Annotated in this window: 57 protein-coding genes (2 of these 57 running past the window's edge); 20 read left to right on the top strand and 37 right to left on the bottom strand. The window is 72.7% G+C overall.

Features of this window, described 5'->3' with window-relative positions; all coding sequences use genetic code 11:
- Positions 1-446 carry the 5' portion of a serine hydrolase gene (locus tag ACFZCY_RS21330; RefSeq protein WP_391175261.1) on the bottom strand. The gene continues 934 nt to the left of window position 1, outside the view, so the window shows 446 of its 1380 coding nt (coding positions 1-446); its start codon is at positions 444-446; its stop codon lies beyond the left edge, outside the window.
- Positions 443-691: a hypothetical protein gene (locus tag ACFZCY_RS21325; protein WP_391175258.1), complete on the bottom strand. Its 249-nt coding sequence runs from the start codon at positions 689-691 to the stop codon at positions 443-445. The genes ACFZCY_RS21330 and ACFZCY_RS21325 overlap by 4 nt, the downstream gene beginning before the upstream one ends.
- 193 nt (positions 692-884) lie before the next feature.
- On the opposite strand from ACFZCY_RS21325, the gene ACFZCY_RS21320 reads away from it, so the two are divergent.
- The 4 genes from ACFZCY_RS21320 to ACFZCY_RS21305 all read left to right on the top strand — a co-directional run bounded on the left by ACFZCY_RS21320 (position 885) and on the right by ACFZCY_RS21305 (position 4528).
- On the top strand, positions 885-1826 hold the full coding sequence (locus ACFZCY_RS21320; RefSeq protein WP_391175254.1) for a MarR family transcriptional regulator: 942 nt from the start codon (positions 885-887) through the stop codon (positions 1824-1826).
- Between the two features lie 76 nt (positions 1827-1902).
- Positions 1903-3273: a ferric reductase-like transmembrane domain-containing protein gene (locus tag ACFZCY_RS21315; protein ID WP_391175251.1), complete on the top strand. Its 1371-nt coding sequence runs from the start codon at positions 1903-1905 to the stop codon at positions 3271-3273.
- A gap of 14 nt (positions 3274-3287) precedes the next feature.
- Complete coding sequence (locus tag ACFZCY_RS21310) at positions 3288-3743, top strand: FMN-binding protein (RefSeq protein ID WP_391175247.1); 456 nt, start codon at positions 3288-3290, stop codon at positions 3741-3743.
- Complete coding sequence (locus tag ACFZCY_RS21305) at positions 3740-4528, top strand: FAD:protein FMN transferase (protein ID WP_391175244.1); 789 nt, start codon at positions 3740-3742, stop codon at positions 4526-4528. The genes ACFZCY_RS21310 and ACFZCY_RS21305 overlap by 4 nt, the downstream gene beginning before the upstream one ends.
- Positions 4529-4549: 21 nt before the next feature.
- Here ACFZCY_RS21305 and ACFZCY_RS21300 read toward each other — a convergent pair whose 3' ends face one another.
- Positions 4550-4936, bottom strand: a complete 387-nt coding sequence (locus ACFZCY_RS21300; RefSeq protein ID WP_391175242.1) for a DUF488 family protein — start codon at positions 4934-4936, stop codon at positions 4550-4552.
- Between the two features lie 51 nt (positions 4937-4987).
- On the opposite strand from ACFZCY_RS21300, the gene ACFZCY_RS21295 reads away from it, so the two are divergent.
- Both ACFZCY_RS21295 and ACFZCY_RS21290 read left to right on the top strand, forming a co-directional pair.
- Positions 4988-5578, top strand: a complete 591-nt coding sequence (locus ACFZCY_RS21295) for a pyridoxamine 5'-phosphate oxidase family protein (RefSeq protein WP_391175953.1) — start codon at positions 4988-4990, stop codon at positions 5576-5578.
- Positions 5579-5680: 102 nt separating this feature from the next.
- A complete protein-coding gene (locus ACFZCY_RS21290) occupies positions 5681-6682 on the top strand; it encodes a bile acid:sodium symporter (RefSeq protein WP_391175239.1) in 1002 nt (333 codons plus the stop codon).
- A gap of 6 nt (positions 6683-6688) precedes the next feature.
- Here ACFZCY_RS21290 and ACFZCY_RS21285 read toward each other — a convergent pair whose 3' ends face one another.
- From ACFZCY_RS21285 to ACFZCY_RS21260, 6 genes are read right to left on the bottom strand one after another with little or no spacing between them, the layout of a single operon-like run.
- Positions 6689-8383, bottom strand: a complete 1695-nt coding sequence (locus ACFZCY_RS21285; RefSeq protein WP_391175236.1) for an adenine deaminase C-terminal domain-containing protein — start codon at positions 8381-8383, stop codon at positions 6689-6691.
- Positions 8384-8434: 51 nt separating this feature from the next.
- A complete protein-coding gene (locus tag ACFZCY_RS21280; protein WP_391175232.1) occupies positions 8435-9412 on the bottom strand; it encodes a nucleoside hydrolase in 978 nt (325 codons plus the stop codon).
- Entirely contained in the window at positions 9409-10479 is a 1071-nt protein-coding gene (locus tag ACFZCY_RS21275) for an extracellular solute-binding protein (RefSeq protein WP_391175229.1), read from the bottom strand. The genes ACFZCY_RS21280 and ACFZCY_RS21275 overlap by 4 nt, the downstream gene beginning before the upstream one ends.
- Positions 10476-11582 carry an ATP-binding cassette domain-containing protein gene (locus tag ACFZCY_RS21270; protein ID WP_391175226.1) on the bottom strand — a complete coding sequence of 369 codons (1107 nt, stop codon included), beginning with the start codon at positions 11580-11582 and terminating at the stop codon, positions 10476-10478. Before ACFZCY_RS21270 ends, ACFZCY_RS21275 begins: the two co-directional genes overlap by 4 nt.
- Before the next feature lie 10 nt (positions 11583-11592).
- Positions 11593-12378 carry an ABC transporter permease subunit gene (locus ACFZCY_RS21265; RefSeq protein ID WP_391175224.1) on the bottom strand — a complete coding sequence of 262 codons (786 nt, stop codon included), beginning with the start codon at positions 12376-12378 and terminating at the stop codon, positions 11593-11595.
- On the bottom strand, positions 12378-13199 hold the full coding sequence (locus ACFZCY_RS21260; RefSeq protein ID WP_391175220.1) for an ABC transporter permease subunit: 822 nt from the start codon (positions 13197-13199) through the stop codon (positions 12378-12380). Before ACFZCY_RS21260 ends, ACFZCY_RS21265 begins: the two co-directional genes overlap by 1 nt.
- A 172-nt stretch (positions 13200-13371) precedes the next feature.
- Here ACFZCY_RS21260 and ACFZCY_RS21255 point away from each other — a divergent pair, with 172 nt between their 5' ends.
- Positions 13372-14355 carry a substrate-binding domain-containing protein gene (locus tag ACFZCY_RS21255; RefSeq protein WP_391175216.1) on the top strand — a complete coding sequence of 328 codons (984 nt, stop codon included), beginning with the start codon at positions 13372-13374 and terminating at the stop codon, positions 14353-14355.
- A gap of 8 nt (positions 14356-14363) precedes the next feature.
- Here ACFZCY_RS21255 and ACFZCY_RS21250 read toward each other — a convergent pair whose 3' ends face one another.
- From ACFZCY_RS21250 to ACFZCY_RS21215, 8 genes are all read right to left on the bottom strand, one after another.
- Positions 14364-14924 carry an arginine repressor gene (locus ACFZCY_RS21250; RefSeq protein ID WP_391175213.1) on the bottom strand — a complete coding sequence of 187 codons (561 nt, stop codon included), beginning with the start codon at positions 14922-14924 and terminating at the stop codon, positions 14364-14366.
- A gap of 19 nt (positions 14925-14943) precedes the next feature.
- The gene (locus ACFZCY_RS21245) at positions 14944-16134 is read right to left on the bottom strand and encodes an acetylornithine transaminase (protein ID WP_391175210.1); all 1191 of its coding nucleotides are present in this window, start codon (positions 16132-16134) and stop codon (positions 14944-14946) included.
- Entirely contained in the window at positions 16131-17093 is a 963-nt protein-coding gene (gene argB / locus ACFZCY_RS21240; RefSeq protein WP_391175206.1) for an acetylglutamate kinase, read from the bottom strand. Before argB ends, ACFZCY_RS21245 begins: the two co-directional genes overlap by 4 nt.
- On the bottom strand, positions 17090-18247 hold the full coding sequence (argJ, locus tag ACFZCY_RS21235; protein ID WP_391175203.1) for a bifunctional glutamate N-acetyltransferase/amino-acid acetyltransferase ArgJ: 1158 nt from the start codon (positions 18245-18247) through the stop codon (positions 17090-17092). The genes argB and argJ overlap by 4 nt, the downstream gene beginning before the upstream one ends.
- Positions 18244-19272: an N-acetyl-gamma-glutamyl-phosphate reductase gene (gene argC, locus ACFZCY_RS21230; RefSeq protein ID WP_391175200.1), complete on the bottom strand. Its 1029-nt coding sequence runs from the start codon at positions 19270-19272 to the stop codon at positions 18244-18246. The genes argJ and argC overlap by 4 nt, the downstream gene beginning before the upstream one ends.
- Positions 19273-19356: 84 nt before the next feature.
- On the bottom strand, positions 19357-20454 hold the full coding sequence (locus tag ACFZCY_RS21225) for a hypothetical protein (RefSeq protein ID WP_391175195.1): 1098 nt from the start codon (positions 20452-20454) through the stop codon (positions 19357-19359).
- 98 nt (positions 20455-20552) lie between these two features.
- On the bottom strand, positions 20553-20999 hold the full coding sequence (locus ACFZCY_RS21220) for a hypothetical protein (protein WP_391175192.1): 447 nt from the start codon (positions 20997-20999) through the stop codon (positions 20553-20555).
- Positions 21000-21081: 82 nt separating this feature from the next.
- A complete protein-coding gene (locus tag ACFZCY_RS21215) occupies positions 21082-22059 on the bottom strand; it encodes a WYL domain-containing protein (protein WP_391175189.1) in 978 nt (325 codons plus the stop codon).
- A 110-nt stretch (positions 22060-22169) separates the two neighbouring features.
- Between ACFZCY_RS21215 and ACFZCY_RS21210 the strand changes: the two genes are divergently transcribed.
- From ACFZCY_RS21210 to ACFZCY_RS21190, 5 genes are all read left to right on the top strand, one after another.
- Entirely contained in the window at positions 22170-23702 is a 1533-nt protein-coding gene (locus ACFZCY_RS21210) for a DHA2 family efflux MFS transporter permease subunit (RefSeq protein ID WP_391175185.1), read from the top strand.
- Positions 23703-23820: 118 nt separating this feature from the next.
- Positions 23821-24177 (top strand): YciI family protein, encoded by a 357-nt coding sequence (locus ACFZCY_RS21205; RefSeq protein WP_063729076.1) that lies wholly within the window; start codon positions 23821-23823, stop codon positions 24175-24177.
- A gap of 65 nt (positions 24178-24242) precedes the next feature.
- Positions 24243-25478, top strand: a complete 1236-nt coding sequence (locus tag ACFZCY_RS21200) for a DUF6596 domain-containing protein (RefSeq protein ID WP_391175181.1) — start codon at positions 24243-24245, stop codon at positions 25476-25478.
- A 52-nt stretch (positions 25479-25530) separates the two neighbouring features.
- Complete coding sequence (locus ACFZCY_RS21195) at positions 25531-26046, top strand: GNAT family N-acetyltransferase (RefSeq protein ID WP_391175178.1); 516 nt, start codon at positions 25531-25533, stop codon at positions 26044-26046.
- 34 nt (positions 26047-26080) lie between these two features.
- Positions 26081-26569 (top strand): deaminase, encoded by a 489-nt coding sequence (locus ACFZCY_RS21190; RefSeq protein ID WP_391175176.1) that lies wholly within the window; start codon positions 26081-26083, stop codon positions 26567-26569.
- Between the two features lie 16 nt (positions 26570-26585).
- Here the strand turns inward: ACFZCY_RS21190 and ACFZCY_RS21185 are convergent, their stop codons facing one another.
- The 3 genes from ACFZCY_RS21185 to ACFZCY_RS21175 all read right to left on the bottom strand — a co-directional run bounded on the left by ACFZCY_RS21185 (position 26586) and on the right by ACFZCY_RS21175 (position 29335).
- Entirely contained in the window at positions 26586-27128 is a 543-nt protein-coding gene (locus tag ACFZCY_RS21185) for a hypothetical protein (RefSeq protein WP_391175173.1), read from the bottom strand.
- A gap of 100 nt (positions 27129-27228) precedes the next feature.
- Positions 27229-27810, bottom strand: coding sequence for a histidine phosphatase family protein (locus ACFZCY_RS21180; protein WP_391175171.1), 582 nt, complete (start codon positions 27808-27810; stop codon positions 27229-27231).
- A gap of 79 nt (positions 27811-27889) precedes the next feature.
- Positions 27890-29335, bottom strand: a complete 1446-nt coding sequence (locus ACFZCY_RS21175) for an aminotransferase class I/II-fold pyridoxal phosphate-dependent enzyme (RefSeq protein WP_391175169.1) — start codon at positions 29333-29335, stop codon at positions 27890-27892.
- On the opposite strand from ACFZCY_RS21175, the gene ACFZCY_RS21170 reads away from it, so the two are divergent.
- Both ACFZCY_RS21170 and ACFZCY_RS21165 read left to right on the top strand, forming a co-directional pair.
- Entirely contained in the window at positions 29334-30263 is a 930-nt protein-coding gene (locus ACFZCY_RS21170; protein ID WP_391175167.1) for an EamA family transporter, read from the top strand. The genes ACFZCY_RS21175 and ACFZCY_RS21170 overlap by 2 nt on opposite strands.
- Positions 30264-30375: 112 nt before the next feature.
- On the top strand, positions 30376-30576 hold the full coding sequence (locus tag ACFZCY_RS21165) for a DUF1918 domain-containing protein (protein ID WP_361479173.1): 201 nt from the start codon (positions 30376-30378) through the stop codon (positions 30574-30576).
- 27 nt (positions 30577-30603) lie between these two features.
- On the opposite strand, the gene ACFZCY_RS21160 is transcribed toward ACFZCY_RS21165, so the two are convergent.
- A complete protein-coding gene (locus ACFZCY_RS21160; protein WP_391175163.1) occupies positions 30604-31842 on the bottom strand; it encodes a family 10 glycosylhydrolase in 1239 nt (412 codons plus the stop codon).
- Positions 31843-32024: 182 nt separating this feature from the next.
- Here ACFZCY_RS21160 and ACFZCY_RS21155 point away from each other — a divergent pair, with 182 nt between their 5' ends.
- From ACFZCY_RS21155 to ACFZCY_RS21145, 3 genes are all read left to right on the top strand, one after another.
- Positions 32025-34346: a xyloglucanase gene (locus tag ACFZCY_RS21155; protein WP_391175160.1), complete on the top strand. Its 2322-nt coding sequence runs from the start codon at positions 32025-32027 to the stop codon at positions 34344-34346.
- 141 nt (positions 34347-34487) lie between these two features.
- Entirely contained in the window at positions 34488-35348 is an 861-nt protein-coding gene (locus ACFZCY_RS21150) for a 3-hydroxybutyryl-CoA dehydrogenase (RefSeq protein WP_055557466.1), read from the top strand.
- A 165-nt stretch (positions 35349-35513) separates the two neighbouring features.
- Positions 35514-35771, top strand: coding sequence for a hypothetical protein (locus tag ACFZCY_RS21145; RefSeq protein ID WP_391175157.1), 258 nt, complete (start codon positions 35514-35516; stop codon positions 35769-35771).
- Positions 35772-35820: 49 nt separating this feature from the next.
- On the opposite strand, the gene ACFZCY_RS21140 is transcribed toward ACFZCY_RS21145, so the two are convergent.
- From ACFZCY_RS21140 to infC, 10 genes are all read right to left on the bottom strand, one after another.
- The gene (locus ACFZCY_RS21140) at positions 35821-36351 is read right to left on the bottom strand and encodes an NUDIX hydrolase (RefSeq protein ID WP_055557464.1); all 531 of its coding nucleotides are present in this window, start codon (positions 36349-36351) and stop codon (positions 35821-35823) included.
- A 94-nt stretch (positions 36352-36445) separates the two neighbouring features.
- Positions 36446-37783: a transcriptional regulator gene (locus ACFZCY_RS21135; RefSeq protein ID WP_391175153.1), complete on the bottom strand. Its 1338-nt coding sequence runs from the start codon at positions 37781-37783 to the stop codon at positions 36446-36448.
- Positions 37784-37812: 29 nt separating this feature from the next.
- Positions 37813-38796, bottom strand: coding sequence for a SpoIIE family protein phosphatase (locus ACFZCY_RS21130; RefSeq protein ID WP_391175150.1), 984 nt, complete (start codon positions 38794-38796; stop codon positions 37813-37815).
- A 197-nt stretch (positions 38797-38993) separates the two neighbouring features.
- Positions 38994-41519: a phenylalanine--tRNA ligase subunit beta gene (gene pheT / locus ACFZCY_RS21125; protein WP_391175147.1), complete on the bottom strand. Its 2526-nt coding sequence runs from the start codon at positions 41517-41519 to the stop codon at positions 38994-38996.
- A complete protein-coding gene (gene pheS, locus ACFZCY_RS21120) occupies positions 41519-42640 on the bottom strand; it encodes a phenylalanine--tRNA ligase subunit alpha (protein ID WP_391175144.1) in 1122 nt (373 codons plus the stop codon). Before pheS ends, pheT begins: the two co-directional genes overlap by 1 nt.
- A gap of 184 nt (positions 42641-42824) precedes the next feature.
- On the bottom strand, positions 42825-44033 hold the full coding sequence (locus ACFZCY_RS21115; RefSeq protein ID WP_391175142.1) for an ATP-binding protein: 1209 nt from the start codon (positions 44031-44033) through the stop codon (positions 42825-42827).
- Between the two features lie 41 nt (positions 44034-44074).
- Entirely contained in the window at positions 44075-44908 is an 834-nt protein-coding gene (locus ACFZCY_RS21110) for an RNA methyltransferase (RefSeq protein ID WP_361479151.1), read from the bottom strand.
- A 349-nt stretch (positions 44909-45257) separates the two neighbouring features.
- The gene (gene rplT, locus ACFZCY_RS21105; RefSeq protein ID WP_009713826.1) at positions 45258-45641 is read right to left on the bottom strand and encodes a 50S ribosomal protein L20; all 384 of its coding nucleotides are present in this window, start codon (positions 45639-45641) and stop codon (positions 45258-45260) included.
- 105 nt (positions 45642-45746) lie between these two features.
- A complete protein-coding gene (gene rpmI, locus ACFZCY_RS21100) occupies positions 45747-45941 on the bottom strand; it encodes a 50S ribosomal protein L35 (RefSeq protein ID WP_361479148.1) in 195 nt (64 codons plus the stop codon).
- Positions 45942-46094: 153 nt separating this feature from the next.
- A complete protein-coding gene (gene infC / locus ACFZCY_RS21095) occupies positions 46095-46724 on the bottom strand; it encodes a translation initiation factor IF-3 (RefSeq protein WP_361479362.1) in 630 nt (209 codons plus the stop codon).
- A 432-nt stretch (positions 46725-47156) separates the two neighbouring features.
- Between infC and ACFZCY_RS21090 the strand changes: the two genes are divergently transcribed.
- The gene (locus tag ACFZCY_RS21090) at positions 47157-47516 is read left to right on the top strand and encodes a DUF1844 domain-containing protein (protein WP_055557455.1); all 360 of its coding nucleotides are present in this window, start codon (positions 47157-47159) and stop codon (positions 47514-47516) included.
- Between the two features lie 39 nt (positions 47517-47555).
- On the opposite strand, the gene ACFZCY_RS21085 is transcribed toward ACFZCY_RS21090, so the two are convergent.
- The 3 genes from ACFZCY_RS21085 to ACFZCY_RS21075 form a co-directional block, all read right to left on the bottom strand.
- A complete protein-coding gene (locus tag ACFZCY_RS21085; RefSeq protein WP_391175136.1) occupies positions 47556-48353 on the bottom strand; it encodes an MIP family channel protein in 798 nt (265 codons plus the stop codon).
- Positions 48354-48531: 178 nt separating this feature from the next.
- Positions 48532-49317: an SseB family protein gene (locus ACFZCY_RS21080; protein WP_391175133.1), complete on the bottom strand. Its 786-nt coding sequence runs from the start codon at positions 49315-49317 to the stop codon at positions 48532-48534.
- A gap of 143 nt (positions 49318-49460) precedes the next feature.
- Entirely contained in the window at positions 49461-49610 is a 150-nt protein-coding gene (locus tag ACFZCY_RS21075) for a hypothetical protein (RefSeq protein ID WP_391175130.1), read from the bottom strand.
- Positions 49611-49623: 13 nt separating this feature from the next.
- Between ACFZCY_RS21075 and ACFZCY_RS21070 the strand changes: the two genes are divergently transcribed.
- A complete protein-coding gene (locus ACFZCY_RS21070; RefSeq protein WP_391175128.1) occupies positions 49624-50418 on the top strand; it encodes a serine hydrolase in 795 nt (264 codons plus the stop codon).
- 6 nt (positions 50419-50424) lie between these two features.
- Here the strand turns inward: ACFZCY_RS21070 and mycP are convergent, their stop codons facing one another.
- Together mycP and ACFZCY_RS21060 are read right to left on the bottom strand one after the other, a co-directional pair.
- Positions 50425-51663, bottom strand: coding sequence for a type VII secretion-associated serine protease mycosin (gene mycP / locus ACFZCY_RS21065; RefSeq protein ID WP_391175125.1), 1239 nt, complete (start codon positions 51661-51663; stop codon positions 50425-50427).
- The gene (locus tag ACFZCY_RS21060) at positions 51660-52799 is read right to left on the bottom strand and encodes a hypothetical protein (RefSeq protein WP_391175122.1); all 1140 of its coding nucleotides are present in this window, start codon (positions 52797-52799) and stop codon (positions 51660-51662) included. The genes mycP and ACFZCY_RS21060 overlap by 4 nt, the downstream gene beginning before the upstream one ends.
- Before the next feature lie 213 nt (positions 52800-53012).
- On the opposite strand from ACFZCY_RS21060, the gene ACFZCY_RS21055 reads away from it, so the two are divergent.
- Positions 53013-54209 (top strand): alanine racemase, encoded by a 1197-nt coding sequence (locus ACFZCY_RS21055; protein ID WP_391175119.1) that lies wholly within the window; start codon positions 53013-53015, stop codon positions 54207-54209.
- Positions 54210-54241: 32 nt separating this feature from the next.
- Here ACFZCY_RS21055 and ACFZCY_RS21050 read toward each other — a convergent pair whose 3' ends face one another.
- Positions 54242-54604 carry the 3' portion of a DUF2510 domain-containing protein gene (locus ACFZCY_RS21050; RefSeq protein WP_391175117.1) on the bottom strand. The gene runs 588 nt beyond the window's last position, so 363 of the gene's 951 nt are visible here — the last part of the coding sequence; its start codon lies beyond the right edge, outside the window; it ends in the stop codon at positions 54242-54244.

Raw genomic sequence — 54604 nt, 5'->3', positions numbered from 1 at the left:
TGGGTGTGGCCCGGCGGGAAGAGCTGGGGCGCGTCGGCGATGTTCTCGACCATGCGCTCGTAGACGTCGTCGTCCTCGCCGGGATCGCCGTAGGCCTCCTCGATACCGCTGGTGTGGCACAGCAGGTGGCGAGGGGTGACCGTGGCGCTTGCCTCGGGGTCGGCCACCCTGAAGCCGGGCAGACAGGTCCGTACCGGCTCGTCCAGATCGGCTTTCCCCTCGTCGACGAGTTGCATGAAGGCCAGGGCGGTCCATGTCTTGGTCATCGAGCCGCACTGGTAAACGGTGTCCGTGGTGGCGGGTTCCCGCGTTTCCACGTTCTTGACGCCCACCGCGAACTCGGTGATCTCCCCGTCGTGGAGCACGCCGATCGCGGCGCTCGGAATGCCGTACTCCACCAGGAGTTCCGCGACCCGGGCCCGGATCCCCGCCACTTCGATCCTCATCGCGGGAGGCCGACCGCGTTCGCGGCGTCCGCCTCGAAGTAGTCCGTCGTGGCGTAGGCGCCGGCGTACGCCTCGAAGAAGTCCCGAACGCCCTCGATGGAGTCGTGGGTGATGATGTTCACCGCCTTCGCCCCGTCCTTGCTCGCGACCGCCACCTTCCACGCGGCGCCCTTGGGGAGCGCGGCGTATGCCTTCTTCAGGCCACTCCAGAACTTGCCGCCATCCGAGACGGTTGAGACGGCCATCACGTGCATCATCGTGTCCCCCTCTTTCAAGATGGGGAAAAGCTACGTTGCGTTTCAGATAGCGTCAACGTGGTCAACCACAAATCAGGAGCCCAAACGCCTATCGTTGCAACAGAGTTGTGAATGAACGCAATTCCGTCAACCGGCCCGTTGCAACGTACTGTTGGTGAACGCAAAGCGAGGAGATGCGCCGGTGCCAGGAGGCAGGCTGACCCACGACGACCGCCGGCAGATCGCGGCATGGCTCGCCGACGGGCTCGGCTACGCCGAGATAGGCCGACGGCTCGGCCGGCCGACGTCCACGATCAGCCGCGAGGTGGCCCGCAACGGCGCAACCGGCGCCTACCTGGCCGACCCCGCGCAGCAGGCCGCCGGACACCGCGCCCGGCGGCGCAAGCCGGGGCGGACGGCCGAGCCGGTGGCCGACGGGCAGCCGACCGAGGTGGTCCGCGGTTTCGTGGACGATTTCGCCACCCTGCTGGCCGCGACCGGGCTGCCCCGGATGACCGCCCGGGTGTTCGTCTGCCTGCTCACCGCCGACGGCGGTGGCCTGACGGCGGCCGACCTGGTGCGGCGGCTGCAGGTCAGCCCGGCGTCGGTGTCCAAGTCCATCGGCTCCCTCGAAGCCATGGAGCTGGTCGTGCGCCGACCGGACACCGGTGGGCGTCGCGAGCGGTACCTCATCGACGACGACGTCTGGCTGCGGGCGTGGCGGGCCGACACCGGCGCACACGGCGAGATCGCGACCGCCGCGCAGCGGGGCATCGAGATCTTCGGCGCCGACACGACCGTCGGCACCCGGCTCGCCACGATGGGCCGGTTCTTCGCCCGGCTGAGCGAACAGATGAGCGGCAGCACCCTCGGCCAGGCCGTCGCGTACGACGGGCTGACCGTGCTCGCCGCCCTCGTGCACGCCGGCCGGCCGCTCACCCTGGGCACGCTGGCCACCGCGCTCGGCTGGCCCCGGGAGCGCGCCACCGCCGCCCTGGAGGCGGTCCGGCGTCAACCGGCCCTCGCCGATCCCCTCGCCCTGCGTACCGTCGGGCCCGAGACCTACTCCCTCACCACGAGACCCGACCGCCTCAGCCCGGCGCAGCGCGCGGCGCTCTCGACGGCGAGTACCGCAAACCTGTGAATTCCGTCGGCCTTTGAGTCATCGTCCGCTCCCAGCCGTACCCCTGTGCACCGGAGCCATAGGAAGGGGACGGGCCGTGACGACGCTATTGAACAGCCGGGCCGGTCGGCGGCTGGCCCTGCGCCAGATTCGGCCACGGCGCTCCCCCGCCGTGCCGCTGGTGCTGCTGAGCTGGGCAGGAGCGGCCGCGGTGCTGTCGCTGTGGTGGATGAACACCCCGAACGTCACCGGCAACGCCGCCTGGCTGAACGGTGCCGGGCGGCTCAGCGGGCTGCTCGCCGGGTACGTCCTGGCGCTGGTGGTGCTGCAGATGGCGCGGGTGCCCGCGCTGGAGCGGCGGGTGGGGTCGGACCGGGTGGCGCGGTGGCACGCGATGAGCGGGCGGTACGCGCTGTGCCTGATCCTCGCCCATGTGGGCCTGATCATCGCGGGGTACGCGACTCAGGGCGGCGTCTCGTTCGTCGCGCAGACCGAGACGATGGTGCTCACCTTCCCCGACATGCTCGAAGCGACGGTCGGCACGGTGACCCTGGTGGTGATCGGGCTGGTCTCGGCCGGGATGGTGCGCCGTAGGCTTCCGTACGAGGTCTGGTACTACCTGCATCTGCTCACCTATGCGGCCGTCTTCCTGACCTTCTGGCACCAGCTCAGCAACGGCGCCGAGTTCGTGGGCGACATGACGGCGCAGACCGCGTGGTACGTGCTGTACGGCGCGGTCAGCGCGCTGGCGATCTGGTACCGGCTGCTGGTGCCGCTGCGGCTGAACCTGCGGCACCGGATGCGGGTGGAGGCGGTCGTCCAGGAGGCGCCCGGGATCGTCTCGGTGCTGATCAAGGGGCGCAAGCTGCACCGGATCGGCGCGGAGGCCGGGCAGTTCTTCCGGTGGCGGTTCCTGGCCCCGGGGCTGCGGTGGGGTTCCCATCCGTACTCGCTGTCCGCCCCTCCCCGGCCCAATCTGCTGCGCATCACGGTGAAGGCGGTGGGCGGGCACAGCACGGGGCTCGCCGGGCTGAAGCCGGGGACCCGGGTGTGGGCCGAGGGGCCGTACGGGGCGATGACCGCGTCCCGCCGCAGCCAGGGCAAGGTGCTGATGATCGCCGGTGGGGCGGGCATCACCCCGATCCGGGCCCTGTTCGAGACGCTGCCCGGCAAGGGCGGCGACCTGACCCTGCTCTACCGCGCCCGGACCGTCGAGGACCTGGCGCTGTGGGGCGAGCTGAAGCAGATCGCGACCGAGCGGGACGCCCGGCTGCTGTACGCCGTCAACGGCCCGGACGGGGCCCGGCCGGAGATCAGCGCGGAGCGGCTGCGGGCGCTGCTGCCCGACATCGACGAGCACGACGTCTATCTGTGCGGGCCCCCGGGCCTGACCGAGCACGCGTACGAGGCGCTGCACGACGCGGGGGTCCCCGACCGCCGTATCCATCATGAATCCTTCGAGCTGTGACCTGAGGTGGAGCCATGAAGAGGAAGCATCCGCTGCGCCGCATCGTCCTGGGCACGGCCGCCACCGTCGCCGGTGTCGTGGCGCTGCTCGCGCTGAAGCAGCCCGCCGGCGGCCAGAACGTCGCCGGGCCCCCGGCCGGGCAGGCCCCGCCGCCCGTCGCGGCCACCGCGCCGGGGACGGGCGGGGGCGCGGGTGGCGGGCAGACCGTCACCGGTGACGTCGTCGACACGCAGTACGGGCCGGTACAGGTCAGCGTGACCATGAGCGGCGGGAAGATCACCGCCGCGCAGGCCGTCAAGACGCCGAACTCCGGACCGCGCAGCGACCAGATCGCCAAGGACTCCATCCCCAAGCTCAACCAGCAGGCGGTGTCCGCCGCGAAGGTCGACACCGTGTCCGGTGCGACGTACACCAGCGAGGGCTACTCCAAGTCCTTGCAGAGCGCTCTCGACAAGGCGGGTACCAAATGACGTACGGCGATGACCAGTCCCTGCGCCATGTCGAACACGTCATGGGCACCGTCTTCTCCTTCGACCTGCGCGAGGTACACGACGCCGACCGGCCCCGGGTGCTGGCCGCGCTGGACGGGGCCGTGGTGGGGCTGCACCGGGTGGACGAGCTGTTCTCCACGTACCGCCAGGACAGCCAGATCAGCCGTCTGGGGCGCGGGGAGCTGACGCTGTCGCAGTGCGAACCGGAGGTACGGGACGTGCTGGAGCTGTGCGAGGAGGTCTCGTACCGCAGCGACGGGTGGTTCACCGCGCGCTACGCCGGGCGGCGGGCCGATCCGACCGGCCTGGTCAAGGGGTGGGCCGTCGAGCGCGCCGCCCGGATGCTGGCCTCGGCGGGCGCCGGTTCGGTGTGCGTCAACGGCGGCGGCGACGTGCAGGTGCACGGCGGTCCGTGGCGGGTGGGCATCGCCGACCCGATGCGGCGCGGTGAGCTGCTGGCGGTGGTGGAGGCGCACGGCGAGCTGGCCGTGGCCACCTCGGGCCCGGCCGAGCGGGGCTGCCACATCCTGGACCCCCACACCGGCCGCCCCCCGGCGGACGGCCTCGCCTCCGTGACGGTGGTCGGCACCAGCCTGACGGAGGCCGATGCCTGGGCGACGGCGGCCTGCGCGATGGGCGCCGAGCGCGCCCGCCCGTGGCTGCAGCGGCAGCCGGGCGCGGAGGCGTTCGCGGTGACGGCGGAGGGGGCGACGTGGCAGACGAGCGGTTTCGCGCGTTTTTCGGCTGAGCTGTGCGTTTCGTGACCGGAGTGCGTCTGCCGGCGGTCAGCGGTGGCCGCGTACCGCGTCGGCCAGGAGGCCCACGTGGCCGTGGGTCGGGTCCTTCACGGCCGTGAGGAGCGTGAGGGTGCCCTGCCCGGCCAGCTCGCGGAGGTGGTCCACGGCCTCGCGGCGCTCCGGTTCGGCCAGCTCCGCGCGATACCGCCGGGCGAACTCCGCGAACCGCTCCGGCTCGTGTCCGTACCAGCGGCGCAGCTCGGTCGAGGGCGCGGCGGCCTTGGCCCATTCGTCCAGCTGGGCGTCTTCCTTCGCCAGGCCGCGCGGCCAGATCCGGTCCACCAGGACGCGGGTGCCGTCGTCCGGCTCCGGGGTGTCGTACACGCGGCGGACCCGGATCCCGGGGCGGGCCCGCCGACCGTTTTTGTCTGCCATGTCTCCATCGAACCATCCCTGTGGCGTCGACCTCGGCGGATAATGCGCCACATGGGAAAAGTGTACGAACGTATTGATGGCAGACTTCGCACATTTATCGAACAGCAGAAGATTTTCTTCACCGCCACCGCGCCACTGGCCGGGGACGGCACCGTGAACCTGTCCCCCAAAGGGGTGTCCGGTTCGTTCGCCGTACTCGACGAACTGACCGTGGCCTACCTGGACTTCTCCGGGAGCAACGCGGAGACCATCGCCCATCTGCGGGAGAACGGCCGCATCACGTTGATGTGGTGCGCCTTTGACGGGCCGCCGAACATCGTGCGAGTGCATGGGCGGGGTGAGGCGGTGTTCCGCGACGATCCGCGCTTCGCGGAGCTGGTCAAGCACTTTCCGGGGGTCGATGTGCGCTCGCACGGGCTGCGGGCGGTCATCGTGGTGACGGCCGAGCTGATCCGGGACACGTGTGGGTACGCGGTGCCCTTCATGGACTACCGCGAGGACCGCACGCTGCACGCCCAGCGGTTTCGGCGCGAGGACGACGAGGAGAAGCTGACCGCTTACTGCGAGCGGAAGGACCATGTCGCCAGCAGTCTGGACGGGCTGCCGGGGTTGCCGCTTCCGTTGCCACCGCTTTCGTTGTAGCCGCTGTCGTTGCCGCCGCTTTGGTTGTAGTGGCTTTCGTTGTAGCGACCAGATATCGAGACGGTCTTGCGTTACGGGGGCCGGGCGGCGTTCCATCACGCGGTGCGATCCGAACCCAAGAGCCCCGCAACGGACTCCCCGTCGTCCCCGTCGACGGAGCCCGCCGCCGGGCCAGCCGACCGGGCGGCCCGGCGGGCCGTCACCGTCTTCCCCCTGCTCGTCCTCGCCGCCGGAGTGGCGGGCCTGAGCACGCCCGGCACCTTCACCGGCTGGGCGCCGAGCGTTCCCTATCTGCTCGGCGTGATCATGTTCTGCATGGGGCTGACCATGACCCCGTCCGACTTCACGGGTGTGGTGAAACGGCCCTGGGCGGTGGCGCTCGGGCTGGTCGCCCACTACGTGATCATGCCCGGTCTGGGGTGGCTCATCGCCAACGGCCTGGGGCTGTCGCCGCAGCTGGCGGCCGGGGTCATCCTGGTCGGCTGCGCGCCGAGCGGTACGGCGTCCAATGTGGTGACGTATCTGGCGCGGGGTGATGTGGCGCTGTCGGTCTCGGTCGCCACCGTCTCCACGGTGCTCGCTCCGCTCGTCACCCCGCCGCTGACGTTGCTGCTGGCCGGGGAATTCCTGCCGGTGGACGCGCAGTCGATGGTCACCGACATCTTGAAGACGGTGCTGTTGCCGGTGGTGGGCGGCCTGGTCGTACGGCTGGTGGCCGGGCGTTACATCGCGCGGGTGCTGGGGGTGCTGCCGTGGTTGTCCGCCGTGACGATCGGCGTGATCGTGGCGGTGGTCGTCGCGGGCAGCGCGGAGGCGATCCGGTCTGCGGCGGGGCTGGTGCTGCTGGCCGTCGTTCTGCACAACGGGCTGGGGCTGGCGCTGGGGTACGCGGCGGGCAAGGTCGCCCGGCTGGGCGCGCCCGCGAGCCGGGCGATGGCCTTCGAGGTCGGCATGCAGAACTCCGGGCTCGCGGCGTCCCTGGCCGCCGCCCACTTCAGCCCCCTTGCCGCGCTCCCTGCGGCCGTGTTCTCGGTGTGGCACAACGTGTCGGGGGCGGTGGTGGCGGCGTGGATGTCGTACCGTGCCCGCAGGCCGGCCGGCTGACGGCCGTCACACGACGGCCGGTTCCCACGCCCGGTCGACCACCCGCACCAGCCCCTGGTCGGTGAGCTTGACCTGTGGCGACACCGGCAGGGTCATGGTCGAGATGCTCATGAAGGCGTTGCGGTGCCGCCAGCCCCACCCGTGCAGCGCCTCCCGTACGGCGGCGGCACCCTCGGCAACCCGGGGCGCGGGTGCCTGGGACAGCACGCCGCCCACCGGCAGCGGGAGGTGCACGGGATCCTGCCCGGTGACGGCCACGCAGATGCCGCCGCCCGATCCGATGACCCGGTTCGCCGCCGCGCGCAGCGCCGCCGCGCCAGTGGCGACGACGGTGAGGTTGTGGCTGTCGTGCGCGTACGTGGTCGCGACGGCACCCGGGGCGAGGTCGAAGCCGACCACCGGCGCCATGGCCCGGCGGCCCGAGCGGTGGTGGCGCTCGTACACCGCGAGCAGCGCCGTTCTGCCCTCCCAGTCCACGATGCCGTTCCTCACCGGCAGGACCACCTCGGCGGGCTCGGTGTAGGTGTCCACCGGATTCACCCGCAGCGCCCGGAAGGTGTGCTCCCCGTCGGGGAGGTCGGTCCGCCACCGGCAGTCGCCCTCGTCGAGCGGTGCGAGGCGGACGGAGGCGGCGAAGGGGTTGGCCGCGGGGGCCGGCGGGGCGTCATCGGCACCGTCCTCGACCACCCGGCCACCGCACACGACGGTCACCGGTGCCGGGTCCTCCAGGGCACGCAGCAGGACGAGGTCCGCCCGCTTCCCCGGGGCCACCACGCCGCGGTCGTCGAGGCCGAGGCGGCGGGCCGGGTGCAGGGTGAGCGCGCGCAGCACGGTCAACGGGTCGAGGCCGGCGTCCAGGGCGACCCTGGCGATGTGGTCCAGGTGTCCGCGTTCGAGGATGGCGTCGGCCGCCAGGTCGTCGGTGACCAGGCAGAAGTCCGGCAGGACGGGGAGTTCCCGGAGGCGCCGGACCAGTTCGGGGGTGAGGCACTTCTCCTGGAGCATCAGCAGCATCCCGAGCCGGGCCTTCTCGACCGCCACGTCGGGGGTGTTCTTGGTGTGGTCGGAGTCGATCCCGGCCCACAGATACTCGCCCAAGTCGTCCCCGGTCAGGTTCGGGCAGTGGCCGTCGAGGCGGACGCCCTTGCGCCGGGCCGCGTCGATGATCGACCGCATCCGTGGGGAGCCCGCCACCACGGCGCGGTAGTCCATCACCTCACCGAGGGTGGTCACCCCGTCCCAGTCGAGCATCTCGGCGATGTCGTCGGCGGTCAGCCGGGCCCCCGCGGTCTCGAAACCCTCAAGGGCGGGCACACAGGACGGCACGGCCCACAGCATGGTCTGAGCAGTCGTGCGGCCCTGCTCGATCATCCACGCCATGGCCTCCCGCCCGGCGACGTTGACGATCTCGTGCGGGTCCGCGAGGACCGTCGTCGTGCCGCGGCGCACGGTGATGCGGGCGAACTCGGCGGGCGTGAGCAGCGAGCTCTCGATGTGCATGTGGGCGTCGATGTACCCGGGCGCCAGCAGCAGGCCCTCGGCGTCCAGGACGCGGTCGGCTTCGATGCGTACGCCGGGCGCGGTGACGGCACGGATGAGGTCGCCGGTCACCACGACATCGGCCGGGACGATCTCACCGGTGTGCACCGAGACGACACCGGCACCACGGATGAGGAGGTCGCAGCGGCTTGGCATCGGCATGGGGACTCCTGCTCGTTTCCTGCTCGGGTGGGGGTGTGGTGCCTTCGGGGGCTACGCCGCGAGGCGGGCCGCGCCGTAGCGGTCGCGCAGACGGGACATCAGGAACCCGCGGAACGCCTCCGCGTCGACGCCGGACGCCACGCGCGCGTTGGGCGCGTGGCCGGTGCGCCCGTGGACGTCGGCGACCAGGGCGCCACGGGTGAACTCGCCCGCGCATTCCACGGTCACCCACGCGTCCGTCCACTCCAGGAGGTCGGGGCGGACGGCGGCGGCGACGGCCAGCGCGTCGTGGACGGCGCAGGCGCGCACCGTGTGGCGTCGCGCGTACCGGTCGATGAGGTGGCTCAGCATCCGTCCGGCCGCCGCGGTGACGGGTGCGCCGTCGGCGATGAGCGCCTCGGCGTCGGCGAGCGGGGTCAGCGCCTCGCGGGTGACGTCGAGGCCGACGATGCGCAGCGGCACCCCGGACTCGGTGACGTACCGGGCGGCCTCGGGATCGGCGTGGAAGTTGAACTCGGCGGCGGGCGTGGTGTTGCCGGGGGCGAACGCCGCGCCGCCCATGACGACGATCTCCTTGAGGCGCTCCCGGGTGTCGGGGTGGCCGTGCAGCAGCGCGGCGACGTTCGTGAGCGGCGCCGTCGCGATCAGGGTGAACTCGCCGGGCGCGGCGGCGCGGATCTGCCCGGCCGTCCAGTCGACGGCGTGTCCGGGGTGGGCGGCCCGGGAGGGCGCGGGCAGTTCCACGCCTCCCAGGCCGTACGCGCCGTGCACCGGCTCATCGGGCTGACGCAGCGCGCGGGCCAGCGGCCCCGCGTAGCCGCGCAGCACGGGCGTGGCGGCGGCGGGCGGGCCGATCAGGTCGCACACCCGCAGGGCGTTGTCGACCACTTGGTCGAGGCCGACGTTGCCGGCCACGGTGGTCACGCCCGCGACGTCGAGCTCCGGCGACGCGTACGCCAGCATCAGCGCGATGGCGTCGTCGATGCCCGGATCGCAGTCGATGACCACCCGTGAGGGGGCCCGGCTCATCCGGAGACCTCGCGCTGGAAGCGGTCCACCCACTCGTCGTTGTGCGCGACGGCGTAGTCCAGGTCAAGTGAGGTGAACCCGGCGGCGGCCGGGTCGCTCGCGGCCTTGCCCGACACCTTGGCGATGCTCTCGGGCAGTTCGGCGTCCTTGTTGACGGGCTTGTCGTCGAAGGTGGCGGCGGCCTTCTCCTGGACGTCGGCGGAGAGCAGGTAGTCGATGAACTTCTCGGCGCCGGCCTTGTTCCCGCTGCCCTTGACGATCTGGGCGGTGTTGGCGGCGACGTAGCGGCCCTTGTCGAACGGTGCCCAGGCGAGGGGCTTGCCGGACTTGACCGGGTCGACGGCGAAGAGGTCGAGGCCGGGGGCCATGTCGACCTCGCCGCGCTCCAGGAGACTGACCAGCTCGGTGCTGCGGTTGAAGTACTTGAGCACGTTCGGCTTGAGGTCGGAGAGCTTCTCGAAGCCGGCGTCGGAGTCCTTGGGGCCGGTGCCGTAGGTCGCGGAGACGGCCTCGAGGAAGGGCATGCCGGCGCTGGTGGACATGTCGGGGACGGCGACCTTGCCCTTGTGCTCGGCGTCCCACAGGTCCTTCATCGTGGGCGGCTCGGCGAACCTGTCGGTGCGGTAGAGCGTTCCGAGGAGCTGGTAGGTGTAGGCCGGACCGTAGCCGTCGGTGCTCCTGGCGAAGTCGTGGATCTTCGCCAGGTTCGGGATCTTCTTCGGGTCGATCTTCTCGAAGAGGCCCTGTTTCTGGCCCATGGCGGCGAAGAGGTCGGTGATCATGACGACGTCGGTGGTGGGGTTCGCCTTGTTGACCCGCAGCTTCGTCAGCCGGTCGGCGTTGGCGCCGGTCTCCACGGTGACCTTGATCCCGGTCTTCTTCTCGAACGGCTCGACGACCGTCTTCTCGAATTGGTCCGCGCCGAAACCGAAGGTGCTCACGGTGAGCTTCTTGGGGTCGGATCCGCCGGTCTCGGCGCAGCCGGCGAGGGAGAGGGAAACCAGGGCGACGGCCGCCGCACCGCTGAGGAGTCTGGTGGTACGGAGGGGACGAAGGGTACGGGTCATGCGGGACACTCCTGCTGTTCGGGGCTTGCCGGCCGGGCGTCTGCGTCGTCGCCGGGCAGTGCGACGGCCAGCGCCGGGGGGAGGTGGAGGCGTACCGACTCCCCCGCGCGCAGGCTGTCGTCGGCGGTGATGGCCTGGATGGTGCGGTCGCCGACGGTGGTCGTCACCGCGAAGTCGGTGCCGCGGAAGCGGACCGCGGTGACGGTCGCGTCGACCACCTCGCCGCCGGGGGGCGGCGGCTGGCCGGGAGTGAGGACGCCGATGTGCTCGGGCCGGATGGTGACCTGTCCCTTTCCGGGCAGTTCGAGGAAGTTCTCGTAGCCCAGGAACTCCGCGACGAAGCGGGTCGCGGGCGCCCGGAACACCTCGCGCGGAGGGCCCTGCTGGACGATCCGGCCACGGTCGAGGATCACCATGGAGTCGGCCAGTTCCAGCGCCTCTTCCTGGTCATGAGTGACCAGGATGGCGGTGAGCCCGGTCTCCCGCTGGACGCGCAGCAGCTCCTGGCGCATCTGGACCCGCAGCCGCGCGTCCAGATTGGACAGCGGCTCGTCGAGCAGCAGCACGGAGGGGCGGATGGCCACGGCGCGGGCCAGCGCCACCCGCTGCTGCTGACCGCCGGAGAGCTGCCCCGGCTTGCGCCCGGCGAGGTGGGCGAGGCCGACCAGCTCCAGCACCTCGCCGACCCGGGTACGGATCTCGTCGGCGGGCACCCCGCGCATCTTCAGTCCGAACGCGACGTTCTTCGCGACGGTCAGGTGGGGGAAGAGCGCGTAGGACTGGAACACCATGCCGATGTTGCGGCGCTCGGGCGGCAGGTGGGTGGCGTCCTGTCCGTCGAGCAGGATCGTGCCGGAGCTGGGCGTCAGGAATCCCGCGATCATCCGCAGGGTCGTCGTCTTGCCGCAGCCGCTGGGGCCCAGCAGGGCGGTGAACTTCCCGCGCTCCACCGAGAGATCGATGGAGTCCACGGCCACCGATCCGGAGAACTCCCGGGTGATGGCCCGGAGCTGGACCACCGGGGTCGTCTCCTCGGTGTGTTCGGCGCTCCGTGCGTTCCCTGTCGTCTTCCGGATCGTCTTCCGGGCGCTCTGCTGGATCATCTGGGCATCCCTACTTGCTGAAGACCTTGTTGAAGCCGACCAGCCGCTCGGTGACCAGGGCCACCAGCACGGTCGCCGCCAGCAGCAGCGTGCTCACGGCCGCGACGACCGGGTCGAAGGAGAACTCGACGTAATGGAGCATCGCCACCGGCAGGCTGGTGGTGCCGGGCCCGTTGAGCAGCAGCGACAGCGGCACGTTGTTGAAGGAGGTGAGGAAGGACAGCACCGCCGCGGAGACGATGCCGGGCGTCATCACCGGCAGGGTGATGTGGAAGAAGGTCCGGAGCGGCCCGGCCCCCAGCCCCCGCCCCGCCTCCTCCAGGGCGGGGTCCGCCATGGCGAGCGAGGCCCCGGTGACCCGTACCGCGTAGGGCAGCAGCAGCACGGTGTGCCCGATCAGCAGTGCCCCGAACGCGGTGATCCGCAAGGTCACCATCAACTGCTGGAACAGCGCGAAGCCCAGGACCAGCTCCGGCACGATCGCCGGTGAGAGGAACAGCGCCTCGACCGCCTTGTGCCCGCGGAACCGCCGCCGCTGGATGGCGAGCGCGGCCGGCACGCCGACGAGCAGGGCCAGGACGGTCGCCCCCGCGGCCACCAGCAGGCTGGTGCCGAGCGCGGCGTGGAACGGCTGGTAGGAGAAGGCCTTGCCGAACCACTTGCCCGACAGGCCGGGCGGCGGGAACTCCACCGTGTCACCGGAGGAGAAGGCGATCGCCACCACCAGCAGGATCGGCCCCAGCAGGAACAGCATGGCCAGCGCGGACAGCGCGGTGAGCATCGGACGGCCGCGCATCACACCGCCCCCACCTTCGCCAGCCGGCCGGATATCCAGCTCGCGCCCAGCACCAGGACCGTCATGATCAGGGCGACCGCGCTGGCCGCGCTCCAGTCGAGCTTCACATTGGCGTAGTCGTACAGCAGCGTGGCCAGGGTGCGGTTACGGGTGCCGCCGAGCAGCAGCGGGGTGGTGAACGCGGTGACCGCGCCGGCGAACACCAGGGTGGTGCCGACCAGCACCCCGGGGAGGGCGAGCGGCAGCACCACGCGCCGGAAGGCCCGGCCCGAGGTGGCCCCGAGCCCTCGGGCCGCCTCCTCCAGCTTGGTGTCGACATGGGACAGGGAGCTGTACGAGGTCAGGATCATGATCGGTGTGAAGAGCTGGGTGAGCCCGGCGACCAGGGCGAATTCGGTGTACAGCAACTGGGTGCCGCCGTCCATGATTTTGAGGTCGACCAGCAGGGTGCTGATCAGCCCGTTGCGGCCGAGGATGACCAGCCAGGAGAAGGTGCGGACGACGGTGGAGAGCAGCAGCGGGAAGACGGCGAGGGCGAGGAGCAGGCCCTGACGGCGCTTGGGCGCCCGGGAGACGAGGTAGGCCACGGGGAAGCCGAGGAGCAGGCAGATCACCGTGGTGAGGGCGGCAACCCGGATGGTACGGGCCGCGACCTCCAGCACGTAGCCGTCGCCGAGCATGCCGCCGAGCTTGCCCAGGACATCGGGGTCCTCGGCGGCGGGCGGAGCGAACAGGGTGCTGAGGAAGGGATAGAGGAAGCCGAAGGCGAGAAGGGCCACGCCCGGCAGGAGCAAGAGGCCGGATGCCGCTCTGCGTGACACGAGCCCACCCTTCTGAAGTCCGTGGAATCCGGTACGCGACTGACGCCGCGACCTGGGAAGAATGCCCGCAACCGGTTGCCGCAACCGGTTGCAGGCAAGCTACGCTAGGCCCGGGGAGGTCGTCAACGGCGGCCGGTAAACACCGTGTAACCAGCAACGAAGGCAGGGGTGGATGGTTCGGCTGACAGATGTCGCACGGGCCGCGGGCGTGTCCACGTCCACGGCGTCACGCGCGCTCAGCAGGCCCACGATGGTGGCGCCGGAGACCCGGGAACGAGTCGCCCGCGCAGCCAGCGAAATGGGATTCCGGCTCAACGCCACCGCGCGGGCCCTGACGACCGGCCGCACCGGACTCGTGGGGGTCATCGTCCCGACCCTCGCCAACCCCTTCTTCCCGCCCATCGTCACGGGCGTTCAGCAGGCACTCACCGAGGCGGGCGGAAACGTGCTGCTCGGGGTCTCCGACCGGTCGGCCGAACGGGAGCGGGAACTGGCGACCCAACTGGGGTCACGCGTCGACGGGCTCATCCTGGTGGCGCCGGTCAACGCCGACGCCGAGGTGCGCGGGATCGCCGAGCGACTGCCGGTGGTGACGGTGGACCGTACCGTCCCGGGGCTGCCGGGGGTCGTGGTGGACACCCCTGGCGGCGTGCGGAAGCTGATGGCACATCTGCTCGGCCTCGGCCACCGGCGCATCGCCTACCTCGGCGGCCCACCCGGCTCCTGGATGGACCGGCAGCGCCGGAAGGCGGCGCGGGAGGCGGTGGCGGAGGCCGGCGGTGAGCTGATCGTGCTGGACCCGGCGCCCCCGCAGTTCGACGCCGGGCTCGCCGCCGCGGAACACCTCGTACGGCGAGAGGAGCGGGTCACCGCCGTCATGGTCTACAGCAGCTACGTACTGCTCGGAATCCTCATGGGGCTGGGCAACGCCGGGCTGCGCGTCCCCGAGGACATCAGCCTCGCCGCCTCCGACGATCTGACCGTCATCGGCATGACCCAGCCGGGCAGCACCGCCCTGCACGTCCCCCTCGACGAAGCCGGCAGCGCGGCGTTCCGGCTGGTGCGGGAAGCACCGCCGGCCGGGGGGCGGCCACCGCGGGTCCGCATCCCGACCCGCCTGGTGGTGCGGGAGTCCACCGCCGCGCCGCGGCGCTGATTGTGCATCTAGCGGGCCTTCTGGGCCAGGCGGAGGAGGTGGTCGGCCAGGGCCTGGCCGCCGCTGGGGTCGCGGCTGATGAGGAGCACCGTATCGTCGCCCGCGATCGTGCCGAGGATGACGTGCAGCTCCGCCGAGTCGATGGCCGAGGCCAGGAACTGGGCCGCGCCGGGCGGGGTGCGGAGGACGACGAGGTTGGCGGACGCCTCCGCCGAGATGAGGAGTTCGCCCGCGAGCCGCGCCATCCGCGCCTCGCTCGCCGATTCGCCGAGCGGGGCGCGGGGGGTGCGGTCGCCGCCTTCGCTGGGCACCGCGTAGATCAGCTCGCCGCCGGTGTTGCGGATCTTCACCGCGCCCAGTTCGTCCAGGTCGCGGGAGAGCGTCGCCTGGGTGACGGAGAGTCCGTCGTCGGCGAGGAGCTTCGCGAGCTGGCTCTGGGAGCGGACCGGCTGCCGGTTCAGGATGTCCACGATCCGGCGGTGGCGGGCGGTGCGGGTCTGCGGCACGGACGGTCCGTTGTGGTTCGCGTCGGCGTCGTGCCCCGCCTCGGTGTGCTGGGCCTCGGTCATCGTCTCGTCAGTCTCCGGATCATCGTTCCCCTTGGCCCTCGTGTGCGGCGTCCAGAACGGCGGGCAGCTCCCGGAGCAAGGTGTCCACCGCGTCGTCGCCGACGACGAGCGGCGGCGCGAGCCGGACCACATCCGGCCCGGTCGCGTTCACCAGGAGTCCCGCGTCCTGAGCCGCCTGCTGCACCTGCGGCGCGAGGGACTCTGTGAGCACGATACCGAGCAGCAGCCCCGCGCCACGGACCTGGCCGATCAACGCGTGGTCGAGCGATTCGATTCCGTCACGCAGCCGCTCCCCCGCCCGCTTGACGCGATCGAGGATGCCGTCGGCCGCGATCGTGTCGAGGACGGCGACGGCGGCGGCGCAGCTGACGGGGTTACCGCCGAAGGTGGACCCGTGCTGACCTGGGGTCAGCAGGTCGGCGGCGGGGCCGAAGGCGACGGTGGCGCCGATGGGCAGGCCGCCGCCGAGGCCCTTGGCGAGGGTGACGACATCGGGTTCGACGCCCTGTGCCTGGTGCTCGAACCAGTGTCCGGTACGGCCGATTCCGGTCTGTACCTCGTCGACCACGAGCAGCGTGCCGGTGGCCCGGGTGATCTCGCGGGCGGCGGCGAGGTAGCCCGCCGGGGGGACGATGACGCCGTTCTCGCCCTGGATGGGCTCGACGATGACCAGCGCGGTGTCGGTGGTGACGGCCGCGCGCAGCGCCTCGGCGTCGCCGTACGGCACATGGGTGACGTCGCCCGGCAGCGGAAGGAACGGTTCCTGCTTGGCGGGCTGGCCGGTCAGGGCGAGCGCGCCCACGGTGCGGCCGTGGAAGCCGCCCTCGGTGGCGACCATATGCGTACGGCCGGTCCGCCGTCCGATCTTGAAGGCGGCCTCGACGGCCTCCGCGCCGGAGTTGGAGAAGTAGACCCGCCCGCTCCGGCCGAAGAGCTGGAGCAGCCGCTCCGCGAGCGCCACCGGGGACTCGGCGACGAAGAGGTTCGAGACGTGGCCGAGCGTGGCGACCTGGTCGGATACGGCCCGTACGACGGCGGGGTGGGCATGGCCGAGGGAGTTGACGGCGATACCGCTGACGAAGTCGAGGTATTCCTTGCCGTCCGCGTCCCACACCGTGGCGCCCTCGCCGTGGGTGAGCGGGACGCGCGGCGTCCCGTAGTTGTCCATCATCGCGCCCTGCCAGCGCCGCGTCAGCTCCGCGTTGCTCACTGGTCCGCCCCCTCATCATCGGCGTCCGGCACGACCATCGTGCCGATGCCCTCGTCCGTGAAGATCTCCAGCAGGATCGAGTGCTGCACCCGCCCGTCGATGACGCGCGCGGTGGTGACGCCGTTGCGTACGGCGTGCAGACAGCCCTCCATCTTGGGCACCATGCCGCTGGCCAGGTCCGGCAGCAGCTTCTCCAGCTCGCTCGCGCCGAGCTGGCTGATCACCTCGTCGCTGTCGGGCCAGTCCGCGTACAGGCCCTCGACGTCGGTGAGGACCATCAGCGTCTCGGCGCGCAGCGCGGCGGCGAGCGCGGCCGCCGCCGTATCGGCGTTGACGTTGTAGACGTGGCCGTCGTCGGAGCTGCGCGCTATGGAGGAGACGACCGGGATGCGGCCGTCGTCCAGCAGCGCCTGGATGGCGCCGGTGTCGATCTCGGTGATCTGGCCGACCCGGCCGATGTCCACCTGTTCGCCGTCGATCTCGGCGAAGTGCTTGGTGGCGGACATCAGATGGGCGTCCTCGCCGGTCATGCCGACGGCGAGCGGGCCGTGCTGGTTGAGCAGCCCGACCAGCTCGCGCTGCACCTGCCCGGCCAGCACCATCCGCACGACGTCCATCGCGTCGTCGGTGGTGACCCTCAGGCCCGCCTTGAACTCGCTCACCAGGCCGTGCCGGTCGAGCTGGGCGCTGATCTGCGGGCCGCCGCCGTGGACGACGACCGGGCGCAGCCCGGCGTGCCGGAGGAAGACGACGTCCTGCGCGAACGCGGCCTTCAGCTCCTCGTCCACCATCGCGTTGCCGCCGAACTTGATGACGACGGTCTTGCCGTGGTGGCGGGTCAGCCAGGGCAGCGCCTCGATGAGGATGCGGGCCTTGGGCTGGGCGGTGTGCTTGCGGGCGGTCGGCTGGTCGGCCTTGGGCTGGTGGTCCGCCTTCTGCGACGGGATCGGCTGGCTCATGAGGAGTACGCGCTGTTCTCGTGGACGTAGTCGGCGGTCAGGTCGTTGGCCCAGATGACGGCGGACGCGCTGCCCGCGGCCAGGTCGGCGGTGATCCGTACCTCCCGGTAGCGCATGTCGACCAGCTCGCGGTCCTCGCCGACCGAACCGTCCTTGCAGACCCATACGTCGTTGATGGCGACGTTGAGCTGGTCGGGCTCGAAGGCGGCGGAGGTGGTGCCGATCGCGGACAGCACCCGGCCCCAGTTGGGGTCCTCGCCGTGGATGGCGCACTTGAGGAGGTTGTTACGGGCGATGGAGCGGCCCACCTCCACGGCGTCGTCCTCGGTGGCCGCGCCGACGACCTCGATACGGATGTCCTTGGAGGCGCCCTCGGCGTCCCCGATCAGCTGCCGCGCGAGGTCGGCGCAGACGGTGCGGACCGCCTCGGCGAAGTCATCGGCGGCGGGGGCGACCCCGGAGGCGCCGGAGGCCAGCAGCAGCACGGTGTCGTTGGTCGACATGCAGCCGTCGGAGTCGATCCGGTCGAAGGTGGTGCGGGTGGCGTCGCGCAGCGCGGTGTCCAGCGCGGCGGCTTCCACGTCGGCGTCGGTGGTGAGCACGACGAGCATGGTGGCCAGGCCCGGGGCCAGCATGCCCGCGCCCTTGGCCATGCCGCCGACGGTCCACGCCCCGTCCGGGCCGGTGGCGACGGCCGTCTTGTGCACGGTGTCGGTGGTCTTGATGGCGATGGCGGCCTTCTCGCCCCCGTGCTCGCCGAGGGCCGCGGCGGCCGTCTCGATGCCGGACAGCAGGGGTTCCATGGGCAGCCGGATGCCGATGAGCCCGGTGGAGGCAATGGCGATCTCACCCGCGCTGTGCCCGAGGACGTCGGCGGTCTTCTCGGCGGTGGCGTGGGTGTCCTGGAAGCCGAGCGGGCCGGTGCAGGCGTTGGCGCCGCCGGAGTTGAGGACGACGGCGGAGACCTGGCCGCCCTTCAGGACCTGCTCGGACCAGAGCACCGGGGCGGCCTTGACGCGGTTGGAGGTGAAGACGCCCGCGGCGGCCAGCCGTGGTCCGTTGTTGACGACGAGAGCGAGATCGGGGTTCCCGTTCTCCTTGATCCCTGCCGCGACGCCCGAGGCGGTGAAGCCCTTGGCTGCCGTCACACTCATGGAGCGACTCCGATCGTGGAAAGTCCCAGCTCCTCGGGGAGGCCGAGGGCGATGTTCATGCTCTGGACCGCGCCGCCCGCGGTGCCCTTGGTGAGGTTGTCGATCGCGCTGATCACGATGACCCGGCCCGCCGCCTCGTCGAGGGCGACCTGGAGCAGGGCGGTGTTGGATCCGTACACGGCGGCGGTGGAGGGCCACTGTCCCTCCGGCAGGAGGTGGACGAACGGTTCGTCGCCCAGCGCCTTCTCGTACGTGGCGCGCAGCGTCCCGGCCGTCACGCCGGGCTTCGCCGGGGCGCTGCAGGTGGCCAGGATGCCGCGGGACATGGGGGCGAGGGTCGGGGTGAAGGAGACCGAGACCCGCTCCCCCGCCGCGGCCGACAGGTTCTGGATCATCTCCGGGGTGTGCCGGTGGCCGCCGCCCACGCCGTACGGGCTCATGGACCCCATGACCTCGCTGCCCAGCAGGTGCGGCTTGGGCGACTTGCCCGCGCCCGAGGTCCCGGTGGCGGCGACGATCACGGCCTCGGGCCCGACCAGCCCCGCCGCGTACGCCGGGAACAGCGCGAGCGAGACGGCGGTGGGGTAGCAGCCGGGAACCGCGACGCGCTTGGACCCCTCCAGCGCGGCGCGGGCCCCCGGCAGCTCGGGGAGGCCGTACGGCCAGGTGCCGGCGTGCGGCGAACCGTAGAACTTCTCCCAGTCGGCCGCGTCCTCCAGCCGGAAGTCCGCACCGCAGTCGATCACCAGCACCTGGTCGCCGAGCTGCTCGGCGACGGCGGCGGACTGCCCGTGCGGCAGCGCGAGGAACACCACGTCGTGCCCGGCCAGCGCCTCGGCCCCGGTCGGTGCCAGCACCCGGTCGGCCAGCGGGACCAGGTGCGGCTGGAGGGAGCCGAGCGGCTGTCCGGCGTTGGCGTTGCCGGTCAGCGCGCCGATCTCGACCTCGGGGTGCGCGAGCAGCAGCCGCAGCACCTCACCGCCCGCGTATCCGCTCGCTCCCGCCACCGCTGCGCGTATCGCCATTGCCATCCTCCCTCACGGATGGCATGACTATACGTTTGACGGCAGCTTTATGCAAAGAATATTCAGGCAGGACCCCTGTGCGCGCTAGGACCGCGTCGCCCTCCCGCACTCGTCACCGGCGGACTCGCCCCGCCCGACCGGCGTGCTGCGGTCGTACGGATCGACCTCCGCGCCGGCCTCGTCCGCCCGGCGGTCCGTGCCGAAGGGCGGGACGAAGTAGCCGGTGGGGGCGCCGCAGCCGCCGTTGGTCATGGCGTACTTGTACGAGACGATCGAGAACGTGCCCGGCTCGGTGATCACCTTGTCGGGGTTGTCCCAGCTCAGGATCAGCTCGCGCCGGACGATCGTGCGCACGATCTCGTCGTCGCCGCCGCCCGCGTCCGCGGGGGTGACCGGGTAGACGAAGGTGACGTCGGCGGTCACCTGGAGCGCGCCGCGCTCGCCCTCCCGGTAGGTGAGCCGGCCCCGGGTCTTCACGACGTCGCCGACCAGATGGGTGCGGGAGGGCTGGAAGCGGCTGAAGAGGAGGAGCGGGTCGTTCTTCTCGCTCGGGGTGCGGAAGGCGGTTTGCAGAAGGTCTTGGACGTCCTTCTGGTGCGGGTTGATCAGTGCGATCGCCTGGTCGGGGCGCTCGCCCCGCAGCACCCCGCGGTCCAGGGCGGACGCGACGAGGAAGTCCCGGCTGCGGGCGAGGGCCCGCTCGACCTCGGCCGCGCTCATCCAGCCGACCGCCCCGGCCTTCGGCACGGTGATCCCCGCCGCTCCGCTCGCCCAGCTCGCCGCCGGCGAGCCGCGGAACGGCTCCTCCGTGGTGGGGCGTCGGGCCGCCTCCGCCGGGGGTGCCCCGGTCGGGCGGGTGGTCTCGGCCGCCGACGGCGAGGAGTCGCCGCCGGCGAACAGGTCCACTATCCGCCCCGGCGCGAGCGCCACCACCAGCAGCACCAGCGAGGCGAGCAGCCCGGCCACGTACCAGCCCGTGCGCCGCTTGGGCGGCGCGGGCGAGTAGCCGCGCCAGACCTCCGGGCCGCGGCCGGGCTCCGCGCGCAGCCGGTTCGCCACGTCGCGGGCCCGCGCCGACGGCTCCTTGGGCGCGTCGGCGGCACCCGCCACCGACTCACGCAGAAACCGCTCCCACTCCTCGTCAGATCTGGACGAGCCGTCCGGCTCCGTACCCGCACCCATCCCCAGCCCCCTGGCAGTCAGCAGAACGCGGCCCACTCCCCTGGGACGCGTCCGCATAATGACACAGAGCGCCGACAGCGAGGCCGGACGCGGCAGCCTTACCCCGTCACGCCCCCGTGGTGACCGCGTGCTCGCCGACGCGCCACCGCGAGGATTCCCGTCATGAGGGCGAGCGCGAACAGCGCCAGTCCGCCGATGATCACCGGATTCACCCAGCCGGGCACCAGCTCGGCCGCCGAGCCGCCCTCCGTGACGCACTGCGCGCTGATCGGCAGCGTCGCGCGCGTCACGATGTGATCTCCCGGCAGCCCCCGCACCGCGCACATCTGATCCGGATCCAGGACGTAGAACCCCGACATCACCCCCCACGTGTACGCGCCGAATGCCGCCGCGCCCGCCATGACCATCACCAGCACGCACGTCGTGACGCTCGGCAGATGCCACCCGCAGCCCGGCAGCCGGCTGTAGGCCCGCAGCGCGAGCCCCAGGGCGGCGCCCGCGAACACGAGCGGCATCAGGAGCGGCGCGAAGACCAGGGTCACCATCACAAAGCTCGCCATGCTCGCCCAGACATCGCCCGGACAAGGCTGGTTCCTTCGAGCGTCCTGATCGCGGGGCCGGAGTGGTTCAGCCGGGTGGTCCGCCGGAGTAGAGGGCCACCGCCTCGGCCGCGACACGGGCCAGTTCCTCGCGGAGGTCCTGCGGGGAGATCACCTCGACGTCGGCGCCGAAGGCGAGGAGGGGGCGGGCCGCGGCCAGGGGGTGGAAGCGCAGCCGGAGCTCGACGCGCTCCGGGCCGCCGTCGGCTTCGGCGGGTGGGGGTGCGGCCAGATCGGCGTGGTAGATGCTCAGGAAGCGGCGCAGGGACGCCCGGCGGACCTTCACCACCACGTCCACCCCGGCGGGGAGGTCGTCGATGCGGCGGCGCAGGGTGTCCCATACGTCGGCCAGTTCCGCGCCCTGCCGCCGCCGTACGGGTTCGTCGGCGACCGACGCCGTCAGGATGCGGTCCACCCGGAACAGCCGGGGCCGGGCGCGGTGATCGGCGACGAGGTACCAGACGCCCGCCTTCTCGACCAGGCCGTACGGGTCGAGGGTGTACGACGCCTCGCGGTCGTCGCGGCCGTGGCGGTAGCGCAGCCGTAGCCGCCGGTCGGTGAAGACGGCGTCCTGGAGCACGCCCAGGTCGGCCGCCGCCCGGGGGCCGCTGCGCCAGCGGACCGGGTCCACCAGGATGCGCCGGCGGGTCAGCGCGGCGGCGTCGCGGTGTGGTGGCGGGAGGGCGGCCATGACCTTGCGCAGCGCCGAGCCGATGGCCGGGCCGAGCCCGAGGTCGGCGTGCGCCCGGCCGGTGACCAGCACGAACAGCGCCCGCGCCTCATCGGCGGTCAGCCCGGTGACATCGGTGCGGTAGCCGGGCAGCAGGGCGATGCCGCCGTGCCGCCCGCGCTCGGCGTAGACGGGCACCCCGGACGTGGAGAGCGCGTCGACGTCGCGGAAGATGGTGCGTACGGACACCTCCAGGCGCTCGGCCAGCTCGGTGGCGGGCACCCGGCCGCGGGTCTGCAACAGCAGCAGGATCGACAGCATCCGGTCGGATTTCATGGGTCCGAGGATCGCGGAAAAACATGACGGTGGATGTCATGTATCGCGGGGAGTGTGGGCGCCGCCGGCCGACGCCGGCCGCGACTCGGTTCATTCCTTGGAGACTTTCGATGTCCGCTGATACCACCACCGCCGCCGTCCCCGTGCGGCCGGAGCCCGCCGGGAAACCGGAGGGGGGCCGCCGTCTGGCGCCGGCCCTGTTCGTGATCGCCGCGGCGCAGCTGATGGTGGTCCTCGACGCCACGATCACCAACATCGCCCTGCCCAGCATCCAGACCGATCTGAAGGTGTCCGACGGCGACCTGGCGTGGATCGTCACCGCGTACGCGCTGGCCTTCGGCGGGCTGCTGCTGCTCGGTGGCCGGGCCGGGGACCTGTTCGGGCGGCGGCGGATGTTCCGTACCGGGATCGCCGTGTTCACGCTGGCCTCGGTGCTGGGCGGGCTGGCCCCGGCCGAGGGGCTGCTGATCGGCGCCCGGGTGCTGCAGGGCGTGGGCGCCGCGATGGCCGCGCCCAGCGCGCTGGCCCTGATCGCCACGACGTTCCCGGCGGGCAGGGCGCGCAACACGGCGATGGGCGTGTACGCGGCCATGGGCGGGGTCGGCGCCACGGTCGGCCTGCTGCTGGGCGGCACGCTCACCGATGTCCTCGACTGGCGCTGGGTGTTCTTCGTGAACATCCCGATCGGGCTGGCCGTCCTCGCCGGAACCCGGACCCTGGTCGAGGCCGGCCGCACCCCCGGCAGGCTGGACATCCCCGGCGCGATCACCGGCACGGGCGGTCTGATCGCCCTGGTCCACGGCATCACCCGCGGCGGCGACCACGGCTGGGCCGACGGCCTCACCCTCGCCTCGTTCGCCGCGGCGGCCGGGCTGCTGGCCGCGTTCCTGCTGGTCCAGGCCCGGACCGGGCATCCCATGATGCCGCTGCGACTGTTCCGGGACCGCAGCCGGTGCGGCAGCTACGCCACCATGCTGTGCATCGGCGCGGGCATGTTCGCCACCTTCTACTTCCTGACGCTCTACATGCAGCTGATCCTGGGCTACAGCCCGGTGCGGACCGGCTTCGCGTATCTGCCCTTCAGCATCGGCGTGGCCACGGCCGCAGGGCTCAGCTCCAAGCTGGTCGCCCACCTCGCCCCGCGGCTGATAGCCGGGCCGGGGCTGGCGGTCGGGGCGGCGGGGATGGTCTGGTTCTCCACCCTGGAGCCGGACTCGTCGTACACCGGGCATCTGATGCCCGCGATGTTCGTCACCGCGCTCGGCCTGGGCATGGGCTTCGTCCCGATGACGCTCGGCGCGGTCAGCGGGGTGCGGCCCGAGGACACCGGGATCGCCTCCGCGCTGCTGAACACCGCGCAGCAGATCGGCGGCGCCCTCGGCCTCGCGGTCATGTCGACCCTCTCCACCTCGGCGGCCGACGACCGGCTGCCCGGGGCGGCCGCCGCCCTCTACCGGGGGCTGGCCACGAAGGACACCGCCCTGGTGGCGAGGGCCGGGGATGCGCTGACCCACGGCTACACCCGGGCCTTCGCCGCCGCGGCCGTCATGTTCCTGGCGGGGCTCACGGTCACCGCGCTCGCCGTCAGCGCCCGGAAGCAGCGGCACGCGGGGGAGGCGCCGGGCGCCGCGCACATGGGCTGACGGCGCCCCCGGAAAAATCGCCGGAAGTTTTTCCGGGGAGCTGTCGACCCGGGTGTCTCCCGTTCGACGTAAGGGTGAGAGGCGGGGAGTGGCCCCGCCCGGCGACCGAGGAGTCACCATGCCGCGCTTTCTGACCCTGATCCGCATCGACGAGAAGAACGCCCCCGCCGAGGGCCCCAGCCCCGAGCTGATGGAGCGCATGGGCGCCCTGCTGGAGGAGATCACCAAGGCGGGCGTCATGCTCGACACGGCCGGGCTCAAGCCCACCTCCGAGGGCACCCGGGTCACCTGGTCCGGCGGCAAGATCAGCTACACCGACGGGCCGTTCACCGAGAGCAAGGAGGTCATCGGCGGCTACTCCCTCATCCAGGCCAAGGACAAGGCCGAGGCGCTGGAGTGGACCAAGCGGTTCCTGGAGACCCACGAGGACTACTGGACCATCACCGCCGAGGTCCGCCAGATCGACGAGGGCTGATCAGGCTCTCGGGCTGATCCGCTTCCGCTTGCCGTGCCCCCGGGCGGCTGCTCTGATGGGTGGCCGTGACGGCAGCAAACGCGACCGAAACGGTCGAAGCGGTCTTCAGGATCGAATCCGCGCGCATCATCGCAGGTGTCGCCCGCATCGTGCGGGACGTCGGCATCGCCGAGGAACTCGCGCAGGATGCCCTGATCGCCGCGCTGGAACAGTGGCCGGAGTCGGGCGTCCCGGACAAGCCGGGAGCCTGGCTCATGGCCACCGCCAAGCACCGCGCGATCGACCTCGTACGCCGCAAGGAGACGTACGCGCGGAAGCTGGCCGAGGTCGGGCGGGCCCTGGAGGACGTGCCCCCACCCGATCCGGGGGACCTCGACGACCCCGACGGCATCGACGACGATCTGCTGCGGCTGATCTTCACGGCCTGCCATCCGGTGCTGTCGCCGGAGGCCCGCATCGCCCTGACCCTGCGGCTGCTGGGCGGGCTGACCACGGAGGAGATCGCCCGCGCGTTCCTGGCCTCGGAGGCGGCCGTCGCCCAGCGGATCGTCCGGGCGAAGCGGTCGCTGGCCAAGGCCGGGGTGCCCTTCGAGGTGCCGTACGGCGAGGACCGGACCGCCCGGCTCTCCTCGGTCCTGGAGGTCATCTACCTGATCTTCAACGAGGGCTACTCGGCGACGGCCGGGGACGACCTGGTGCGCCCCGCCCTGTGCGAGGACGCGCTGCGCCTGGCCCGGGTGCTGGCGGGGCTCATGCCCAAGGAGCCCGAGGTGCACGGGCTGGCCGCGCTCCTGGAGTTCCAGGCCTCCCGCATCCCGGCCCGCACCGGCCCGGGCGGCGCGCCGGTGCTGCTCGCCGACCAGAACCGGGCCAAGTGGAACCGGTTGCTCATCCACCGTGGCGTCGAGGCCCTGCACCGGGCGGGCCACGGCCCGTACGCCCTCCAGGCCGCGATCGCCGCGTGCCACGCGCGGGCGGTCCGCTACGAGGACACCGACTGGAGAACCATCGCCACCCTCTACGACCGGCTGGCCGCGCTCACCCCGTCCCCGGTGGTGGAGCTGAACCGGGCGGTGGCCGTCTCGATGGCGGAGGGCCCGGCGGCCGCGCTGGAATTGGTCGACGCCCTGGTCGCGGACCCCGCGCTGCGCGACTACCACCTGCTGCCGAGCGTCCGCGGCGATCTGCTGGAACGCCTGGGGCGGCGGGCGGAGGCCCGCGCGGAGTTCGAGCGCGCCGCCTCCCTCACCCGCAACGCCCCCGAGCGCCGACTGCTGCGGGAGAGGGCCGGGCGGGTCTGAAACGCACCGCCCCGCTGGTGCTCACCCCCGCTTCCTGACATCGTCGGCGTCCATGCGGACGACTCTGCACGGCGCGCGGGTGGGCTTGCGGCCCACCGTCCCCGCCGACATCCCCGCGCTCGCCGCCATCCGCGCGAAGCCCGAGGTGTACGCGCGCTGGCGGGGCGGCGAGGACCTGGTGGCGGCGGTGGCCGAGGACCTGGCCGAGCCGGACACCGAGACGCTGGCCGTGGTGCACGAGGGGGCCGTGGTCGGCATGATCCAGTGGTCGGCCGAAACGGACCCCGACTACCGGCACGCGAGCATCGACATCTACCTGGACCCGGCGGTACACGGCCGTGGGCTGGGCACCGACGCCGTGCGCACCCTGGCCCGGCACCTCGTCCGCGACCACGGCCACCACCGCATCGTGATCGATCCGGCCGCGGACAACGCCGCCGCCATCCGCGCCTACGGCAAGGCCGGGTTCCGTCCGGTCGGCGTGATGCGCCGCTACGAGCGCGGGCACGACGGCACCTGGCACGACGGTCTGCTGATGGATCTGCTGGCCGAAGAGCTGACGGATTGACATGCTGTCCCTGATCACCAATGGGGGAGGCATCGTGGCCGACAACACGACCGACGACGACCTGCGGCATCTGCGCCGCTGTGTGGAGCTGGCGACCGAGGCCCTGGAGGCGGGTGACGAACCCTTCGGCTCGGTGCTCGTCGCCGCCGACGGGACCGTCCTGGCCGAGGACCACAACCGGGTGGCGGGCGGTGATCACACCCGCCACCCGGAGTTCGCCCTGGCGCGCTGGGCGGCGGGGCGGCTGACGCCCGCGGAGCGGGCCGAGGCCACCGTCTACACCTCGGGCGAGCACTGCCCGATGTGCGCCGCCGCGCACGGCTGGGTCGGGCTCGGCCGCATCGTGTACGCCAGCTCCTCGCAGCAGCTGGCGGGCTGGCTCGCCGAACTCGGTGTGCCGGCGCCGCCGGTACGGACCCTGCCGATCCGGGAGGTCGTGCCCGGCGCGGTGGTGGCGGGCCCGTATCCCGCGCTCGCCGAGGAGGTCCGTGCGCTGCACCGCCGCTTCCACGGCGCGGCCTGAGCGGGTCCGCGGGAGGTCAGAAGATGAGGTGCACGGTGACGTTGGTGTCCAACGCGGTGACGTTGACGGCGTGGACGAAGCCGTGCGCGGTGCGGTAGCGGCCCGTGCCGCCGGTGATCGCGAGGTTGATGTCGGCCTCGGGTCCGGCCGCGGTGACGGAGATCAGCCCGTGGATGGTGATGTCCCCGTCGGGAAGCCGGAAAGTGGCAACGCACTGCTGGTCGAACGAGTCGACGGCGGGCCCGACGCGGGTCAGCGTGCACACCTCGCCGAACGTCCCCACCGTGGTGCTCCCCCGGAGAAGATCCCCGCTGAGGACGAACTCGTCCCCCTGGCTGGGCCCGGACGTGCCCACATCCACGGCGCTGCTCTGCGTCTGGTGGACGACGAGGTCGAAGACCCGCTCGCGCCCGATCGGGAACAGCGGATCGCCGCTGCCCCCGGCGGGCGCCGGGGCGGCGGCCGCGGTGGGGGCGGCGCACAGGAGAGCGGCGGTCAGGGCGGTGGCGGCGCTCAGGCCGAGGTGACGAAGGTGCCGGGGGTGCCGGAGGTGGCGCATGATGACAGTTCCCATCGGGTCGTAGGGGCTCCGGCATCAGCGTCGCGGGTCGCCCGGGACCCGGCGACTCCACAAGATCATCCGAGTGAACGCCGCCGGCTCAGCCCGGCGCGCCGCCCTCCACCCGCAGCCGCCACTGCCCGGCGCGGCCGGTGAGGGTGACGGTGGACAGCGGGGTCACGTCGACGTTCCAGTAGCAGTGCGGCGGCGCCTTGATGGCGTACGTCAGGGCGGCGCGTATCACCCCGGGGTCGGCCACCGCGAGCACCTTGACGTGCTCCTCGACCGGCCGGGTGTCCAGCCAGCCGCCGACCCGGGTGATGAACGCCAGCAGCGATTCGCCGCCGTACGGCGCCGAGCGGGGGTCGGCGAGCCACACGTCGACCGCGCGCGGCTCGCGCGCCATCACATCGGCGAAGGTACGGCCGCCCCAGCGGCCCATGTCCCAGTCGCGCAGGGCGAGTTGGACGAGCGGGGTGAACCCGAGCGCGAGGCCGGTCTCCCGGCTGCGGGGCGACGGCGAGCAGTAGCGCAGCTCGGCCGCGGCCAGCGGCAGGAGGACGGGCACGGCGCGCTCGGCGGCGCGGCGGCCCTCCGGATCCAGCGGCCGGTCGTCGCCGAAGCGTTCCCCGAGCCGCGAGGAGGTCGAGGCGGCGGCGACCAGCGTCAGCCGAAACGTCATTCGCGCATCGTACGGTTCGGCGGGGCCACGGGAGGGGTCCTGTGCGAGAAGTGAGAGGTCCGGGTCCGCCGCGTCGCCCCTACCCCAGCACCTCGTCGCACGCGGTGCGCAACCGCCGTACGCCCTCGGCGAGTTCGCCGGTGCCCGCGACCGAGGCGAAGCTCAGCCGGACGTGCGGCGCGGGCGGCTCGGCACTGAAGTACGGGCGGCCGGAGGCCACTGCGACTCCGGCGCGCAGCGCGGCGGAGGCGAGCGCGCCTTCGTCGGTGCCATGCGGCAGGCGCAGCCACAGGTGGTAGCCGCCGGGCGGGACGTGCGGGGACGGCAGGTCGGGAAGCTCGCGGTGTACCGCGGTGACCAGCGCATCGCGGCGGGTGCGCAGTTCGGCGGCGACGGTCCGCAGATGGCGCGTCCAGGAGGGCGCGCCGACCAGTTCCAGCGCGGCTTCCTGCAGCGGGCGCGGGACGAAGAAGCTGTCCACGACCTGGATCGCGCGCAGCCGCTCCAGCGCCGGGCCGCGGGCGGCGAGCGCGCCGACCCGGAGGCTGGGCGAGGTGGCCTTGGTGAGGGAGCAGACGTGGACCACCACCCCGTCGGGGTCGTCCGCGGCGAGGGCCGCGGGCAGCGGGGGCGCGTCCTCATGGACGAGGTAGCGCGCGAAGTCGTCCTCGATCACGAACGCGCCCGCCTCGCGCGCGATCCGGATCACCTCGCGGCGCCGTTCGGTGGAGAGCACCGCGCCGGTCGGGTTCTGGAACAGCGGCTGGCAGACGACGACGCGGGCGCCGCCCGCCCGCAGCGCCTCGGCGAGCAGATCGGTACGGATGCCGTCGGCGTCGGCCGGTACGGGGACCGGGCGCAGCCCGGAGGCGCGGGCGGCGGCGAGCATGCCGGGGTAGGTGGGCGACTCGACCACGACGGGCGCGCCGGGCGGGGCGAGGGCGCGCAGCGCGCAGGTCAGCGCGGACTGGCCGCCCGCGGTGACCAGGACGTCGGCGGCGGTGACCGCACCACCGCGGCCGCCGATCTGGTGGGCGAACCAGGCGCGCAGCTCGGGCAGGCCCTCCATGGGCGGGCGGCCCCAGGCGCCGGGCCGGCGCCCGGCCCGGGCGAGGGCGGCGGCCAGGGCCCGCTCGGGCTGGAGCGAGGGGTGCAGATAGCCGCTGTTCAGCTCCAGGATTCCGGGCGGCGGGGCGGCGAGGGTGGCCAGGACGCCCGAGGCGTCGACCGAGCGCGGGACCGATTCGCCGGGCGTCTCGACGCTCAGCGCGACCTCCTGCCAGGAGGTGTCCCCGGCCCGCGGCGCCTCGACCCGCGGCGCGGCACGGAAGGCACCGGCGCCGGGCCGGGTGACGACCAGCCCCTCGGCGGCGAGCGCGGCCAGGGCGCGGGAGACGGTGACGGGACTCACCCGGTGGCGTTCGACCAGGGCACGACTGGACGGCAGCTTCTCACCGGGAGAGTAGCGATTCAGCTCACGCCGGAGAGCTTCTGCCAGTTCAGCGACACTGCTACGCTCGTGCATGAGAACACAGGATAGCGCTACTGCCGACGACACGATAGCGGTGAGCGGTGGTCCCGGCACCATCGCAACAACCGCTCCCGCCCGGAGCGGCATGCTGCCGGCCGCCCTCGGAGTGGTCGCCTTCTCGCTCACCTTCCCCGGCACCGCCTGGGCCCTGGAAGGGCTCGGCCCCTGGTCGGTGACCACCTGCCGGGTGGTGCTCGCCGCGCTGGTGGCCGGGGGCGCGCTCGCGGCGCGGCGGGTCGCGCCGCCGCAGCGGCGCCACTGGCCCGGGCTGCTGGTGGTCGCGGCCGGGGTGGTGGTCGGGTTCCCGCTGCTGACCACGCTCGCGCTGCAGACCTCCACCACCTCGCACGCCGCCGTGGTCGTGGGGCTGCTGCCGCTGACCACGGCCACCGTGTCCGCCGTACGCACCGGGGCGCGGCCCTCGCGCCGGTTCTGGGCGGCGGCGCTCACCGGGGCCGCGGTGGTGATCGGATTCGCGGTGCAGCAGAGCGGCGGCGCGCCGGCCATCGGCGATCTGTATCTGTTCGGCGCGCTGCTGGTATGCGCCGCGGGCTACGCGGAGGGCGGGCGGCTGGCCCGCGGCATGCCGGGCTGGCAGGTGATCGGCTGGGCGCTGGTGGCCTGCGTTCCGGTGGCGGTCCCGGGCGCGGCGATCGCGCTGTCCGCTGAGGACGTGCGGCTCGGCGGCCACGCCGTCGCCGGGCTGCTGTGGCTGGCGGTGGGCTCGCAGTTCGTGGGCCTGGTGGTCTGGTACCGCGGCATGGCCGCCATCGGCGTGGCCCGGGCCAGCCAGCTGCAGCTGGCCCAGCCGCTGCTGACCCTGGTGTGGTCGGTGCTGCTGCTCGGCGAACACATAGGCCCCGCCGCGCCGATCGCCGCCGTCGCGGTCCTGGTGTGCATCGGGGTGACGCAACGGGGGTGAACCCGGGTGGACCCGGCGAAACCCGGCGGGCGCGATCCGGGTGGACCGGCCATAGACTGGCCACAGGGATCGCATTGCCCTCCGGGTAGCCGTACTACAGGAGGTCACGCAGATGGAGGCGACCGTAGGCGACAAGCTGCTGGTGCACGGCAGGGTTGTCGGAGTTCACGACCGGACCGCAGAGATCATCGAAGTGCTCGGGGACCACGGTGAACCGCCGTACCGCGTCCGTTACGAGGACGACGGTCATGAATGCCTGTTCTCCCCCGGACCCGACTCGGTCGTACGTCACCTGCCCGCCGGACAGCGGTAGCAAGGGCGGCCCGGCCGCGAGTCGGGCTCAGCGGGGCGGACGTACCCGGCACGGATAGTGGTCGGCGACCACGCGCGCCATGGCGCCGTTGCGGTCGGCGGCCACTTCCTTCGCCGAGAAGTACACGTTCCCCCGCACCTGCGGATACCCCGCGCAGAGCGTGAGGTGGCGGGACAGCTCCGCCGGGTCCTGCCAGGGCGCGGGCTGCGCCGGATCGCCCGCCTTGTACAGCGCCTCACCGATGAAGAGGCCGACACCGGTGCCCCGCACCACCTCCGCCCACCAGGGCACGAGGGTGGCGTAGTCGGCGGCGGCGAAGCCGATGTTCCAGTACACCTGCGGGACGACGTAATCGATCCAGCCCTCCCGCACCCAGCGCCGGGTGTCCGCGTACAGATCGTCGTACGTCTGCACCCCGGCCCGGGTGTCGGAGCCGAGCGGATCGTTGGCGCGGTTGCGCCACACGCCGAAGGGGCTGATGCCGAACCGCACGCCCCGCCGCAGCCGCTTGATACGTACGGCCGTCTCCCGCACCAGCAGGTCGATGTTGTTCCGCCGCCAGGCGGCCCGGTCGGGGAAGCCCGCGCCGTACCGCGCGTACGCCGCGTCGTCGTCGAAGACCTGGCCCGCCACCGGATAGGGGTAGAAGTAGTCGTCCCAGTGGACGGCGTCGATGTCGTAGCGCGCGACCGCGTGCAGCATCGCGTCCTGGACGAAGCGGCGGACCTCGGGCAGCCCGGGGTTGTAGTAGAGCTTGCCGCCGTACGGCACGACCCACTCGGGGTGCACCCGGGCCGGATGGGTCGGCAGCAGCCTGCCGGGGTCGGCGTGGTTCGCGACGCGGTACGGGTTGAACCAGGCGTGCAGCTCAAGGCCGCGCCGATGCGCCTCGCGCACCGCGGTGCCCAGCGGGTCCCAGCCCGGGTTCTGGCCCTGCGTCCCGGTCAGCCACTCCGACCAGGGCTCGTACGGGGACGGCCACAGCGCGTCGGCGGTGGGCCGGACCTGGAAGACGACCGCGTTGAGCCGCCGCTCGACGGCGGTGTCGAGGAAGGCCAGCAGCGAGGCCCGCTGTTCGGCGGCGGGGAGTCCGGGGCGGGCGGGCCAGTCGCGGTTCGCGACCGTGGCCAGCCACATCCCCCGGAACTGTCCGGGGCGCGCCCGCCCGTCCGCCGCCGCCGCCTCGCCCGCGGTGAGGGCCGTGGCCAGCGCCCCGGCGGCCGCGGCCGTCAGGCTTCGTCGTGTGATGCCCGTGATCCGACCCATGCCCACTCCTCACTGAGGCGCAACTCCAGCCGATGATGGGCGCCTTGGGGGCGGGCGGCAATGGGTACCCCGTGACTTCACTCTTCTCGCACGGCCATCCGGCCGTTAGCATCAAGAGCACGCACGCATGGGAGCGCTCCCAAATCACACCTCACACCCCCACGCCCGGAGAGGAAGTTCCCGTGCGCAGCAGAGGCAGGAGAACCCCGCTCGGCGCGCTCATGGCCGCGCTGGCACTCGTCGGCGGATTACTCACCGCGGCCGCCGCCCCCGCGGCGGCCCGCCCCGACGACTCCCCCACCACCCCGGCCGGAAGCGCGGCCGACAGCTACAGCTGGAAGAACGTCCGCATCGACGGCGGCGGATTCGTCCCCGGCATCGTCTTCAACCGCAAGGAGAAGAACCTCGCCTACGCCCGCACCGACATCGGCGGCGCGTACCGCTGGGACCAGTCCGGAAAGCGATGGGTGCCACTGCTGGACTCGGTGGGCTGGGACCACTGGGGCTGGACCGGCGTGGTCAGCCTGGCCAGCGACCCGGTCGCGCCGAACAAGGTGTACGCGGCGGCCGGTACGTACACCAACAGCTGGGACCCGGGCAACGGCGCGGTCCTGCGCTCCTCCGACCGGGGCGCCACGTGGCAGTCGACCGCGCTGCCCTTCAAGCTCGGCGGCAACATGCCGGGCCGTGGCATGGGCGAACGGCTGGCGGTCGACCCGAACCGCAACAGCGTGCTGTACCTCGGCGCGCCCAGCGGCAACGGCCTGTGGCGCTCCACCGACTCCGGGGTCAGCTGGTCGAAGGTGACCGCCTTCCCGAACCCCGGCACTTATGTCCAGGACCCGAACGACACCAGCGGCTACGCGAGCGACAACCAGGGCGTGGTGTGGGTGACGTTCGACGAGCGCACCGGCTCCTCCGGCAGCGCCACGAAGACCATCTACGTGGGCGTGGCCGACAAGGACAACACGGTCTACCGCTCGACCGACGCCGGCGCCACCTGGTCGCGGCTGGCCGGGCAGCCCACCGGCTACCTCTCCCACAAGGGCGTCCTGGACGCGAAGAACGGCTACCTGTACCTCACCACGAGCGACAAGGGCGGCCCGTACGACGGCGACAAGGGCCAGGTGTGGCGCTATGCGACCGCGACCGGCGAGTGGAAGAACATCAGCCCCATGGCGGACGCCGACACCTCCTTCGGCTACAGCGGACTCACAGTGGACCGCCAGAAGCCCGGCACCCTCATGGTGACCGGCTACAGCTCCTGGTGGCCGGACACCCAGATCTTCCGCTCCACCGACTCCGGCGCCACCTGGACCCGCGCCTGGGACTACACCAACTACCCGAACCGGTCCTTCCGCTACACCCAGGACATCTCGTCCGTCCCCTGGCTGTCCTTCGGCACCAATCCGACACCGCCCGAGGTCACCCCGAAGCTGGGCTGGATGACCGAGGCGCTGGAGATCGACCCGTTCGACTCCAACCGGATGATGTACGGCACCGGCGCGACGGTCTACGGCACCGAGAACCTGACCGCGTGGGACTCCGGCGGCCAGGCGAAGATCACGCCGATGGTGAAGGGCCTGGAGGAGACCGCGGTCAACGACCTGGCCAGCCCGCCGTCCGGCGCCCCGCTGCTGAGCGCGCTCGGCGACATCGGCGGCTTCCGCCACACCGATCTCGACGCGGTGCCCGCGAAGATGTACGCCTCGCCGTCGTTCACCACGACCACCAGCCTGGACTACGCCGAGAGCAGCCCGAACACCGTGGTGCGGGTCGGCAACAACGACACCGCCCCGCGCGTCGCCTTCTCGACCGACAACGGCGCCAACTGGTTCCAGGGCACCGAGCCACCCGGCGTCACCGGCGGCGGCACGGTGGCCGCGGCGGCGGACGGCAGCGGCTTCGTCTGGAGCCCCGACGGCGCGTCGGCCGTCTACCGCACCGCCGGCTTCGGCAACTCCTGGACGGCCTCCAGCGGCATCCCGGCCGGGGCGGTGGTCGAGTCCGACCGTAAGAACCCGAAGAAGTTCTACGGCTACAAGTCCGGCACCTTCTACGTGAGCACCGACGGCGGCGCCACCTTCACCGCCAAGGCATCGTCCGGGCTGCCCGCCGAGAGCGTGCGCTTCAAGGCGGTACCGGGCGCGGAGGGCGACATCTGGCTCGCGGGCGGCACCGCGAGCGGCGCGTACGGGCTGTGGCACTCCACGGACTCCGGCGCGACCTTCACCAAGCTGCCGGGCGTCCAGCAGGCCGACACCATCGGCTTCGGCAAGGCCGCCCCCGGCGCCTCGTACCAGACGCTCTACACCAGTGCGAAGATCGGCGGGGTGCGCGGCATCTTCCGCTCCACCGACGCCGGGAAGAGCTGGACCCGGATCAACGACGACACGCGTCAGTGGGGCTGGACCGGCGCCACCATCACCGGCGACCCACGGGTCTACGGCCGGGTCTACGTCGGCACGAACGGCCGCGGGATCCTGCGCGGAGACGCGTCGTAACGGCCCCGTCGGCACACCGTGAACACGGGCGGGCCGGGGCGCCGCAATGCGGCCCCGGCCCGTCCGCCGCGCCTAACCGGGAGGTAACGTCTGGTCGGCAGGGGGATCACAGACGACAGCTAGCTCAGCGAAAGGCACGATGTGACCGACATCGAACGCGTCGGAGTAGTGGGCTGCGGCCAGATGGGAGCGGGCATCGCGGAGGTGTGTGCGCGATCCGGCCTGGAGGTCAAGGTCGCCGAGACCACCGGCGAGGCTCTGGAGATCGGCCGCACCCGCCTGACCACCTCTCTCGACAAGGCCGCCGCCCGCGGCAAGATCACCGAGGAGGAGCGGGACGCGACGCTGGAGCGGCTGAGCTTCACCACGGACCTCGGGGAGTTCGCCGACCGCGATCTGGTCATCGAGGCCGTCGTCGAGAGCGAGCAGATCAAGACGCAGATCTTCCAGGTCCTGGACCAGGTGGTGACCCGCCCGGACGCCATCCTCGCCTCGAACACCTCGTCCATCCCGCTGGTCAAGCTGGCCGTGGCGACCTCGCGCCCGGACCAGGTCATCGGCATCCACTTCTTCAACCCGGCCCCGGTGCAGTCGCTGGTCGAGCTGATCCCGGCGCTCACCACCGGTGAGGAGACCATCAAGCGGTCCGAGGCGCTGGTCGAGGGCATGCTCGGCAAGCACGCGATCCACGCCCTGGACCGGGCCGGTTTCGTCGTCAACGCGCTGCTGATCCCGTATCTGCTGTCCGCCATCCGGATGTTCTCCTCGGGTGTCGCCACCCGCGAGGACATCGACAACGGCATGGAGATGGGCTGCGCCCATCCGATGGGCCCGCTCAAGCTGTCCGACCTGATCGGCCTGGACACCATCGCGGCCATCGCCGACTCGATGTACTCCGAGTACAAGGAGCCGCTGTACGCCGCTCCCCCGCTGCTGCTGCGCATGGTCGACGCGGGCCGGCTGGGCCGCAAGACCGGCTCGGGCTTCTACGAGTACGCGTAGGCGTACGCGTCGCGTACGCACTCCGGTGGCGACGCCGTTCGCACGGGGTGTGCGCCGGTGACTCACACACAATCCCCACACACTCTCCCGCGCCGCCCGGTCACGCGGTTGACTCGGAGCGTGAACAGTGCAGCACGGACGTACATCCGGAAGGGGAGCAAACCCGTGACCACCGAGCCCGAGCAGACCGCGTTAGCCGTGGAGCTCGCGGAACTCCGCCGGAGCGTCGAAGTGGGCTTCGCCCGCGTCGACGGCCGGCTCATCCTGCACGACCACCGCGGAGAGCAGGCGGAGGAGGAGCTGGACCAACTGGCCGGGCGCATGCGCGTCCTGGAGCACGGACGCTGGCCGCTGCCCTCCATCGCCGCTCTGACGGGGGTATCCGCGCTGGCGCTGGCGGTGTGGCAGGCAGCGGGACACTAGCCGTTCCCGGCCAGTACCCCGCGGCCTGCCGTGGTCCGCGCGGTGGGGCTCAGCCCAGGCGGATGTGGTGGAGCAGCAGCAGGGCAGCCGCCATGTTCGCCGCGGGCACCTCACCGCGCGCGACCAGATCGGGCACCAGCTTCAGCGGAACCCATTCACGGCGGTCCGACTCGAAGTCGTCCTCCGGGGGACCGACGTACTCGGCCTCCTCGGCCCAGTAGATGTGGTGCCGGGCGTCGGTGAGCCCGTTGGACGGCTCCACGGACAGCAGATGGCGCAGCGGACCGGGGCGCCAGCCGGTCTCCTCCTCCATCTCGCGCGCCGCCGCGATCTCGATGTCCTCACCGTCCTCGACGACACCCGCGGCCAGTTCCCAGCCCCAGTTGTCGGTGATGAAACGGTGCCGCCACAGCAGCAGTACTTCGTTCGCCTCGTTGACGACCGTCGCCACGGCCACCGGCCGCAGCCGGATCAGATAGTGATCCAGATGACGGCCGTCGGGGAGTCTGACGTCGGCGAGGTTGACCCGGAACCATCGGTTCTCGTACACGGTCTGCTCCGTGAGATTCTTCCATCGCACTGGTCGGCCACCTTCCGTCGGAGAGATGGCAATCCTCGCGGCCAACCGCTGACGAGGGCGCGGCCCCGGGAAGGGGCCGCGGCGGCGGCCACGGTCAGAGCGGAACGCGCAGGGCCCCGTCGATGAGTTCGGCGGCCTCGTGCGTCGCGGCGCACTCGCTGGCGGCCAGGTGTTCACGTACCGCGCGGAGCCGGTCGCGTAACCTCTGGGATTCCATGCCACGGGCCCTTTCGGTCATCTCGACCGCGGTGGCGCCCGCCCGGTCCGCGTCTCCTTGCCGCAGTTCGATGTGGGTGAGCATGGCGAGCCGGTGCACCCGGCCCCGGTCGTGGGCGGGCGTGCCGACCGCGGCGGTGGCGTGTTCCCGGGCGGCGCCGAGGTCACCGAGGCTGAGCAGCGCCTCCGCCACCTGGATGTTGACCAGGCCCGGCTGCACATAGCCGGTCTCCTCGGGCTCCTGGCCGGGTCTGATCCGGTCGGCGGCCGTCTCGGCACGCCGGATGCAGGCCAGCGCGCTGTGCCCGTCGCCGAGCCGCGCGTAGGACTTGGCCTGCATCGCGTACAGGTCGGCGGCGAGCGCCGGGGTGATCTGGGCCCCCGCGGCGCGCAGCGCCGATTCGGCGAAGGCGACGGCCTGCCGGTACTCCTTCATGAACAGGGACTGGGTGACGAGCAGCGCTATCACATACGCGCCCAGGCCCCGGTCGCCGCTGGCCTTGGCGAGCCGCAGCGCCTGGTGGAAGTAGCGCTGGGCCAGGCCGTGGGCGTTGGAGTCGTACGCGCAGATCCCGGCGATGGCGACCAGTCCGCCGGTCGCCCGGTGCAGCTGGCGGCCCATGTCGTCGGCGTAGGCGCCGCGCAGCAGGGGCGCGGTCTCGGAGTTGAGGAAGCCGACGACGCGGGCTCTGGTCGCGACGCCGCCGGCCTTGCGGTACATCTGCTCGTAGTGGGCGCGGGCGGCGCGCAGCATGTCGATGTCGGTCATGGACACGCGCGTGAGGCCGTGGCGGGAGACGTCGGAGTCCTCGGGCGGGTTCTCCCACTCCCACACCGGGATCACGGCGGGCGTGCCGGTGACCGCGGGGGCTCCTATGACGTGCGGGCGCTGCTGTTCGTCGGAGCGCCACAGCGCGGTGGCGCGCTCGACGAAGCCGGACAGCGGGGTGGCGGGGGCGCGCGGGGTGCCGGGGGTGCCGAGTCCGATGTCGTCGAGGGTGAGGGCGCGGTGCAGCCGCTCGCCGAGCACCTCGCAGATGAGGTCCGGCACTTGGCCGCGCGGCCGCTGCCCCTTCAGCCAGCGGGCGACCGCGGTGTGTTCGTACCGCAGCTGCATGCCGCGGGCCCGGCCCGCCTCGTTGATGTGCGCGGCCAGGCCGGCGTGGGAGATTCCGGCCTCGTCGAGTACGGAGTCGAGCAGTGTGTTGGGCTCCATGCCGCCCTCCCGGTGGACTTACGCGCCTCTCAGCGTAGTGAAGTCCGTTTCACACGGGGTGTGAAGCTCGCGGGCAGCGGGCAGCGGTCGTTGCGCAGCGCCACCAGGGCGATGTCGTCGGCGAGCCGCCCTCCGGTGTGGCGCAGCACCGCCGTCCGCACCGCCGCCACGACGGCCGCGGGGATGATGGGGCCGCTGCCCGCGGCCTCGCCGAGGGCGTGGCGCAGCGGGAAGAACGTGCCGTGCGCGTCGCGCGCGTCCTCGGCCCCGTCGGTGTGCAGGACCAGCGCGTCCCCGGGGCGCAGCGCGGTGCAGCGGGCCAGGGGCAGTTCGGCGGGCAGCGGGAAGAGGCCGAGCGGGGGCAGGACCTCACCGGGCGTGATCTGCCGGGCCAACGCCGGTCCCACGGGCTGCTCGTGGAGCCGGTACGGCCAGGGGTGGCCGCAGTTGAGCGCGGTCACCTCGCCGCCGGGGCCGATCTCCAGCAGCAGGACGGTCACGAACTCCTCGCCGCGGTCGTCGCCGAGGTGGCGCCGCAGCGCCCGGTCCAGCCTCCTGAGGACACCGGCGAGTTCGGGCTCCTCGTGCGCCGCCTCGCGGAAGCTGCCGAGCACGGCGGCGACGGTGCCGATGGCGGCGAGGCCGTGGCCGCGTACGTCCCCGATGACGGCGCGGACGCCGTGCGCGGTGGCCAGCACCTCGTACAGATCGCCGCCGAGCGCGGCGCCGCGGCTGGCCGACAGACAGCCGCCCGCCATCTCGATCCCGTCCAGCCGGGACGGCAGCGGCCGCAGCACCACCTCCTGTGCGGCGGCGGCCACTTCGCGGGCCCGCTCCAGCTCGCGGACCAGCCGGGAGCGGCGGCCTCGAAACGCGTACGCGAGGGGGAGGACGGCGGCCAGCAGCGGACCGCAGAGCCCGTGCCACCGCCACACGAGCACACAGCAGAGCAGCCACACCCCCGCCATCACGAGTCCGAGCTTCCTGCCGCACACCGCCCTGGTCCCGATCATGCGTCGCCCCCACTCGCAGCCACCGGAACGATTCTCGCGACAGCGACTGCCAAAAGGACTACCCCCCTCCGATTCCCACCCGATCGTGTGAAACACACCGGTTGTGTCCACCCACCGGCCCGCGCCCGCCAACGAAACGCCAAAGGGGCGCACCCCGTAGCGGGATGCGCCCCTTTGACAGGGTGACGGCGGAGCCGTCAGGCGCCGCGCAGGGTGGCGCCGGTGCGCTCGGCCGCCACGGCCACCGCGGCGTCGCGTGCCACCGCGACCTCGTCGGCGGTCAGGGTGCGGTCCGGGGCGCGGAAGCGAAGCGCGTACGCCAGGGACTTCTTGCCCTCGCCCAGCTGCTCGCCGGTGAAGACGTCGAACAGCCGCAGCGATTCGAGCAGTTCGCCCGCGCCCTCGCGCAGCGCCTTCTCGACGTCGGCCGCGGCGGCCGAGTCGTCGACCACGAGGGCGACGTCCTGGGTGGCCACCGGGAAGGCGGACACATGCGGGGACGTCACCGGGCCGGTGCCCGCCCGCTGCAGGCGGTCCAGCTCGATCTCCATCGCGCAGGTGCGCTCCGGGAGGCCGAGCGCCTTGGTGACGCGCGGGTGCAGCTCACCGGCGTTGCCGACGAGGATCTCCTCACCGTCGACGACCGCGAGCAGCGCGGCGCAGCGGCCCGGGTGCCAGGGGTCCTGCTGGTCCTGGCGGACGATCAGCTCGACGCCCGCCTCGCGCGCCACGGTACGGCCCGCCTCGACGGCGTCGGCCCAGCTGACCGGGGTGCCCTTGCCCCACCAGCCGGCCTGCTGCCGGTCGCCCGCGAGGACGATGGCGGCGCGCCGCGGCTGGCTCGGGAGGGCGGCGTCGAGCTGGGCGATCTCCTCGTCCGTCGGCCGGTGGTCGACGGGGAGGCGGACGGCCGGGGGCTCGTCGCCGGTGGCGCGGAAGACCAGGCCGGTCTCAAAGAGCGCGAGGTCGTGCTCACCACGTCCGGTGTTGCGGCGCAGCGCGGCGAGCAGCCCGGGCAGCAGGGTGGTGCGCAGCGCGGGCTCGGCGTCGGAGAGCGGGTTGACCAGGCGGACCAGGTCGCGCCGCGGGTCGTCGGCGGCGAGGCCGAGCTGGTTCAGCACCTCCTCGCCGATGAACGGGTAGTTCAGCGCCTCGACATAACCGGCCCCGGCCAGCGCCCGGCCGACCCGGCGGTGCAGCCGCTGACGCTCGGTCAGCCCGCGGCCGGCGGGCGGCCGCGGCAGGGTGGAGGGCAGGTTCTCGTAGCCCTCCAGCCGGATGACCTCCTCGGCGAGGTCGTTCGGGTCGCGCAGGTCGGGCCGCCAGCTGGGCACGGTGACGGTGAGGTCGTCCGCGCCGTAGACGTCGCAGCCGATCTGCTGGAGGCGCCGCACCACGGTCTCGCGGCCGTACGCCACGCCCGCGACCCGGTCCGGGTGGTCGGCGCGCAGCGTGATGGTGTGCGGGGCGCCGGGCGAGATGATCTCGGTGACGCCCGCCTCGGCGGTGCCGCCCGCGAGCAGCACCAGCAGGTCGACGGTGCGCTGCGCGGCCGCGGAGGCGGCCTCGGGGTCGACGCCGCGCTCGAACCGCCGGGACGCCTCGGAGGACAGCTTGTGGCGGCGGGCGGTGCGGGCGATCGAGACCGGGGCGAAGTGCGCGGCCTCGATGACGACCTCGGTGGTGCCCTGGACCCGGCCGGTCTCGGGATCGGCGACGGCGTCGGCGATCTCGGTGTTGGCGCCGCCCATGACTCCGGCGAGGCCGATCGGCCCGCTGTCGTCGGTGATGACCAGGTCCTCGGCGTCCAGGACGCGCTGGGTGCCGTCGAGGGTGGTGAGCTTCTCGCCCGGCTCGGCGCGGCGTACCCCGATCGCGCCCGTGACCCGGGAGCGGTCATAGGCGTGCAGCGGCTGGCCGATCTCCAGCATCACGTAGTTGGTGACGTCGACGGCGAGCGAGACGGGCCGCAGGCCCGCCTTCTGGAGCCGGCGCCGCAGCCAGATCGGGGAGTGCGCCTCGGGGTCGAGCCCGGTGACCGTACGGGCGGTGAAGCGGTCGCAGCCGACCGGGTCGGCGACCTTGACCGGGTAGCCGTGGCTGTTGGGCGCGGGCACGTCCAGCAGGGCCGGGTCGCGCAGCGGCAGCTCGTAGGCGATGCCGGTCTCCCGGGCGATGCCGCGCATCGACAGGCAGTAGCTGCGGTCGGGGGTGACCGCGATGTCCAGGACCTCGTCGACGAGCTGCAGCAGCTCGATCGCGTCGGTGCCGACCTCGTGCTCCGGCGGCAGCACGATGATGCCGTCGTGGTCGTCGGACATGCCCAGCTCGGCGGCGGAGCAGATCATGCCCTCGGAGGTCTTGCCGTAGGTCTTGCGCGCGGAGATCGCGAAGCCGCCGGGCAGTTCCGCGCCGGGCAGCACGACGACGACCTTGTCGCCGACCGCGAAGTTCCGGGCGCCGCAGACGATGTTCTGCGGCTCGCCGGTGCCGTTGGCCTGGCCGACGTCGACCTGGCAGTAGCGGATGGGCTTCTTGAAGCCCTCCAGCTCCTCGATGGCCAGCACCTGGCCGACCACCAGGGGGCCCTTGAGACCGGCGCCGAGCTGCTCGACCGTCTCGACCTCCAGCCCGGCGGCGACGAGTTTGGCCTGCACGTCGCGGCCGGTCTCACCGGCCGGCAGGTCGACGTATTCCCGCAGCCACGAAAGCGGGACCCGCATCAGATCTCCATCCCGAAGGGCCGGGTGAAGCGCACATCACCCTCGACCATGTCTCGCATGTCTTCCACGTTGTGCCGGAACATCAGCATCCGCTCGATGCCGAAGCCGAAGGCGAACCCGCTGTACTTCTCCGGGTCGACGCCGCAGGCGACGAGCACCCGCGGGTTGACCATGCCGCAGCCGCCCAGCTCGATCCAGCCCTCGCTGGAGCAGGTGCGGCACGGGCGGTCCGGGTTGCCGACGGACTCGCCGCGGCACACGTAGCACCGCATGTCCATCTCGGCGGACGGCTCGGTGAACGGGAAGAAGTTCGGCCGCAGCCGCGTGGTCATGCCCTCGCCGAACAGCGCCCGCACCATGTGGTCGAGGGTGCCCTTGAGGTCGGCCATGGTCAGGCCCTCGTCGATGGCCAGCAGCTCGACCTGGCTGAAGACGGGGGTGTGGGTGGCGTCCAGCTCGTCGGTGCGGAAGGTACGCCCCGGGCAGATCACGTAGATCGGCGGCGTGCGCTCGATCATCGACCGGATCTGCACCGGCGAGGTGTGCGTGCGCAGCACCACCCCGGAGGGCTCCCCCTCCTTGGCGCCCTGCACGAAGAAGGTGTCCTGCATCTCGCGGGCGGGGTGGTCCGGCGGGAAGTTGAGCGCGTCGAAGTTGAACCACTCGGCCTCGACCTCCGGGCCCTCGGCCACCTCGTAGCCCATGGCCACGAAGACGTCCTCGATGCGCTCGGAGAGCGTGGTGATGGGGTGGCGGGCGCCGGCCGGGGTGCGGTCGTACGGCAGGGTGACGTCCACCGCCTCCTCGACCAGCACCCGGGCGTCGCGCTCCGCCTCCAGCTCCGCCTGCCGGGCCTTCAGGGCCTGGGTGACCTGGCCGCGGGCCTGGCCGACGCGCTTGCCCGCGTCCGCCTTGGCGTGCGGCGGCAGGGCGCCGATCTCGCGGTTGGCGAGGGCGAGCGGCGAGCGGTCGCCGGTGTGGGCGACCTTCACCTCGCGCAGCGCTTCGAGGTCCCCCGCGGCGGCGATGGCGTCCAGCGCCTCGTCCCGCATCCGGGCGATCTCTTCCGGTTTCAGTGCCTCGACCTCGACAGGGTCGTACGACTTATTCGGTGCCGACATCTCTTCCTGTGCTTCCGATTGTCCCCCAGCTACCGCTGGGAGGGGCCCCCGGCTGCGCGGCCCCGCTCGACGGCTGCGACGCTTGCGACCACATGTGCGCCCACAGAGGGACGCCAAAGGTGCCAGGGCCCGAGTCTAAGGGGCGCGGACGGTCCGCTGTTCCCCGGGAAGCCCGTGGGGACGCTCAGGCCAGGTAGGCCGGGGTGCCCACGGGCAACGTAAATCGGAACTCGGCGCCGCCCCCGGCGGCCCGTCCGACGGTGATCGTCCCGCCGTGCGCCTCGACGATGCCCTTGACGATGTACAGCCCGAGGCCGGTGCCGCCGCGCTTGCTGCCCCGCCAGAAGCGGGTGAAGACGCGGCTCATCGACTCCTCCGGGATACCCGAGCCTTCGTCGCTCACGGTGATGGCGGTCCTTTCGACGACGGGGCCGTCCGCCGCGGGCCGGTGCGGTGCGGGGGCCACCTCGATGGTGACGGTTCCCTCGCCGTGCCGCACCGCGTTTTCCAACAGGTTGCCCAGCACCTGGTCGATCTTGTCCGGGTCGGCCCACAGACCGGGCAGCGGGCCCCGCACCTTGATCAGGAACCGTTCGGCGGTATGCCCGGCCGTGGTGAGCGCCTGCACATGGCGGCGCACGGCGGCCGCGACGTCCACCGGCTGACGGCGCACCTCCAGCCGGCCGGAGTCGATCCGGGAGATGTCCAGCAGCTCGGCGATCAGGCGGGTGACGCGGTTGGCGTCGGAGTCGACCGTCTCCAGCATCAGCCGCTTCTGGTCGTCGGTGAACCGCTCCCACTTCGCCAGCAGGGTGGCCGTGAAACCCTTCACGGAGGTCAGCGGGGAGCGCAGCTCGTGCGCCACGGTCGCGATCAGCTCGGCATGGCTGCGCTCGGTGCGCCGCCGGGCCTCGGTGCCGCGCAGCGAAACGACGAGGCGGCGCACGGGTCCGGTCGGCCGCTCGCGTACGTAGCGGGCCGAGACCAGCACCTCGTGGCCGCCGGGCAACAGCAGATTGCGCTCGGGCTGGCCGACGCGGGTGGCCAGCCCTCCGTACGGATCGGTCAGCGCCCACCAGCGCCGGCCGTCCAGGTCTTCTAACGGGAGCGCGCGCTCCAGCCGCTGGCCGATCGCGTCCGCGGGGCGGATGGCGGTGATGCGGCCCGCCGCCGCGTTGAAGCAGGTGACCCGGCCCGTCTCGTCGGCCACCACCAGGCCGTCGGGCAGATCGTCCGGGTGCAGGCCGAGCGCGGCCAGCGCCTCGTACGGGTCGTGCGCGCCGTGCCCCGTCCCGGGCTCCCGGCGGTCGTGTCCGCCGGGGCCCGGCAGTGTCCGTCCGGGCGCGTGGGCATCGGCCGCAGCCGCCCTGGCGCCGGAGGTCCTGACGTCCATCCCCACACCCCCTCCTGGGCCTCGTGTGGGGGCAAACCCTACTAGGTCCCGGTCACGGAACGGCACCCTGTGGGAGCGCGCTGCGCACGAGCGGAGGCGTAGAGGCACACGGCGGCGGCCGTCGCGAGGTTGAGGCTTTCGGCTCTGCCGTGGATCGGAACGCGCACCACCTCGTCCGCGAGTGCGCGGGTAGCCTCCGGCAGGCCCCAGGCCTCGTTGCCGAAGATCCAGGCGGTGGGCGCGCCGAGGCTGTCGTCGTCCAGCTCCGCGTCCAGGTCGCGCTCCCCCGCCCCGTCCGCGGCCAGCACCCGCGCCCCGGCCTCCTTCAGGCCGCCGACGGCCTCCTCGACGGGTACGCCGGTGGCCACCGGGAGGTGGAAGAGCGAGCCCACGGAGGCGCGCACCGCCTTGGGGTTGTACGGGTCCACGGAGGCGTCCGTGAACACGACCGCGTCCGCCCCGGCGGCGTCCGCGCACCGCAGCACGGTCCCGGCGTTGCCGGGGTCGCGTACGTTCGCCAGGACCGCGACCAGCCGGGGGCGGGCCCGCAGGATCTCCTCGAACGGCGAGTCAAGGAAGCGGCAGAGACCCACGATGCCCTGCGGGGTGACCGTGTCGGACATCTCCGCGATCACGTCGTCGGACGCGGTGAGGACCGGGACGCGGGCGGCGCGGGCGGCCTCGACGATGCCGGTGTGCCGGGCGGCGGCGTCGGGTGTCGCGTACACCTCGACCAGGTGCGCGATCGCCTCGCGGACGGCCTGCGGGCCCTCCACGATGAACCGGCGCTCCTTGCCGCGGAAGCTGCGCTTGGCGAGCCGTCTGGCCGCGGTGACGCGCGGCGATCGCAGGGACGTCAGCTCGGGGGTCGCCATGGGCTGCGCGCTTTCTCGTGCGGTGTGGTGGTGGCGCGGCGTGGGTCGTCCCCCACCCCGCCCCTTCCCGAACCCGGGGGCAAGCCCCCGGACCCCCGGTCTCCCGGGCCCCGGGAACAACAGTCAACCGGCCGCCGCCGGGATGCCCCGGTTGTGGGCAGGCGTTCCGCAGGGCGGAACGGGTGGGCACAACCCGGCCACCGGGCCGCGCCCGGGAGCGAAACCCCCGGGGGCACCGGCGGACGCCGAACCGGCCACCGGGCCGCGCCCGGTAACGGAACCGGCGGCGGGGTGCCGACGTGGCGGGCCCGCAGGTGAGGAATCACCTGCGGGCCCGGTGGCGCGAGGGTCAGGCGGCCTTCGGCGCGTTGACGTCGCTCGGCAGCGCCTTCTGCGCCGCCTCGACCAGCGCGGCGAACGCGTTGGCGTCGTTGACCGCGAGGTCGGCGAGGATCTTGCGGTCCACCTCGATGTTGGCGGCCTTCAGACCCTGGATGAAGCGGTTGTACGTCATGCCGTTGGCGCGGGCAGCGGCGTTGATGCGCTGGATCCACAGCTGCCGGAAGTCGCCCTTGCGCTTCTTGCGGTCGTTGTAGTTGTAGACCAGAGAGTGGGTGACCTGCTCCTTGGCCTTGCGGTACAGGCGGGAGCGCTGGCCCCGGTAGCCGCTGGCCTGCTCGAGGATCGCCCGGCGCTTCTTGTGGGCGTTGACTGCCCGCTTGACGCGTGCCACTTGTTTAACTCCTTGTACGGGGCCGCAGGTGACTCACACGGCCCGGAAACGAATAGGTCCCGGTCGGCCTGACGCGCGCCCCGCCGGTTCGGCGGGGCGGGTGCGTCACTTGCCGAGAAGCTTCTTGATCTTCTTGGCGTCGGCCGGGGCCATCTCGACCTTGCCCTCCAGGCGGCGCGTCAGCGTGGACGGCTTGTGCTCGAGAAGGTGGCGGCGACCGGCGCGCTGGCGCATGACCTTGCCGGAGCCGGTGACCTTGAAACGCTTGCTGGCACCGCTGTGCGTCTTGTTCTTCGGCATGTCGCCGTTCACTCCTCGTCGGGGCGCTGTCCGGGCGGCCGGGGCGCGGCGGGTACCGCGATCCGGCGTACGGAAGCGTCATGTGTTTCGGTTGGTGTCCGGAACCGGCGGGGGTCCCGGGCGGGGTGGGCGGTCGAGGCTCGCGCCTCGCGGTCACGCCTCGGCGGGCTCCTCGGTGGGCACCTCGGCGGGCTCCTCCGCGTGGCCGCCGCCCTGGCGCTCGGCCTTGCGGGCGGCCTGCGCCTCACGGGCTTCGGCCATCGCCTCGGTCTTCTTCTTGTGCGGACCGAGAACCATGATCATGTTTCGGCCGTCCTGCTTGGGGTTGGACTCCACGAAGCCCAGGTCCTGGACGTCCTCGGCGAGCCGCTGCAACAGCCGGAAGCCGAGCTCCGGCCGGGACTGCTCACGGCCACGGAACATGATCGTGATCTTGACCTTGTCGCCCTGCTTGAGGAACCGGACGACGTGACCCTTCTTGGTGTCATAGTCGTGCGGGTCGATCTTCGGCCGGAGCTTCATCTCCTTGATGACCGTGTGCGCCTGGTTCTTGCGCGCTTCACGGGCCTTCATGGCCGACTCGTATTTGAACTTTCCGTAGTCCATGAGCTTGCAGACCGGCGGGCGAGCGTTCGCCGCCACCTCGACGAGGTCGAGGTCGTACTCCTGCGCAAGCTCCAGGGCCTTGGCAAGCGGCACAATGCCGACCTGCTCGCCACTGGGACCGACGAGTCGCACCTCGGGGACGCGAATCCGGTCGTTGATGCGGGGCTCGGCGCTGATGGATCCTCCTCGGTTGCACCACGCGACCGTCTGGCGGACTGCCGCGTAACGTCTGTTTTGAGACCACCGAGCCGAGAAGCACAAAACGCCCCGGGACGGTACACAGGCGGGGCTCCTCACTGACCGGGAGCACCGCCGCGATGTCACCGCGGGGCGCAGCCTGACCGATGACCTGTCAGCCGTAAGCCGAGAGGTGGGAGTGCGGAGCCTCCACTTGTGGGCCGGACACGCGAGTGACCGGCCGGTCGTTTACCTACGATACCAGGACCCGCGCGGGATGCTCACCGGGCGGTCGCGCGGGGGGCCGGACGATGGCCGTCGGGGCCCGTCGCCCATGTCACACGGCCGGTTCCCCCGACCGGTACGAGCGGCCGTTGGGCGGCGTCCTAGGGTGGAGCCCATCATCCACCAGGAAGCGAGCCTTCGACCACCATGAGCGACGCCAACAGCGGGCAGCCGGCCCCCGACTTCGACCGTATGACCCGTGACATCGCGGACGTCCCCGCGGTCGAGGTGATCACGACGGTCGCGGTGCACCTGATGAGCGCCGCGGCGGTGAACCTGGGGCTGGCCGAGGAGGGCCCGCAGCACAAGGACCTGGACGAGGCGCGCAAGCTGATCAACGCGCTCGCCGGTCTCATCACGGCGAGCGCCACCGAGATCAGCTCCTTCCACGCGGCCCCGCTGCGGGACGGCCTCAAGTCGCTGCAGCTCGCCTTCCGTGAGGCGTCGGCCGTCCCGGACGAGCCGGGCCAGGGGCCCGGCGAGAAGTTCACCGGCCCGGTCTTCTGACCGGGGCGGGGGCGGCGCATCCGATCGGAAGACCGGGTGTCACGCCGCCTCCGGTCCCTTCGTCTCGGGGCCGCCCGTCTCGGGGCGGTGCCCGCCGCGCATCCGCCCCCACGGGCCGGGCCGCGGCTGCGTGGCCTGCTCCTCCTCGGCCTGACCCGCCGGGTGGAGGTGCGTGAACCGGTGGGCGACGGCCGCGAGCACCCCGCCGACCATGGGGGCGACCAGGAACAGCCACAGCTGGGAGAGCGCGCCGCCGCCCGCGAACAGCGCCGGGCCCAGGCTGCGCGCCGGGTTCACGGAGGTCCAGGTCAGCGGGATGCCGACCAGGTTGACGGCGGCGAGCGCGAGTCCCACCGGCACCGGTTCGACATCGACCATCGCCCGTTTCCGGGTCACCGTGAGGAAGACGAAGACCAGCAGGAACGTCAGCAGGACCTCGGCGAGGAAGGCCCCGCCCGCGCCGATGCCCACCGGGGACCGGCCGCCGTAGCCGTTGCTGCCGAACGCGTCGTCCGTGCGCAGTCTCGGCACCTGCTTGGCGAGCAGATAGAGCACGGCGGCGCCGACGATCCCGCCGACCAGCTGCGCGATCCAGTACTCGACGGCCCTGCGGACGTCGATCCGCCCGGCCAGCAGCGTCCCCAGGGTGACCGCGGGGTTGATGTGGCAGCCCGAGATGCGGCCGAACGCGTAGGCGATCGCGATGAAGAGGAAGCCGAAGGCGAGCGAGATGCCGACGGCGTTGATGTAGTCGCCCGCCAGGACCAGGGAACCGACTCCGAAGAGGACCAGCAGCGCGGTTCCGGTGAACTCCGATACGACCGTTCTCGTCTCCATGGCGTTCTCCTCGCATAGCTCGGACCGCCAGTTGTCCTTATGCATTGTGGGACGTATCGGTGGATTTCGCCTGCCGGTGACCGTTCCGCCGCAGGTCAGCGGCGGTTTCCAGGGGTCGGGGTCAGCGGCGGGGGCCGGGATCAGCGGCGGGGGCCGGGATCAGCGGCGGGGGCCGGGGTCAGCGGCTGAAGAGGGGCTCCCCGGGCACGGTCGCGTCCGGCGGCAGCAGCGCCAGCGTCAGCCCGCGCACCAGCCTGGCCCGCAGGGTCTCATCGGCCGCCAGCGCGCCCGCCACCCGCTGCGCCGTCTCACGCGCCGGGGCGTGCGGGTCCAGGGCGAGGGCCAGCATGCCGTCGGCGTCCGCGGCCGGGGCCAGATGGGCGCGCACCACCTCCGGTTCGGCGGCCAGCACGGTACGCACCGCCTCGGCGACCGCGGGGTCGGCCAGCGGATCGGCGCTGGTCCGGCCCTCGGCGAGGGCGAGCAGGGCGGGCCCGGTGAGCTGGTACGGCACCGGCCCGGCGAGGTCCAGCACCAGGGTGTCCGCTTTCTCGTGCGCGGCCGCCTCCAGCGCCTGCCGCAGCGGTACGGCGACGGGCCGGGCGTCCGGGCGCCAGCGGGCCAGGGTCTCCAGGGAGGTGAACGCGGGCAGGGCGCGCCGGCCGCCGGGCGCATCCAGGGTGGGCACGGCCATGTCGCTCGTCTTCTCGCGGCGCAGCCCGCCCGCCCGTCGCCCACCACCACCCTCAGCGGACGCTTCGCGCGGCCCATTGGGCGGTCCTTCCTCCACCTCGCCGAGCAGAGCCACCACCGGGACGAGCAGGCGCGCCTCGGTCAGCGCGGCCAGCACCTCGGGTTCGGCGGTGCGGTCGTCGGCCCAGGCGGCGAGCGCCGCGGTCAGGCGGGCGTCGGCGGTGCCGTCGTCGTCGGAGAAGCCGGGGTCGGGAATGTTCTTGAGCGCCACTCCATGAGGGTATCGGGGCCGCCGTGAGGTCTCTCTCATGGGTTGTTCATCACCTTGTGCCCCGTCGCGCGGCGGGGCCGTCTAGCCTCCCCCTCCATGAGAACCGACACGTCAGGGGGGATGGACCGGGGCCGCGGCCCCGGTCACAGAACGCGCCGCCCGGCCGTGATCGCGACCGTGGCGGCGCTCGCGCTGGCCCTGCTGGGGTGCGGGGCGGCCACCAGTGCCACCAGTTCACCGACGAACGCCCGGCTGCGGCCGAGCGCCGGCCCGCGGTGCGCGGTGGGCGACATCCAGGGAGGCGGCGTGGGACGTGTGACCGGGGTCGGGGCGTCCTCGACGGCATCGGCGGCACCGCCCGCCGCATCGGCCCGTACGCTGCGCACGGCGCTGACGAACGCGCTGGCCCCGGTGACGCGCGCATGCGACGGGGAGTTCGCGGTGGCGCTCCTGGACACCCGGTCGGGGGCGAGCGCGACGTACGGCAACCGGCTGTACGACACGGCGAGCATCGTCAAGGTCGGCATCCTCGCGGCGCTGCTGCTCAAGGCGCAGGACGAGCGGCGCGGGCTGACCGCGAAGGAGCGCGACGCCGCCACCGTGATGATCGAGCACAGCGACAACGACGCGGCGACCGCGCTGTGGAAGGCGGTCGGCGGCGCGGACGGGTTCGACGCGGCGCAGCACCGGCTGGGGCTCACCCATACCCAGGGCGGCCGGGCCGGGCTGTGGGGGCTGACCCGGACCACCGCCGCCGACCAGCTGAAGCTGCTGCGCGCGGTGTTCGGGGACGGCTCGGCGCTGAGCGCGGACTCCCGGGCGTACATCCGGAATCTGATGGGACGGATCACCTCCGGCCAGGACTGGGGTGTCTCGGCCGCCGCCGACGCGGGCGCGGGCACGCGGCTGAAGAACGGCTGGCTGCCGCGCAGCACCACCGGGCTGTGGGACGTCAACAGCATCGGCCAGGTCACCGCGAGCGGGCGGACCTATCTGGTGGCGGTGCTGTCCGACGGCAGCAAGAACATGAACACCGGCGTGGCCCTGGTCGAGCAGGCCGCGCGGGCGGCCGTGGGGGCGGCCACCGCGCTGCGGGCGTGAGCGGGTTCAGTTCGGCGGTGGCGTACGGGGCGTGCGGGGCGTACGGGGCGTGGTCAGGCGCCGCAGGGCGCGCGGGGCGCGCAGCGGTCCCGAGCCGCGCCACAGGACGATCGCGGCGGCCACCAGGCCCGCCCCGGCGACGGCGGCGATCAGCGCCGTCTCGTTGACCCCGCCCTCGCCGCCGGAGGCCCGGGTCCGGCCGGGGCCGCTGCCGAAGTAGCGCCGCGACGACGACGCGGCGGCGGGCTGCTGGGGCTCGGGTTTCATGGTCGCCGCCGCCTTGAGGGCGGCCGCCGCGTCCACCACGCCCGCGCCCAGCTCGTCGCTGTGGCCGCCGGACGGGCGGTTCCGGGCGGTCCGCTCCAGCGCCTGCCGGACCTGGCGCGGGCTCAGGTCGGGGTGGGCGGAGCGGACGAGGGCGGCGGCGCCGGAGACGAAGGCGGCGGCCGCGCTGGTGCCCCAGCCCTCGTAGTAGCGCTTGTCGGGGTCGGCTATGACGACGTCGACGCCGGGCGCGGAGATGCCGGCGTACCAGCGGCGGGTGGAGAAGGCGGCGCGGTTGCCGTAGCGGTCGACGGCGGTCACCGCGATCACGCCGGGGTAGGCGGCCGGGTAGGAGACGCGGTCGCCCTTGTCGCCGCCGTTGCCCGCGGAGGCGACCACGACGGCGCCCTTGCCCAGCGCGTACTGCACGGCGGCGTCCTCGGCGGGTTCGGGGTGGGCGGAGGCGCTGTCGTCGCCCAGGGACAGGTTGATCACGTCGGCGCCGTGGTCGGCGGCCCAGCGGATGCCCTGGGCGAGCGCGCCGCCCCGGGAGCCGCGCGCCTTGGCGCGCTTCGGGTCGCCGTCCTCCAGGATCACCCGCACCGGCAGGATCTTGGCCTTGGGCGCGACGCCCAGCACGCCGTCGCCGCCATCGGCGCCATGTCCGCTGCCCGCGATGATGCCCGCCATCGCGGTGCCGTGCCGGGCCCAGGGGCGGTCGCCGCGCCGGGCGCCGAAGCCGATGAGGTCCTTGCCGGGCAGCACCTGCCCCGCGAGGTCGGGGTGCTGGTCGTCGACGCCGGTGTCCAGGACGGCGACGGTCGTCCCCGCGCCCTTGGTGGTCTGCCACGCCTGGCGGGTGTGGACGGCGTCGAGCGCCCACTCCTGGGCCTGGATGCCGTCGGCCTGTGCGGGGGTGACGGGCACCAGGGTCAGTCCGGCGGCGGCGAGGCCCACGGCGATGCGCCGCGCGGTCTTCATGAGGCGCTTCCCCGCTTCTCCGGCTCGTCCGGCGCCGCCGGGGCCTTGGACAGGGCGCGGCGGAAGGCGTCCTCGGTCGCGTCGGCGATGCCGCGGGCGTCGTTGCCGAGGCCGGACTGGGCGGGGGCGGAGGTCGCGCCGCGCCGGGTGGCCTCGTACGCCGACTGCGGGTCGGTGACCTCGCGGCCGTCGGCGAAGCCGGAGACGGCGTAGATGACGGCGGGGGCGTCGGTCAGGATCCGGATGCGCCAGCTCGCGCGCTGGTCGTCGCCGAAGCGGGCCGCGGCGGTGCCCTTCGCGGCGTACGGACGGGGCATCAGATCGGTGCGTTCGTCCAGCTTGTCCTCGGTGAAGCGCTGCCGCAGGGCCTTCATCCCGGCGGCGTCGGCCGAGGTGATCAGCAGGCCGACGGTGGTCACGCTGGTGCTGGTGGCGTCGGTGTAGGTGGCGCGCAGCAGCCGTTCGCAGCCCACCGGGGAGAGCGCCTTGGTGAGCAGCGGATCGAAACCGCCGCCGCAGCTGCTGTCGGGGGCGACCGCGATCCGGGTCCAGAGCCGGTCGGCGCCGCCGGGGCCGTCGCCCTCGCCGCGCAGGGTGCGGGGGAAGAGGTCGTCCGCCGGGACGCTGTGCCAGGCGGCGCGCGCCGTGGCGTAGTTGTCGGCGGCCGATGCCGTCGCGCCGGGGCTGTCGCCCAGCCAGCTGCCGGCCGCCGCGCCGCCGAGCAGTCCGAGGCCGAGGACGAGGGAGACGGCGGCGGCCACGGTGCGGCTGCGCGCGCGGTGGTGGCCGGTGCCGGCGCTCGGCGGGGCGGCCGGGCGCGGCGGGGCGCCGGGGTGGGGCGGCGGTACGCGCGGGCTGTCGGCGGTGAAGGCGCTGCGGCCGGTGTGCCGTACGCCGCGGGCGGCGCCCCGGGGGAAGGGGACCTTCGCCGGGACGCCGAGCACGGGGGTGTCCGGGTCGGGGACGAAGCCGGGCGGGCCGAAACCCGGCGGGCCGAAACCGGGCGGGGCGCTGGGTGGGGTGACGGTGCGCGGTGGGGGCGCGGACCGGGGCGTGGGCGCGGTGCGCGGGGGGTGCGCAGGGCGAGGTGGGGGCGTACGACGAGAAGAGTGCGCCTGTTCCGCGTCCGCGCTCACCGGCACCCCCTCGCGCCCATCGAGACCTGGTCCACGTCGCTCCGTCCGGTTCGCCGCGCCGCCCCACCGCCTTTCGGGCAGGCGGCCCGAATACGGACATCACGCCGCTGACCTGCCGGTCGTGGCGTGCGCGACACTCTACGGGGCGCCGGGCACCCTCCGCATCGGCTGCCCTCTACCCAGCGGTAATGGCGTTCTGGCAAGCTTCACGACATGTCCCCTTCCGCCGCTGACCGGGCCCGTTACGACCGGGCCACCGCCCATCTCGAGGCACCCATGGCGATTGTCGACCTGAGGGCCTTCGACGACAACGCACGCGATCTGGTACGCCGGGCGGGAGGCAAGCCGATCCGGGTGGCCAGCAAGTCGGTGCGGTGCCGGGCTCTGCTGGAACGGGCCCTGGCGCGGGACGGCTTCGCGGGCATCATGAGCTTCACGCTCGCGGAGTCCCTGTGGCTGGCCCGCGAGGGCTTCGACGACGTCCTGCTCGCCTACCCGTCCACCGACCGGAACGGCTACGCCACCCTGACCGGCGACCCCAAGCTCGCCGCCGCCGTGACCGTGATGGTGGACGACATCGGCCAGCTCGACCTGATCGACAGTGTGCGCGCCGGGACCGAAGAGGTCCGGGTCTGCCTGGAATTGGACACCTCGCTGCGGATGCTGGGCGGCCGGATCCGCGTCGGCGCCCTGCGCTCCCCGCTGCGCACCCCCGAGCAGCTGGCTGATCTGGCGCGGGCGATCGAGCGCCGCCCCGGCTTCCGGGTGGTCGGGCTGATGGGCTACGAGGGCCATGTCGCGGGGGTGGGGGACGCGGTGACCGGCCGTCCGCTGCGCTCCCGCGCGATCCGGTTGATGCAGAGCACGGCGCGCCAGGAGCTGGCGGCCCGCCGGGCGGCGGCGGTCCGGGCGGTACGGGCGGTGGCGGACCTCGAATTCGTCAACGGCGGCGGCACGGGCAGCGTGCAGCACACCGCCGCCGAGGACGCGGTGACCGAGATCGCCGCCGGGTCCGGGCTCTACCAGCCGCGGCTGTTCGACAACTACACGTCCTTCCGCGGCCGCCCGGCCGCCCTCTTCGCCCAGCCGGTGGTGCGCCGGCCGGGCGTGGGCGTGGTGACCGTGCTGGGCGGCGGGTATCCGGCGTCCGGGGCGGCGGGCCGGGACCGGCTGCCGGTGCCGTATCTGCCGGAGGGGCTGCGTTACGACCCGCAGGAGGGCCCGGGCGAGGTGCAGACCCCGCTGCTGGGCACGGCCGCCGACGATCTGCTGATCGGCGACAAGGTGTGGTTCCGGCACGCCAAGGCCGGTGAGCTGTGCGAGCGGTTCGCGACGCTCCATCTGGTCGAGGACGACCGGGTGGTGGACTCCGTGCCGACGTACCGGGGCGAGGGCCACACCTTCCTGTAGGGGTGCGGGGCGGTCCTATGGTGCGGGCGGTCCTATATGGACCGGCCGTCGCCCGCCAGGGCCTCGATGCCGTCCACGATCTTGTCCATGTCGCCGAGCGGCGGCGCCTTGTCGCTCACGTCGAAGCCGAAGCGCACCAGGACCATGGTGTCGGGGACGGTGGGCGACGGGAAGGCGAGGGACTGGACGTATCCGTCGTCGCCCTTCTTCGTCATCACCTTCCAGCGCACCAGATAGCCCTTCTCCCCCGCGACGTCGACGGCCTCCTCCTTGATCCGCTTGTGCGAGTCGATCCCGCCGTACGCCTTGCGGTCGGTGTCCTCGTCCGTGCCGTAGGACTCCTCGGCGTTCTTGGCTATGTCCTCCTCGGCGATGCCCTTGGCGGTGTCCGCCTT

This window comes from Streptomyces sp. NPDC007983 (assembly GCF_042958345.1).
In the GTDB taxonomy this organism is placed as follows: Bacteria; Actinomycetota; Actinomycetes; order Streptomycetales; family Streptomycetaceae; genus Streptomyces.
This window is presented reverse-complemented; position numbering and strand designations above follow the sequence as displayed.

What these genes read in the sequence shown, in the direction of transcription:
- ACFZCY_RS21325 (WP_391175258.1), bottom strand. Translation starts at nt 691, where the DNA reads ATGGCCGTCTCAACCGTCTCGGATGGCGGCAAGTTCTGGAGTGGCCTG.
- ACFZCY_RS21310 (WP_391175247.1), top strand. Translation starts at nt 3,288, where the DNA reads ATGAAGAGGAAGCATCCGCTGCGCCGCATCGTCCTGGGCACGGCCGCC.
- ACFZCY_RS21305 (WP_391175244.1), top strand. Translation starts at nt 3,740, where the DNA reads ATGACGTACGGCGATGACCAGTCCCTGCGCCATGTCGAACACGTCATG.
- ACFZCY_RS21300 (WP_391175242.1), bottom strand. Translation starts at nt 4,936, where the DNA reads ATGGCAGACAAAAACGGTCGGCGGGCCCGCCCCGGGATCCGGGTCCGC.
- ACFZCY_RS21295 (WP_391175953.1), top strand. Translation starts at nt 4,988, where the DNA reads ATGGGAAAAGTGTACGAACGTATTGATGGCAGACTTCGCACATTTATC.
- ACFZCY_RS21285 (WP_391175236.1), bottom strand. Translation starts at nt 8,383, where the DNA reads ATGCCGATGCCAAGCCGCTGCGACCTCCTCATCCGTGGTGCCGGTGTC.
- ACFZCY_RS21280 (WP_391175232.1), bottom strand. Translation starts at nt 9,412, where the DNA reads ATGAGCCGGGCCCCCTCACGGGTGGTCATCGACTGCGATCCGGGCATC.
- ACFZCY_RS21275 (WP_391175229.1), bottom strand. Translation starts at nt 10,479, where the DNA reads ATGACCCGTACCCTTCGTCCCCTCCGTACCACCAGACTCCTCAGCGGT.
- ACFZCY_RS21270 (WP_391175226.1), bottom strand. Translation starts at nt 11,582, where the DNA reads ATGATCCAGCAGAGCGCCCGGAAGACGATCCGGAAGACGACAGGGAAC.
- ACFZCY_RS21265 (WP_391175224.1), bottom strand. Translation starts at nt 12,378, where the DNA reads ATGCGCGGCCGTCCGATGCTCACCGCGCTGTCCGCGCTGGCCATGCTG.
- ACFZCY_RS21255 (WP_391175216.1), top strand. Translation starts at nt 13,372, where the DNA reads ATGGTTCGGCTGACAGATGTCGCACGGGCCGCGGGCGTGTCCACGTCC.
- ACFZCY_RS21250 (WP_391175213.1), bottom strand. Translation starts at nt 14,924, where the DNA reads ATGACCGAGGCCCAGCACACCGAGGCGGGGCACGACGCCGACGCGAAC.
- argB (WP_391175206.1), bottom strand. Translation starts at nt 17,093, where the DNA reads ATGAGCCAGCCGATCCCGTCGCAGAAGGCGGACCACCAGCCCAAGGCC.
- argJ (WP_391175203.1), bottom strand. Translation starts at nt 18,247, where the DNA reads ATGAGTGTGACGGCAGCCAAGGGCTTCACCGCCTCGGGCGTCGCGGCA.
- argC (WP_391175200.1), bottom strand. Translation starts at nt 19,272, where the DNA reads ATGGCGATACGCGCAGCGGTGGCGGGAGCGAGCGGATACGCGGGCGGT.
- ACFZCY_RS21225 (WP_391175195.1), bottom strand. Translation starts at nt 20,454, where the DNA reads ATGGGTGCGGGTACGGAGCCGGACGGCTCGTCCAGATCTGACGAGGAG.
- ACFZCY_RS21220 (WP_391175192.1), bottom strand. Translation starts at nt 20,999, where the DNA reads ATGGTGACCCTGGTCTTCGCGCCGCTCCTGATGCCGCTCGTGTTCGCG.
- ACFZCY_RS21215 (WP_391175189.1), bottom strand. Translation starts at nt 22,059, where the DNA reads ATGAAATCCGACCGGATGCTGTCGATCCTGCTGCTGTTGCAGACCCGC.
- ACFZCY_RS21210 (WP_391175185.1), top strand. Translation starts at nt 22,170, where the DNA reads ATGTCCGCTGATACCACCACCGCCGCCGTCCCCGTGCGGCCGGAGCCC.
- ACFZCY_RS21205 (WP_063729076.1), top strand. Translation starts at nt 23,821, where the DNA reads ATGCCGCGCTTTCTGACCCTGATCCGCATCGACGAGAAGAACGCCCCC.
- ACFZCY_RS21195 (WP_391175178.1), top strand. Translation starts at nt 25,531, where the DNA reads ATGCGGACGACTCTGCACGGCGCGCGGGTGGGCTTGCGGCCCACCGTC.
- ACFZCY_RS21185 (WP_391175173.1), bottom strand. Translation starts at nt 27,128, where the DNA reads ATGCGCCACCTCCGGCACCCCCGGCACCTTCGTCACCTCGGCCTGAGC.
- ACFZCY_RS21180 (WP_391175171.1), bottom strand. Translation starts at nt 27,810, where the DNA reads ATGACGTTTCGGCTGACGCTGGTCGCCGCCGCCTCGACCTCCTCGCGG.
- ACFZCY_RS21170 (WP_391175167.1), top strand. Translation starts at nt 29,334, where the DNA reads ATGAGAACACAGGATAGCGCTACTGCCGACGACACGATAGCGGTGAGC.
- ACFZCY_RS21175 (WP_391175169.1), bottom strand. Translation starts at nt 29,335, where the DNA reads ATGCACGAGCGTAGCAGTGTCGCTGAACTGGCAGAAGCTCTCCGGCGT.
- ACFZCY_RS21165 (WP_361479173.1), top strand. Translation starts at nt 30,376, where the DNA reads ATGGAGGCGACCGTAGGCGACAAGCTGCTGGTGCACGGCAGGGTTGTC.
- ACFZCY_RS21160 (WP_391175163.1), bottom strand. Translation starts at nt 31,842, where the DNA reads ATGGGTCGGATCACGGGCATCACACGACGAAGCCTGACGGCCGCGGCC.
- ACFZCY_RS21135 (WP_391175153.1), bottom strand. Translation starts at nt 37,783, where the DNA reads ATGGAGCCCAACACACTGCTCGACTCCGTACTCGACGAGGCCGGAATC.
- ACFZCY_RS21130 (WP_391175150.1), bottom strand. Translation starts at nt 38,796, where the DNA reads ATGATCGGGACCAGGGCGGTGTGCGGCAGGAAGCTCGGACTCGTGATG.
- pheT (WP_391175147.1), bottom strand. Translation starts at nt 41,519, where the DNA reads ATGCGGGTCCCGCTTTCGTGGCTGCGGGAATACGTCGACCTGCCGGCC.
- pheS (WP_391175144.1), bottom strand. Translation starts at nt 42,640, where the DNA reads ATGTCGGCACCGAATAAGTCGTACGACCCTGTCGAGGTCGAGGCACTG.
- ACFZCY_RS21115 (WP_391175142.1), bottom strand. Translation starts at nt 44,033, where the DNA reads ATGGACGTCAGGACCTCCGGCGCCAGGGCGGCTGCGGCCGATGCCCAC.
- ACFZCY_RS21110 (WP_361479151.1), bottom strand. Translation starts at nt 44,908, where the DNA reads ATGGCGACCCCCGAGCTGACGTCCCTGCGATCGCCGCGCGTCACCGCG.
- rpmI (WP_361479148.1), bottom strand. Translation starts at nt 45,941, where the DNA reads ATGCCGAAGAACAAGACGCACAGCGGTGCCAGCAAGCGTTTCAAGGTC.
- ACFZCY_RS21090 (WP_055557455.1), top strand. Translation starts at nt 47,157, where the DNA reads ATGAGCGACGCCAACAGCGGGCAGCCGGCCCCCGACTTCGACCGTATG.
- ACFZCY_RS21085 (WP_391175136.1), bottom strand. Translation starts at nt 48,353, where the DNA reads ATGGAGACGAGAACGGTCGTATCGGAGTTCACCGGAACCGCGCTGCTG.
- ACFZCY_RS21075 (WP_391175130.1), bottom strand. Translation starts at nt 49,610, where the DNA reads ATGTCGCCCACCGCGCACCGCGGGCCGGCGCTCGGCCGCAGCCGGGCG.
- mycP (WP_391175125.1), bottom strand. Translation starts at nt 51,663, where the DNA reads ATGAAGACCGCGCGGCGCATCGCCGTGGGCCTCGCCGCCGCCGGACTG.
- ACFZCY_RS21055 (WP_391175119.1), top strand. Translation starts at nt 53,013, where the DNA reads ATGTCCCCTTCCGCCGCTGACCGGGCCCGTTACGACCGGGCCACCGCC.